Source organism: Microvirga ossetica, assembly GCF_002741015.1.
Classification (GTDB): Bacteria; Pseudomonadota; Alphaproteobacteria; order Rhizobiales; family Beijerinckiaceae; genus Microvirga; species Microvirga ossetica.
Genome location: NZ_CP016616.1, coordinates 4552501 through 4609121, shown reverse-complemented (window position 1 = coordinate 4609121; position 56621 = coordinate 4552501). Strand labels below are relative to the sequence as shown.

Here is a 56621-nt window from a genome sequence, read left to right as displayed (position 1 = left end):
TGCGTCTTCGCCAGAGAGATGGCCACGAGATCAAGCGTCTGATTTTTGACCGTCTCTATTGCGACCGTGCCCAACTGACCGGCGTAATCCGGCAGCATGGCCAGAAATGCGGAGGCCAAGCCGTGCTCCGCCTCCGCGGGTTTCATGGTCCGGGTGACCATGTCGGTGATTCTGCCGACACGGGCCTCCATGGAACGTCGGGGTGCCTTGAGAACCAGCAGCTTCACACCTGCCGAGAACTTGCCCTCATAGGGCAAGAGAGGGTCGAGCAGCGCCATGTCGCCTGCCTCCATGACAACCTCGCGACCCGCCTGCTCCAACACGAGCTGGCCCGAGATCAAGCGGCAGACAAAAGCCTCATCGCTCTGCATCCGAGCACAGTGATACCGTGTATGCGAAACCCTCATCGGCGCGGTCTTGAAGAGAACCAGGCCCAGGTCGGCCAAGGCACCGGCATGCAGTTCAGCCTGGAAGGTAGGGCGGCATTCAGGCGTGGCGTCATGAATGATCAGGTTCTTGCACGCGACATTGTGCCAGTAGTCAAATCGGTCGCGCGGATGAACCTGCGCCGTCGAGAAAAGCCTCTCCATCGTCTCTGACCCTGCGTCGTGTTGAATTAGCCGAGCACTCGTACCGTCCCAGCCGATCCGGGTGAGATTTTCTTACCTATAAAGCCGATAACTAGACGGCCCGCAACGACAGTATATCAGTCAAGCAATCGGTAGCTGCAACTGTATCCTGTTCAAGACTTTCGCCTGACTGGAAATGTAAGACTGAACTAAGGACATCGATCCTTCCATGTCGTCCCGTTTCTACTTCAACCTTACCAATGGGAGCCATTTCATTCACGACAGTGAAGGTTGCCAGTTGGAAGACATCAATTCCGCTGTCGCCTTTGCCAACAAGGCGATCAAGGAACTCCGGGCTGAGGCCTCGTTGCCGTCTGAAGTTTGGCAAAGGTGGGAAATGGAGATCCATAACAGCGCCGGCGAAGTGGTTTGGGTGGTCCCCCTGGAGCCTTTGCCCGTGAAGAAGTGCTCTTTGCATTAAGAGAGCTGTCTTCATCCCGAACCATTCAGTGCAGCCGATGTGACGATGGAAGTTGATGACGATCCCGTTGAGATTCAGGAAGTTGATCCGAGGAACGATGGCCTTGCCCGTGTCCTCAGATGGGTAGGATTGATTTTTGCGATTGGCATTCTCGCAGCGGCGGCGGCTATCGCGGTGGGCTAAAGGCTCCGTTGAACTGCGGACAAAGCGAGACAAGCTGTGACTAAGCGAAATGAGCAACGCGGGCACCATAGGCGGTCGTCAAACCTCAGCGCACAAGCGGTGTTCGGCGACCAATCCGCAGCTCTCGAATGCACTGTGCAGGACATCTCCGCCAGCGGAGCCAAGATTGCATTTGCAGCATCCGACAAGCTGCCACTGGAATTTGTGCTGGAGGTCCTAGCGTTAGACTTGAGAGTCAAGGCTCGCTTGGTACGGAGCCAAGGCAACTGTCATAGGGTCGAGTTCCATTGGGCGCAAAAACAGGGTGGTTGTGAGGACGCAGGTACACGGTTCGGTTTCATCCAGGCCATTTGGTCTAATCGACCCTCCGGCGGCAAACATAATCTTGTCCGCCAAACAATTGGGGGCATTTGTGCTCAAACCAGACCGTCTTCATGAACTCATTGCCATCAGAGCGGCTCTCGGACTCTCACAATCCGCGATGGCTCACCTTCTTGAATTGACCACCCGGGACTATCAGGCGTTCGAATGGGGCGAGTGTGAAATCCCAAATCTCTACATCCTGGCCGCCGAAAGGATCGCAATGGCCCACGCCGTCCTACACGGCGCCCCTATGAAGGCGCCTCCTGAGCTACGGGAAGAGGCTCTCGCCCTCACGAGGCTAACGGAATCCCAATTACCTGCCGAGCCATCTGCCTAATCGACAAGGGGCTACTATATCGGTCCGATATAGTAGCCCCATCCAATTGAGAACGCCTAAGTGCCGCCCAGCAGGAGCGCGCCACAGAGCATCAGCCCCGTCAGCCGGATGAGGATCTGCAGGAAAAGACTTTCGTTGGAAATTCCAGTAACACAATGATCCTTGATCCCCTCACGTTAGCCGCTGCCTTTGTGCTGCTCTCAGCCATGCTCGGCGTGCTCTTACTCTTCGCCTGGACGCACAACCGAAGAGTTCAGGCCCTCGGCTGGTGGGGAGCCACCTTCTGCCTGATCCCGGTCGGAATCGGAATGGCAAACTTCGGACAGAGCTTGCCGAGCCATCTCAATCTGCTCATGGCGAATGCCTTTGTGACCTTCGGCTATGGCGCCCTGTACGCTGGATGCAGGGCCTTCAACGGCCGCACAGGCTGGTTGCCCGCCATCGGCCTCGGACCCGCCCTCTGGATTGGGGCTCTCCCATTCATTTACGAGACATACAGCGCCAGACTTTTGCTCTTGTCCCTGGTTACCGGAGCATACGCAGCCCTGTCTGCCTGGGAGCTCGGGAAGCACGCTCCTCGGTGGCTGGCCTCCCAGCGAGCCGCGGTCCTCCTCCTGTCCATCCTCGTTGCCTTCAATGTTTTCCGCGGACTGCTTGGGCTGTCGCTGGGCTCGACCGTCTGGCTCAATGGCTTTGCCGCCCGGTGGTCCACGGAAATGGCGCTCTTTCTCGTGGTCTATGCCCCTGCGCTCGCCTTCATCTTCCTGTCCATGGCCAAGGAGCACCTCGAAGAGGCCCTGCGCGAGAGTGAGGAGCACCATCGCTCGTCTGTTGAGCTCAATCCGCAGATCCCGTGGACGGCCGATCCGCACGGCAATGTGCTCGACATGTCTCCGCGTTGGGGCGAGTTGACGGGAATGCCTCCGGAGGAGGCGCTTGGGCAAGGCTGGACCACGGCCCTGCACCCGGACGATGTCCCCATCGCAGCACAACACTGGTCGGATGCTGTAGTCAGCCGCAGTCTTGTCGATGTCGCGTACCGTCTGTGCTTTGCCGACGGGAGCTATCGCTGGTTCCGCGCCCGGGCCACGCCCCGGCTTGGAGAGGACGGCACCCTGATCCGCTGGTACGGCACGGTCGAGGATATCCACGATAAAAAGCTTGCCGAGGAGCGTCTCCGCTGGGCGGCCTATCATGACGATCTGACGGGCTTACCCAACCGCAGGCTTTTCTTTGAGTGCCTGCGCGAGGCGCTTGACAGCAGTTCGGGCCAACATCGCAGGATCGGTCTGCTGGTCCTGGATCTGGATCATCTCAAGCAGACCAATGACCGGTTCGGTCACGATGCCGGTGACGCTCTGTTGAAGGAATTCGGCCAGCGACTGCGACGCCTTGTACGCACCACCGATACAGTTGCGCGTCTGAGCGGTGACGAGTTCACCGTCGTCCTGTCGGATGTTGCCGGAGCGGATGGTGTTGCGGCGGTGGCTCAAGCCATTCTGGTCCGAATGCAAGAGCCCCTGACGCACAATGGCAAGACGTTGGATTGCCGCACCAGCATTGGAGGCGCCATCTCTGGCGAGCACAGTCTGATTGCAGAGGAGCTTCTGAAGCAGGCGGACCTTGCGCTGTATAGCTGCAAGGCAGCGGGCCGCGGCACGTTCGAGATGTTCAAGCCCCTTATGCGCGATGAGGCGCAGAAAACAGCCTCGGCTCTGGAAATCGCGCGCCGAGCGTTAGAGCATGATTGGATCGAGCCCTTCTACCAGCCGAAAGTGGAGCTAGGCTCAGGGAGGCTCGCCGGCTTTGAGGCGCTCCTGCGCTGGCGCCACCCCCGCATGGGGATCCAATTACCCGACACCCTTGCGCCCGCTTTTGATGACATGCAACTCGGGCTTGCCCTTGGTGCCCGCATGCTCGCCTGCGTGGCCAGCGACATACGTCGCTGGCTCGATGCAGGCCTTCCTGTTGGCAGAGTCTCACTCAATGCGTCCCCCGCCGATTTCCGTCGGGATGATTATGCCGAATGGACGCTCGAACGCCTTCGCGTGGCAGGCGTTCCGCCGAGCTGTTTTGGGTTGGAGATTACCGAAACTGTGTTTCTCGACCACAATGCTGAGAATGTTCTAAAAGCGCTCCATACCCTGAGCGAAGGGGGAATTTCCGTGGCGCTCGATGATTTCGGCACGGGCTACGCCTCGCTGTCGCACCTGAAGCGGTTCCCGGTCAACGTCATTAAGATCGACCGCTCGTTCGTGAGCGACGTGGAAACCGATGCGGGAAATGCCGCAATTGTCAAAGCGGTGCTGAGCCTTGGACAGAGCCTCCGCATCAGAGTGGTTGCCGAAGGCGTTGAAACCGCGTCGCAGGCGTCGTTTCTCCGGGAGCACGGCTGTGACGTGGGACAGGGCTACCATTTCGGGCGCCCCATGCCGGCGGGCGAGGCAGAGCACTTCCTGACATCATTGAAGCCTGACCCTCTAATCGCAAGGCCATGCGAACCTTGAAACCGTCTATCTCCGGGAAACCATCAGCCTGTAGCACCCGCTGTGCTGTTTGGGCGGCCGCCAAGCCAAATGCCTCAGATCTGCAAAAGGCAGCTCCGGGTCAAGCGAGAGCTTGCGCCAGATAAGGCGCCGTCCGGCTGCCCGATGCTTTTGCCACTTCGTCCGGCGGCCCCGATGCCACCACCCGCCCGCCCTCGTCACCGGCTCCCGGACCGAGATCCATGACCCAGTCGCTTCGCGCCGCGACACGCATGTCGTGCTCGACCACGATCACGGTATTGCCGGCTTCGACGAGCCCGTCGAGCTGGGAGATGAGCCTTTCCACATCGGCCGGGTGCAAGCCGGTGGTCGGCTCGTCGAGGACGTAGAGCGTGTCGCCGCGCTGGATCCGCTGCAGCTCCGTCGCAAGCTTGATCCGCTGCGCCTCCCCTCCGGACAATTCGGTCGCGGGTTGGCCAAGCCGCAGATAGCCCAAACCCACCTCGCGCACGATCGTGAGGGAGCGATGCAGATGCGGCTCGTCGGCGAAGAACTCCCAGGCCGCGTCGACCGTCATTCCGAGCACGTCGGCGATGGACCTATCCTGGTATTTGATCTTCAGCGTCTCGGCATTGTACCGCGCCCCATGACAGGTCGGGCAAGGTGCATAAACGCTCGGCAGGAACAGCAGCTCGACCATCACGAAGCCTTCGCCCTCGCAATGGGGACAGCGTCCCTTGGCGACGTTGAAGGAAAAGCGTCCCGCATCGTAGCGACGGGCGCGCGCCTGCCTGGTTGCGGCAAAGAGCTTGCGGACATGATCGAAAAGGCCGGTATAGGTGGCAAGATTCGAGCGCGGCGTGCGCCCGATCGGCTTCTGATCGACCCGCACCAGGCGCTTGATCCCTTTCATGCCGCCGACAATCCGGCCGCTGGCGGGGACGACCGCTGCCCGCTCGAGCTCCTCCCCCTCTTCCTCCTGCGCGGGGATGTCATGGCCGAGATGCTCCGCGACCAGTTCGACCAGGGCCTGGCTGACCAGGCTCGACTTGCCGGAGCCGGACACTCCCGTGACACTCGTGAACACGCCCAAGGGAAACGCGACATCGAGCCCGTCCAGGTTGTTGCGCGTGATGCCGGCGAGGCGCAGCCAGTCTTTCGGCGCGCGCGGCTCCCGAGGCGGGAGAGGGCTTTCGCCGAACAGGAAGCGCCGTGTCTGCGAGGCCTCGACCTGTCCGAGCCCGTCCGGTGGGCCGCTATAGAGCACGAAGCCGCCCTGCTCGCCGGCGCCCGGACCGACATCGACGATCCAGTCGGCGTGACGGATCACGTCGAGATTGTGCTCGACCACGAACTGCGAATTCCCGGACGCCTTCAGCTGCCCAAGCGCATTCAGCAGCGCCTCGGTATCGGCGGGATGAAGCCCGGCCGACGGCTCGTCGAGCACATAGACCACACCGAACAGGTTCGAGCGCACCTGGGTGGCGAGCCGCAGCCGCTGGAGCTCGCCGGGCGAAAGCGTCGGGGTGCTGCGATCGATGGCGAGATAGCCGAGCCCGAGATCGAGCATGACGCTGAGCCGGGCGACAAGATCCTGCGCGATGCGCTGCACGACCACCGCCTTTTCCGGATGCTCCGCCTCGATCTTCGACCTTCGTGAGGCCGTCCCGTCCGCATAGGGGCGAAAGATGTCGGAGAGGCGGGCGAGCGGCAGGCCGGAGATGTCGGCGATGTCCAGCCCCGCGAACTTGACGGACAGGGACTCTTGCCGAAGGCGCTTGCCGTGGCAGAGGGGGCATTCGGTGCTCACCATGTATTGCGCCACGCGCCGCTTCATCAGCGGGCTTTGCGTATTGGCGAAGGTGTGCAGCACGTGGCGCTTGGCGCTCGTGAACGTTCCCTGATAGGCGGGCTCTTCCTTGCGTTTGAGCGCGCGCCGAACCTCCTGCTGCGTATATCCCGGATAGACCGGAACGGTCGGCTGCTCGTCCGTGAAGAGCAGCCAGGTGCGGTCCTTCTTGGGCAGATCCTTCCAGGGACGATCGACGTCGAAGCCGAGCGTGGTCGCGATGTCGCGAAGATTCTGGCCATGCCAGGCGGTCGGCCAGGCGGCGATGGCACGCTCGCGGATCGTCAGCGAGTCGTCCGGCACCATCGATTGCTCGGTGACCTCATAGACCCGGCCGAGGCCATGGCATCGGGGACAGGCCCCCTCCGGGGTATTGGGCGAGAACGACTCGGCATAGAGGATCGCCTGGCCGCGCGGATAGTCTCCGGCGCGGGAATAAAGCATGCGCAAGAGGTTGGACAAGGTCGTGACACTGCCCACGGAGGAGCGCGTGGTCGGCGAGCCGCGCTGCTGCTGCAGCGCGACGGCAGGCGGCAGGCCATCGACGTCGTCCACATCGGGGACGGGCATCTGATGGAACAGTCGCCTCGCATAGGGTGACACCGACTCGAGATATCGCCGTTGCGCCTCGGCATAAAGGGTTCCGAAGGCGAGCGACGACTTTCCGGAACCGGAGACGCCCGTAAACACCACCAGGGCGTCGCGAGGAATGTCGAGATCGATATTCTTGAGATTGTGCTCGCGGGCCCCGCGGACGCGGACAAAGCCGGTTCCTTCCCGCATGGCCGTCGGAGATCGGAACTTGCTGTTCTTTGGCATTGCGGGACTCGGCGAGATATCGGATCCGCGATGATCTAGGGTGATCCGACGCTCCCGCCAGAGGAACAGCTTCCAACTCCGCGTGGGGGAACCGTCAAGAGCATGCTTGCCGGAAACAGGCCCTGTCGTTCAGCGCCAGGACTGTCATGGAGTCCGTGTTGCGCACAAGGCATATGATCCCGAACCGGATCACGTCCGCCTCGGGTCACGCACTGAATCGGAACGTCCGGTTACGTGAGAATTGCTGCCTTCGAGCTTAGATCTCAGGAGTGCCACGAGCTGACATTGGCCAGCCACACTCGGATAGCTGAGGAACAGCCCCACGGCGGACATCAGCTTAACGGTCGCTTCTGGCTTTCGCGCTTAAACAAATCCCGTCATCGCGTGCGGCACATACGACTCTTCCAGTTCCATGACCTCCTCATGCGTCAGCTTAAGAGACAAGGCGGCCACCGCATCCTCCAGATGCTGGGGCTTTGAGGCGCCGACGATGGGCGCGGTCACCACCGGCTTGTGCAGCAGCCAAGCCAGTGCAACCTGCGCCCGCGGAACACCGCGCCGACCTGCAATCTCGGCCACCCGCTCCACGACCTTGCGATCGGCCTCGGCTGTTTTGGCATACAGCGACTTGCCGAACTCGTCCGTCTCCGAGCGGGCGCTGCTCTCATCCCAGTCACGGGTGAGACGGCCGCGGGCCAGCGGACTCCAGGGGATGACGCCAATTCCTTCCGCATGACACAGACGCAGCATCTCCCGCTCTTCCTCGCGGTAGAGGAGATTGTAGTAGTTCTGCATCGACACAAACCGTGTCCAGTCGTTCAGATCAGCGGTGTACAGTGCCTTGGCGAATTGCCAAGCATACATCGATGAGGCTCCGATGTACCGCGCCTTGCCAGCCTTGACGACGTCATGCAGGGCTTCAAGCGTTTCCTCGATAGGAGTTGCGTAATCCCAGCGATGGATCTGGTAGAGATCGATATAGTCGGTGCCGAGCCGGCGCAGGCTGTTGTCGATCTCGGTCATGATCGCAAGGCGTGATGAGCCGGCACCGTTCGGCCCTGGGCGCATGCGCCCGTGCACCTTTGTGGCGATCACGACCTCCTCGCGTCTGGCGAAATCCTTGAGTGCCCGGCCGACGATCTCTTCGCTCGTACCGTCGGAATAGACGTTGGCGGTATCGAAGAACGTGATGCCGAGCTCCAGCGCACGTTTGATGAAGGGACGGCTCTGCTCCTCGTCGAGGGTCCAGGGATGGTTGCCGCGATCGGGCGTTCCGTACGTCATGCAGCCGAGACAGAGTCGAGAGACCTCAAGGCCTGAGCGGCCAAGCTTCACATAATCCATAGTGTAGGTCTCCTCGCTTGCATTGTGATTCTGCCGGACCGCCGCTTGAACAGGCCCGACCGAAGGTGTTGGTGAGGCCATGTGCCCGGCTTCGCCCTAATCTATGGGGTTATATCGCTCACTCCGTTGGTCGCCCAGCACGCGATCAGTCGTCAGCGCGCACATCGAACAGATCTGGGAATTGCCGAGGCTGCGAGCGCAAGTACTGGTTCGGGGCCTTGACGGCAGCACCGAAATGCGCGGCCGCGTGCCAAGGCCAACGGGGATCGTAGAGGATGGCACGAGCCAGAGCGATCAGGTCGGCATCGCCCGTGCTGAGGATGGCTTCCGCCTGCACAAAGTCAGTGATGAGTCCCACTGCGATTACCGGCATTGTGGTGGCTGCCTTGACCGCACGGGCGAGCGGGATCTGGTAACTCGGGCCCACCGGGATCTGCTGCGCCGAACTGAGCCCGCCACTCGAGACGTGGAGCGCACTGCATCCGCGGGCCTCAAGCTCTTTCGCAAACACGACGGTCTCCTCGATGGTCCAGCCACCCTCAGTCCAATCGGTGCCCGACACACGCACCGTTACGGGGCGTTCCGCTGGAAACGCAGCCCGAACGGCATCGAATACCTCAAGCGGGAAGCGCATCCGGTTCTCTAGGGAACCACCGTAGGTATCCTCACGCCGGTTGGACAAAGGCGATAGGAACTGGTGGAGCAGGTAACCATGGGCCGCATGGACCTGAACGGCACCGATGCCGAGCCTGGCCGCACGCCTTGCCGCATCAGCAAAGGCATTGCGCACCCGGGCCAGCCCGTCCTGATCCAGTGCCGTGGGAGAGACCTCCGCAACGTCGTGCGGGATGGCCGAGGGTGCTTGGGTTTGCCATCCGTTTGGATGATCGGGCGGGATCTGTTTGCCCCCTCGCCATGGCACCTCGGTGGAAGCCTTCCGCCCGGCGTGGCCCAGTTGAATGGCAATTGGCATATCGGACCAGCGGCGGATGCTGTCCAGAACACGCTGCATGGCCGCTTCGCATTCGTCTGAATAGAGGCCAACATCGGCGTAGGTGATCCGCCCCTCAGGCTCGACAGCCGTTGCCTCAATGGTGAGCAGCGCGGCACCCGAGAGCGCGAGCTGACCCAGATGGATCAGGTGCCAGTCGGTCATACATCCGTTCTCGGCCGAGTACTGGCACATGGGTGCGATTACGATGCGATTAGCGAGTTCGAGATCTCCCACCTGGAAAGGCGTGAACAGTTTTGCGCGTGTCATCGGCTGCCTCTCAGGTGCTAGGTGAGCTCAAGCCTCACGGCTGTCCTCCGCAGAAACGTGCGACTGGCCGAAAAGGTCTGATTTGAGTGTCATCGAAGTGAATGATCCTCTCAGCGCGAGTTTCCCTTTTGTCTCTTCGTCACCACGTCGAACGTCCGGGCAGGGTCAAGTTGGGAAGTTCGGGCCTACCAGATAAAGGTCCGCTCAACGCGCGAGAACAGACCTTTATTGCTTCGTCACTGGCCGTACTTTGGCAACACTACGAACAAGCTGGGAGTAGACGGAGGGTAGGCTTTGAGCGACTCACTTCGTCTTTCCCGCTCCTTAGGTCGGCTCGACCTTTTCGGATTTGAGCGCGTCCAGACCGCCTCAACGTTTGGCTACCTGGAGCAAAACGGCTCAAAGGGCGATTGCCGGTAACCCTTTGATATTGGTGGTGAGCGCGCTGGGACTCGAACCCAGGACCCTCTGATTAAAAGTCAGATGCTCTACCGGCTGAGCTACGCGCTCCCAGAGGTGAGCCCGGAGATAGGGGGTCTCGGGGCCCGGGTCAATCGAAAAGCCCTCCCCGTGGAGCTAATTCCTCAGCTTCGGGTGCCAAGGGGCGCTGCCGAGGCGAGCCCAGCCGCCTCGGGGGTCTGGAGATCAAGAGGCCCGGTCCGCCGGCGAAATGCGGCGTCGGAGCCACCTGCGCGAGGAGGCGGCCCTACCCCTCGGCGACCATGGCGATGTTGTCGGCGTGGTGACCGATTTCCGCCTTGCTGTCGCGCTCGCCCCTTGCCCAGCCCTCCTTGACCTCGCCCACGTAATCCTCGAGCCGGCCCTCGGCGATGGCCTTGCGCAGGCCGGCCATGAGGTCCTGGTAATAGGCCAGGTTGTTCCAGGTCAGCAGCATCATTCCCAAAATCTCGTTCGAACGGACGAGATGATGCAGATAGGCGCGGGAATAGGTGTTGGAAGCCGTGCATTTCGAGCTTTCGTCGAGCGGGCTCGTATCCTCGGCGAAGCGCGCGTTGCGCAGGTTCATGCGGCCGTTGCGGGTGAAGACCTGGCCGTGGCGCCCGGCGCGGGTGGGCATGACGCAGTCGAACATGTCGACACCCCGGCGCACCGCCTCGACGATGTCGTCCGGCGTGCCCACGCCCATGAGATAGCGCGGCTTTTCCTTCGGCATATGCGGCTCGACCGTCTCGATCATGCGCAGCATCACCTCCTGCGGCTCGCCCACCGCCAGACCGCCGATGGCGTAACCCTTGAGATCGAGACCGGCGAGCTCCTTCGCGCTCTCGACGCGCAGCCGCTCGACCGCGCCGCCCTGGACGATGCCGAACATGGCCTTGCCCGGCTGCTCGCCGAAGGCGATGCGGCAGCGTTCCGCCCAGCGCAGGGACAGGCGCATCGCCTTCTCGGCCACCTCGTCAGTGCACGGCAGCTTCACGCATTCGTCGAGCTGCATCTGGATGTCGGAGCCGAGCAGGCCCTGGATCTCGATGGAGCGCTCGGGCGTCAGCACATGGGTCGAGCCGTCGATATGGGACTGGAAGGTGACGCCTGTCTCGTCGATCTTGCGCAGGGCCGACAGGGACATGACCTGGAAGCCTCCGGAATCGGTGAGGATCGGATAGGGCCAATTCATGAACTGATGCAGCCCGCCGAGCTTGGCCACCCGCTCCGCCCCGGGGCGGAGCATGAGATGATAGGTGTTGCCGAGCACCACATCGGCGCCGAGCGCCTTCACCTGATCGGGATACATGGCCTTCACGGTGGCGGCCGTGCCGACGGGCATGAAGGCCGGTGTGCGGATGACCCCGCGGGGCATGCGGATCTCGCCTGTCCGCGCCGCGCCGTCGGTCTTGTTGACGGTGAAGGTGAAGGTCTCGGTGGTCATTCATACCTCGTCATGTCATTCCCGGCCGAAGCGTAGCGGAGGGGAAGGGGATCCATGGATCCGCAACACCTGTCAATGGATCCCCTTCCCGCGCGTTCCGCGCGCCGGGGATGACAAGGAATAGGACGACATGGAATATCAACGCCTGAAGAGCAGACTCGCATCGCCATAGGAATAGAAGCGATAGCCCGTCTCGACCGCATGGGCATAGGCCGCTTTCATGCGCTCCAGCCCTGCAAAGGCCGAAACCAGCATGAACAGGGTCGAGCGCGGCAGGTGGAAATTGGTCATCAGCACGTCCACCGCCTTGAAGCGGTAGCCCGGCGTGATGAAGATCGCCGTGTCGCCGGAAAACGGCGCGATGGTGCCGTCCTCGCGGGCGGCGCTCTCCAGGAGGCGAAGGGACGTGGTGCCGACGGCGACGATCCGCCCTCCCCGCGCCCGCGCCGCGTTGAGCGCCCGCGCGGTCTCCTCCGAGACGGAGCCCCATTCCGCATGCATCCGGTGCTCGGCGGTATCGTCCGCCTTCACCGGCAGAAAGGTGCCGGCACCGACATGGAGCGTCACGAAGTGGCGGCTGACACCACGCTCATCGAGGCGGCGGAACAGATCGTCGGTGAAATGCAGGCCGGCGGTCGGGGCGGCGACGGCGCCCTCGTCCTTGGCGTAGACGGTCTGGTAGTCGGCGCGGTCCTTGTCGTCGGTCGGCCGCTTGCCGGCGATGTAGGGCGGCAGGGGCAATTCGCCGAGGCGGGCGATGGCCTCGTCGAGAAAGGCGCCGGAGAACGAGAAGCGCAGGGCCACATCGCCCCCCTCGCCTTTCTCCTCGACCTCGGCATCGAGGCGCACGAGCTCGCAGGCCGTGCTCTCGGAGCTTTCGCCGAAGCGGATGCGGTCGCCGACATGGAGCTTCTTGGCCGGGCGCGCGAAGGCCCGCCAGCGGTCGGCGCTCTCGCGCTTGTGCAGCATGATCTCGACACGGGCGGCCGTGTCCTCGCGCATGCGAAGGCCGTAGAGCCGCGACGGGATCACCTTGGTATCGTTGAGCACCAGCACGTCGCCCGGCTGCAGCAGGTCCGGCAGGTCGTGGACGCTGCGATCCTCGAGGCCGGATCCGGGCCGGACCACGAGCATGCGCGCGCGATCCCGCGGCTCCACGGGACGCAGCGCGATGCTGGTTTCAGGCAATTCGAAATCGAACAGGTCGACGCGCATGAAGGTTTCTGGCTGTCATCCCGGACGCCGTAAGGCGATCCGGGATCGCGTGACGAGAACGGCGTTTTATGCGGCAAGCGATCCCGGGTTCCGCGATGCGGCCCCGGGATGACGGCTGATCGTATGCTTTAAGCCGCGTCCGCCGCGACCTTCATGGAAACGATGCGGTCGGGATCGCGCACGGGCTCGCCGCGCTTGATCTTGTCCACGTTCTCCATGCCCTCGGTCACCTTGCCCCAGACGGTGTATTGCTTGTCGAGGAAGCGGGCGTCGTCGAAGACGATGAAGAACTGCGAGTTCGCGGAATGCGGAGCGTTCGTGCGCGCCATCGAGCAGACGCCGCGCACATGCGGCTCGGCGTTGAACTCGGCCTTCAGGTCCGGCAGCTCGGAGCCGCCCGAGCCGGTTCCGGTCGGATCGCCCGTCTGGGCCATGAAGCCGTCGATCACCCGGTGGAAGACCACGTTGTCATAAAAGCCCTGGCGGGAGAGCGTCTTGATGCGCTCCACATGTCCCGGAGCGAGATCGGGGCGCAGTTCGATGACCACGCGGCCCTTGGTGGTTTCCATGATGATGGTGTTTTCGGGATCTGCCATGGGATTCTCCTTGGAATGGCGTGTATTTAGGGGATGCGGCGGCAAGCCACCAGAGCATCGGACGTCAAAACGCACATCCGCTCTTTGGGGACTTAAGGGTTCATTTGACGCGCTAGAGAGACTGCAATTTTTCCGTTGCCGGGGAATCGACAAAGCGGAAGGTGAACGGACGACCGGCCACCGCCGCCCCGAGCTTGTCCGTGAACGGCATGGGCGAGCAGCGCACCAGGGCTTCCCTCACCGCCTGGGTGAACGCCTCCTGGTTCGCTGCGTCAGGCTCGCCCTCGCGATAATGCGTGATCATGGGCTTGCCGAGCACCTCGCCATTCCGCTTGAAGCTGATCCGGATCGTCACCGACTGGCCGGAATAGCGCACGCCTGTCGGCCGCCAGCAGGCCTGCATCGCGCGAACGATGTCGTTGAGGGTGTCGACCTGCTTCGGCAGTTCCTCCCCGCTCGGAGGGCGGATGATGCCGTTGAAGCTCTGCGGCAGAGACGGAGCCGGCTCGCGCCGCTCGTCCGAATCGTCGAACAGGCTCCCCTGAGAGAGCGCCGGCACAGCCAGGCCCAGGCTCAGGAGAAACACGGCGATCCACGCCCCGTATGGCCGCAGGGAACGCATTACTTCGCGTCGGCGGCGAGCTGCATCTTCACGATCTTGTCGGGCCTCGTCACCATGCCGTTGGCGGCGGCATCGCCCTTCTTGATCTTGTCGACCACGTCCATGCCGGACACGACCTCGCCGAAGAGGGTGTACTGGCCGGTGAGCGGGCCGCAGCCGTCATAGCAGATGAAGAACTGGCTGTTGGCGGAATCCGGGCTCTGGGAGCGGGCCATGCCGACCGCGCCGCGCTTGTACTGGGTCTTGCTGAACTCGGCCGGGATGTTGGGCAGGTTGGACTTGCCCGTGCCGGTGCCGGTCGGATCGCCCGTCTGGGCCATGAAGCCGTCGATCACCCGGTGGAAGACCACGCCGTTGTAAAATCCCTGTTTCGTCAGAGCTTTGATCTGCTCGACATGCTTCGGGGCGAGATCCGGACGCAGGCGGATGGTGATGCGGCCGTCCTTGGTGTCGAGGAAGATCGTGTTCTGCGGGTCGTTGGCCTGCTGGGCCAAGGCCGGAGCGATGAAGACCGGGACGAGGCCGGCGAGCACGAAGGCTCCGGCTGCGAGCAAACGCTTCATGGGTGGAAGTCTCCCCTTTGGGTGATGGAACTTTATGGCCGCTTGAATTTGGCCTTCAGGCGCTCGGCGACAAGCCCCGGCACGAAGGCCGAGACGTCGCCGCCCATCCCGGCGATCTGGCGCACAAGCGTGGCGGTGATAGGGCGAACGGCGGGTGAGGCGGCGAAGAAGACGGTCTGCACCTCCGGCGCCATGGTGGCATTCATGGAGGCCATCTGGATCTCGTAGTCGAAATCCGTGCCGTCGCGCAGCCCCCGTACGATCAGGCCGGCGCCGTGGCGGCGGGCGGCCTCGACCGCCAGATCGGAGAAGGTCGTCACCTCGAGCACGACGCCCCGCTCCTGCAGCAGCGGCCCACAGACGGCCCCGAGCATCTCGGCCCGCTCCGCGGCCGGAAAGATTGGCGCCTTCGAGGAATGGACCCCGATGGCGACCACGATCCTGTCCGCCACGCCGCAGGCCTGGCGCAGGACGTCCAGGTGCCCGTTGGTGACGGGGTCGAAGCTGCCGGTATAGAGGGCGGTGCGAGTCATGGCTAAGGCGTAGCCGGATTGGGCCGGCCGGGCAAGCCGTGCGCTGGCACACGGCAAGCTGGGCGGCTTCGTGAGAGATAAGGCTCACCTTTGGTCAGGAGAGAGCCATGATCGTCCGTCTTTTCATCGTCGCCATCACCGCCGTCGCGGTTCTGAGCCCAGCCGCGCTGTCGAGCCTGACTTAATCAACCGGATTCTGCAGGAGCAGGCCGTGCTGCGTCTTGGCGTTATCCTCGTCGCGATGGCCTTGTCGGCCGGCGGAACCTTTGCCGCCGAACTCGCCTGCGAGGGCCCGTTCGCGAAGGACAGCGATCACAAGCGCCTCGTTGCCGCCTTCGGCCATGCGAACGTCATCCGGAAGGCGATTCATGATCCCGAAGGCGCGGAAGTGAGGGCCAGCATCGTCTTTCCGAAGGATTCGGTTCGGCGCGTCGTGGTGCTGTGGTTCGACGAGAAAGCGCTGAAGCGCCCTGCCCGTCTTGTCCTAGAGGGATCGAGCTGGTCAGGCCCGCAGGGTCTGAGGATCGGCAGCCCCCTCGAAGTCGTCGAGACGGCGAACGGCAGGCCCTTCACGCTCTATGGCTTCGATTGGGATTACGGCGGGAGCACCGAGAGCTGGAACGGCGGAGCGCTCGGCAACCTTTCCGGCGGCTGCGCCTTCGCTCCCATCTTCGAGCCGGATTACACAACGTCTGACGAAATCCAGAATGCCGTCTCCGGTGACACGCAGTTCGCCTCGGACTCGCAAGCCATGAGAGCCGCCAAGGTGAGGATCCGAAGCCTCCATCTGCGCTACCCGCGGAAATAACGATTCACCGTCAGGGCTGACCTCACGCTCGCTACAACGAGGTGGTGCTGGCAGGTCTGAACTGAGTTTTGCGGATTTGCATCGCCCGCTCCCCACTGTCATTCCGGGGCCGCGCAGCGGAGCCCGGAATCTATAACCACGACGTTGCTCATAAGAGCGCTGCTGCTCTCATATCTCTCTATTCTGCAGCGTTAGCGTTTATGGATTCCGGGCTCGCGCCAAAGGCGCGCCCCGGAATGACATCGGAAAAGCAGAACCCATAACAAAACCCGCCGGTGTGAGCCGGCGGGTTTTGCATTTCCAAACGAACGGACGTTCCTACTCCTCCGCAGTCTCGCCGCCTTCGGTCGCAGGCTCGTCGCCGTTCTCGTCTTCCTCACCCTCGACATGCTCGACGGAGACGACCTTTTCTTTGTCCTTGGTCGAGAAGACGGTGACGCCCTGCGAGTTGCGGCCGACGACCCGGATGCCGTCGACCGGCACGCGGATCAGCTGGCCGCCATCGGTGACGAGCATGATCTGGTCCGAGTTCTCGACCGGGAACGAGGCCACCAGCTTGCCGTTGCGGCTGTTGACCGCCATGGCCGTGATGCCTTTGCCGCCGCGTCCGGTGATGCGGTACTCGTAGGACACGGTGCGCTTGCCGTAGCCCTTCTCGGAGATCGTCAGGATGCACTGTTCCAGCGCGCTCATCTGCGCGTAGCGCTCCTGCGAGAGCGAGAAATTCGCGCCCTCGGTCTCCTCCGCATCGTCGGACGCGTCCGCATCGGCGCCCATCTGCTCGCCGGTGACGGCGCGGCGCATCTTGAGATAGGCGGCGCGCTCTTCGCCCGTCGCCTCCACGTGGCGCAGGATCGCCATGGAGATGATGTCGTCGCCCTCGGCCAGGTTGATGCCGCGCACGCCCATGGAATCGCGTCCCTTGAACACGCGCACGTCCGTGACCGCGAAGCGGATGCACTGGCCCTTGGCCGTGGTGAGCAGCACGTCGTCGTTCTCGGAGCAGATCTGCACGTCGACGATGTGCTCGCCCTCGTCCAGCTTCATGGCGATCTTGCCGCCGCGATTGACCTGGACGAAGTCCGACAGCTTGTTGCGGCGCACCGTGCCGCGCGATGTGGCGAACATCACGTCCAGCTTGTCCCAGGACGCCTCGTCCTCGGGCAGCGGCATGATGGTTGTGATGCGCTCGCCCTGCTTGATCGGCAGCATGTTCACCAGGGCCTTGCCCTTGGCGTTGGGCGCGGCGAGCGGCAGGCGCCACACCTTCTCCTTGTAGGCCTGGCCTTCGGAGGAGAAGAAGATCACCGGCGTATGGGTGTTCGCCACGAAGAGGCGGGTGACGAAATCCTCGTCCCGCGTCACCATGCCGGCGCGGCCCTTGCCGCCGCGGCGCTGCGCCCGGTAGGCCGAGAGCGGCACGCGCTTGATGTAGCCGGCATGGGAGACGGTGACGACCATGTCCTCGCGGGCGATCAGGTCCTCGTCGTCGAGATCCGAGTCCCAATCCACGATCTGCGTCTTGCGCGGCGTGGCGAAGGTCTCACGGATCTCGGTCAGTTCATCCCTGATGATGGACATAATGCGAACACGGGAGCGCAGGATGTCGAGGTAATCCGAGATCTCGGCAGCGAGCTTCGACAGCTCGTCGCCGATCTCGTCGCGGCCGAGAGCGGTCAGGCGCTGCAGGCGCAGGTCGAGAATGGCGCGGGCCTGGGTCTCGGAAAGACGGTAGGTGCCGTCGTCGTTGATCTTGTGGCGCGGATCGTCCACGAGCGCGATCAGCGGCGCGATGTCGTGCGCCGGCCAGTCGCGGCCCATGAGGGCTTCGCGGGCGGTGTTCGGATCGGGCGCGGTGCGGATGAGGCGGATCACCTCGTCGATATTGGCGACCGCGATGGCAAGGCCGCACAGCACGTGGGCGCGCTCGCGCGCCTTGTTGAGCAGGTACTTGGTGCGGCGGGAGACGACCTCCTCGCGGAAATCGACGAAGGCCTGGATCAGGTCCTTGAGCGTCATCAGCTCCGGCCGGCCGCCGTTGAGCGCCACCATGTTGGCGCCGAAGCTCGTCTGCAGCGGCGTATAGCGGTAGAGCTGGTTGAGCACGACGTCCGCCATGGCGTCGCGCTTGATCTCGACGACGATGCGCATGCCGTCGCGATCGGATTCGTCGCGCAGGTCGGAGATGCCCTCGATCCTCTTCTCGCGCACCAGCTCCGCGATCTTCTCGATCAGGGACGCCTTGTTCACCTGATACGGAATCTCGGTGAAGATGATCGCCTCGCGATCCTTGCGGACCTCCTCGATCTCGGACTTGGCCCGCATGATCACGGAGCCGCGGCCCGTCGTGTAGGCCGAGCGTGCGCCGGCACGGCCGAGGATCAGGGCGCCGGTCGGAAAATCCGGGCCGGGGATGATCTCGATCAATTCCTCGGCGGAGATGTCGGGATTGCCGATGAACGCCAGGCAGCCGTCGATGACCTCGCCCAGATTGTGGGGCGGCATGTTGGTGGCCATGCCGACCGCGATGCCGCCGGCGCCGTTGACGAGCAGGTTCGGGAAGCGTGCCGGCAGAACCGACGGCTCGTCCTTGGACTCGTCGTAGTTGGGCGTGAAGTCGACCGTGTCCTTGTCGATGTCGTCGAGAAGCGGCATCGCCGCCTTGGCGAGCCGGGACTCGGTGTAGCGCATGGCCGCCGGCGGATCGCCGTCCACGGAGCCGAAATTGCCCTGCCCGTCCACGAGCATGACGCGCATGGCGAAGTCCTGCGCCATGCGGACCAGGGCGTCATAGATCGATTGGTCGCCGTGCGGGTGGTATTGACCCATCACGTCGCCGACGATGCGGGCGGACTTCACGTATTTCTTGTCGGGCGTGTAGCCGTTCTCGTGCATCGAGTAGAGGATGCGCCGGTGCACGGGCTTGAGGCCGTCGCGGGCATCGGGCAGAGCGCGGCTCACGATCACGCTCATGGCGTAATCGAGATAGGAGCGCTTCATCTCGTCGACGATGGAAATCAGCTTGATGTCGCTGGCCGGCGGTTCCCCCGCTGGGCCGCCGGAGCCTTTATCGTTCGGATCGGTCAAGTTTGGTCTTTCTAAAAATCGGTCTGCCCTTTCGCGAGAGGCGGCTTATGAATGCCGCTTCGTCAAGCCGTTCGGCAGCCCCGCGAATCCAAGAGAAATCAGCCTCTTAGATGGGGGAGAACGCGGCTTTTTTCAAGCGTTTTGATGGGTTTTCCAGAGGCAACGACAGGACCGAATTCCGTTGACGTTTCAGCAACTTATTGTCGGATTCGGCGGCGCGGGCGACAGGTGGCACTGTAGCTGAGCGCCTCGGGGAGCAAGAAAGAGATGTAATCGGCTCGTATAAGTGGTTGAAATTATTTAATATCGCACCCCGAAAGCTACTCGCTCCTATCCCCTCACTGTCATTCCGGGGCGGCTCCTAAGAGCCGAGCCCGGAATCCATAACCGCTAACGGTGGACCAAGAAGCGTAACTCTACCCGCTCTTTCTTGAATCGTCGTGGTTATGGATTCCGGGCTCTCGCTGTCGTTCGCCCCGGAATGACAGTGGGCCGTAAAGCACTAAGCCCTCAGCAAAATCGCCGTGGTATCGTCGCTCTGCTTGAAGCGCGGATAGAGCGTCCCGTCCGGGTCGGCTTGCGTCTCGATCTCCCGCGCCAGGTTCGCCAGGGGTTCCAGGCCGGAGGCCAGCGCGGCCTCCATCAAAGCCCTCGCCTCCATGGCCCTGTAGAGATCGACGAGCGCGGAAAAGCCGTCCGAGGCCAGGAGGATCGTCGTTCCCTCCTCGCAGGGCGCCGTCTCGTGCCGCAGGCGGTCGGCAGCGTCCGGGTTGAAGCTGAGAAGGGCTGCCGGGACCCCGCTTTTGCGCTGGCGCTCGCGGCGCTCCGCCAGCCAGGCGAGGAAGACGGGCTCGTCGAGGATGGCGGTGGGCCTGGAGCCCGCCTGTCGCATGAGGTCGGCGGCCATGGCCGCTTCCGCTTCGCGCAGGCCGGGCGCGTCGCCCAGAACCTGCACGGCGCCGTCCGGCTGCCGGACATAGGCCGTCGTGTCGCCGAAGGTCCAGACATCGAGCGTGTCGCCCCTGCGGCGCACCAGGGTCATGGCCCCGAGCGGCCAGGTGACGAAATCCTCATGCCGCTCTTTCGGCGCAACGGCCCGATAGGCGGTGCGGGCCTCCGCCATGACGTGCCGCAGGAGGGTCACGCCGTCCTCCGCCTGCGGCGCGAGGTTCGAGAGCCGCTCATTCGCGAACCGGGCAAGCCACGCGGCATCGCTCTTGTCGTGCATGACGGGCGCGGTGCCGGGAAAGATCGAGGTGTCGATGACCCAAGCCCAGTCGCCCGAGACGCCGCAGATGTCCTCGTTGGGCTTGTCCGGGTGACCCGGCCGGCTGATCCGATCCAAAACCGTGAACATCGTTGCTCCGCCCCTCGCCAAACCGTCTCGGGAACCCCATAAAGCAAAGCTTAAGGGAAGGTCCAGCCGATGCTCCTCGACTATATCTCCGCGGCCCTCGTCACCCTGCTCGTCACCCTCGACCCGGTGGCGCTGGCGCCGATCTTCGTGTCGCTCACCCGGGGCATGAACGCCGCGGAGCGCCGCAGGGTTTCGATGCGGGCCTGCCTGATCGCCTTCGGCATCCTGGCCTTCTTCGGCCTCGGCGGCGAGGTGCTGCTGCGGCTCCTCGGCGTCGGCATCCCAGCCTTCCGCATCTCGGGCGGGCTGCTGCTGTTCTGGATCGCCTTCGAGATGGTGTTCGAGCGCCGCAACGAGCGCAAGCAGCACACCGCCGACATCGCGATCACCGAGGATCACATCCGCAACGTCGCCGCCTTTCCCCTCGCCATCCCCCTCATGGCCGGCCCCGGCGCCATCACCGCCGTGATCCTGCTGGCGGGCCGGGCGGGTGGCAACCTCGCCTATCTCTCCTCCCTGCTCATCCTAATCGCCCTCGGCATCGTGAGCTGCTTCGCCGTCTTCTCCGCCGCCGAGCGCGTCGCCCGCTGGCTCGGCGTCACCGGCAACGTGGTGCTGACCCGCCTCCTCGGCGTCATCCTGGCAGGGCTGGCGGTGCAGTTCATCATCGACGGCGTGCTCGCCCTCAACCGCATGCCGGCTGTTTAGGCCTCATCCGGCCACCCGGCCCCAACGACGTGCTGCGTGTCATCCCCGTGGCCGAAAGGCCGGGAAGGGCATCCACTCCCACGCTCTCCGATCTGGTTTCCCTTCCCCTCCGCTTTGCTCCGGCCGGGAATGACACCGTCTCTCATGCCACCCACCCCGTCATGGCCGGCCTCGTGCCGGCCATCCCGATCCGGAAAAGCGCGGCGCCTCTCGGTTCGGGATCACCGGCACGAGGCCGGTGATGACGTGAGAGGGGGACAAGAGAGTGGCGCAGGCAACGATATGTTCTCACTTTGTTCTTGACGAGGAGCATAAGCTCTGCTATATCGTGAGGGTCTCTTCTTCGAGGGGCGCGCTCGCGAGGCGTCGCAGTGTGGGAGCAGACCCGGTCTCGCTGGTTCGCCTCGCAAGCGGGCCAGGCGAGTGGCCCAGGCTGTGCGCCGCTGACTAGGGATTGGGTCGAGGCCGCCGCTGACCTTGCGGTCGCCGCCTCGGGCAGTCGCCGAACCGGCGCCGCCTGTCCGCCGAAACAAACCGGACGCGAAGAGACGGTTCGGCTCTTCCATCATCACCATGCATCATCGAGCCGGGCCGCCCTTCGCGCCACCCTCGATACCTGAAAGGCTCGGAGCCCAACGGCTCCGGGCCCACAGGTGCTGGCCCATGGGCCAGCACCGTTCTCCAAAACCTGTTCGTTTCCCGACAATTCATTGCTTTCGAGGTTTTGCCATGATCCCCACACCCAGGAGCCGCAGACGAAGGATCCTCGCCTGCCTGCCCGATGCCGACGACGCCCTGCGCCGGCTTGCCGACGCGATCCAGGCGCCGGAGGCCTGCCGCAAGCGCGTCTGCCGCGCGGCCCATCGCTGCCAGGGAGGGTTCGGTCCGCCATGCTTCCTCGCGGATCGCGGGCGTTTCGCCGATGCGGTGCGGGAGGAGATGGACGAGCACCGCGCCTATCGGGCCGCCCACCGCGCCCGATGGGAGGCCGATCTGCGCGCGCTGGAAAGGCCCCGCTCGTCGTCCCGCTCGCCCCTGAGCCCCTATCCCGAGGAGATGTTTTAGCAAGATCCCGAGGTCCGGCCCGTTGAGGCAGCGTGGAGTTTTGCCCCGTGCAGACACCTCCGTGCAGACATCCCCAAACGAAAAAGCCCAGGCTCCGGGGCGAACGGGCGGGATGCCTTCGCATCTCTCGCCTCGCCTGCTACGGGCCTGGGCTGATTTGGTCCAGCGCATCGTGCGGACCCAGAGGGCCGCGTCAGCGAAAAGTGGGTACCGGTTTTCCGCGCCCAACGATGCGCCAGACAAGAGAAGAAGCATCGGATGGATCCCAAAAGTGGAATCCACTTTTGGGTCCGATGCTTTGGGCGCCTGCATCGTCAGGCAAGCGCAGGATTGGACCGGGCCGGAGTACATCCGTCCTGGCACGGTCCCATCGAGGCTGGCGGTGACGCCCGCCGCTCTCGAAGTCCACAACAATGTCCGCTGGGTCAGCCTGATATGGGGATCGAAATGCGATCCGCAAGAGGTGGGACGCGGGCTCTACCGCCGGCGCGCCTCGCCTGCCGGCGCGGCGGGCTGCGCGGGGCAAGGCCCTCGCTCGAACGGCAGGTCGGCGAGCTCTTCCAGGCTCATGCGCTGCAGCGCCGGATGGGACAGGGGATCCTCCCACGCCTCGGCCTCGCGCTCCGCGCCCCACAGCACCGGACGGGGCAGGAGGATCTTGAGGTATGGCATCAGGTTCAGCATGGCTTCAGACTGCGCCTCGCGCGCGCTGAAAGAAATGGCGTTTTTCTGCATGTGTCTATAGAAAAGCTATATGCGAAACCTCAACCGCTTCCACCTGAACGGCCTGCGCGCCCTCGAGGCGGCTGGGCGCCTCGGCAACCTGCGCGCCGCCGCCGAGGAGCTCGGCGTCACCATCGGCGCCGTGAGCCAGCAGATCCTCAAGGCCGAGGAGCAGTTCGGCCGGCCCCTGTTCGAGCGCCATCCGAAGGGCTTGCGGCCGACCGCCTTCGGGCAGGAGGTACTGCGCTATCTCAGCGCCGGCTTTGCCGAGATCGCGGCCGGGCTGGCGCTCGCCGAACGGCGGCGCGAAGGCGTGCTCACGGTCTCCGTCGCGCCGGTCTTCGCCAGCAAGTGGCTGGTCTGGCGCCTGCAGCGCTTCCGCGAGCGGCACCCGGAGCTGCGCATCCGGATCGACGCGGACGTGTCCCTCGTCGATCCGGGCAGCTCGGACGTGGACGTGTGCATCCGGGTCGGGCGCGGCGGCTGGCCGAACGTCAAGGCGGAGAAGCTGCTCGACCAGCTCGTCTTTCCCGTGTGCAGCCCTGCCCTCGCCGAGCGCCTGCACCATCCACGCGACCTTGGCAGCGTGCCGATCGTCCGCGAGCCGACGCCGATGTTCGGCTGGGACGCGTGGCTCGGCCCGAACGGCCTCGACGAGTCGATCCTCGGCGACGGCCCGGTTTTCTCGGATGCCTCCCTGTGCCTCGATGCGGCGGTGGCCGGCCAGGGCGTGTTTCTCGGTTGGGAGACATTGGCCGGCGACGCCATCGCCATGGGCCGTCTCGCGGCGCCCTTCCCCGACCGCTACGAGACCGGCATCTCCTACTGGTTCGTGACCGCCCGCTCCGCTCCGGCGACGCGGGCCGTCGGCGCCTTCCGCGACTGGCTCACCGCCGAGCTCGCGATGGGACGGTGAGAGATGCAACATTGGCTTGAGCCTGCCGCCCACCGCACTAAGCTCGCATGACAAGCCGAAAACCTGTTGGGAGAGAAAGCCGATGAAAGCGCTGCGATGCGACGAACCGGGCAAGCTGAGCATCGTCGAGCGCGAGCCGCCGCGCATCGGGCCGGGCGAGGTGCTGGTGCGCATCCGGCGGGTCGGCATCTGCGGCACCGACTATCACATCTTCCACGGCAACCAGCCCTATCTCGAATATCCGCGCGTGATCGGCCACGAGCTGTCGGGCGAGATCGCGGAGGCGCCGAAGGGCAGCGCGTTCAAGTCGGGCGACATCGTCTGCATCGAGCCGTATCTCTATTGCGGCACCTGCCGCGCCTGCCGGCAGGGCAAGACGAATTGCTGCCGGAACCTGCAGGTGCTCGGCGTGCATCGCGACGGCGGCGCCTGCGAATACATCACGGTGCCGGAACGCAACGTGGTGCCGGCAGCGGGCCTCGGCCTCGACGAGGCGGCGATGGTCGAGTTCCTCGCCATCGGCGCGCATGGCATTCGGCGCTCGGGCGCTCAACCTGCGAGCCGCGTCGCCGTGGTGGGCGCCGGGCCGATCGGGATCGCTGCCGCGATCTTCGCCAAGGCCCGCGGCGCGGAAGTGTCCGTGCTCGACATGAACGCCCGTCGCCTCGCCTTCTGCAGCGACGTGATCGGCGTCGATCATGTGTTGGAAGTGTCGCCCGACATCGACGCCCGGCTCAAGGCGGCGACCGACGGCGATTTCTTCGACATCGTCGTCGACGCCACCGGGAGCCCCAGGGCGATGATGCAGGGCTTCTCGTACGTCGGACACGGCGGCACCTACGTGCTCCTGTCCATCGTGCGCGGCGACATCACGTTCAACGATCCGGAATTCCACAAGCGCGAGACGTCGCTGCTCGGCAGCCGCAACGCCACGCGGCAGGATTTCGAGACGGTCCTAGACGCCATGCGCGCCGGCAAGGTGCCGACCGCGGCGCTGGCGAGCCACCGAGGCGGCCTCGACGAGGCGCCCAGCCTCATCCCGACCTGGTCGATGCCTGAGGCCGGCGTCATCAAGGCGCTGGTGGAGATCTAGCCGCAAGCGCGGTTGACAACCGATCCCGAAGGGCACAGCCTCGATTCTCGCGGCCGTCAACTTGACCGGACCGCTCGCGTTTGCGTCCGCCACATCACCCAGTATCGGGAGGTTGTGATGCAGTCGTTCGTGCTTCGGGCCGCAGGCTGCGGCTCCGCTCTCCTGTTATTCCTCGCGCCGGCGCTCGCTCAGCAGCAGCACCAGCATGCCTTCGTCAATGCGGGTGACGTCGCCTGGAAGGACGGGCCTCCCTCGCTGCCGAAGGGTTCGCAGATGGCGCTCCTCTACGGCGATCCCGCGAAGGACGGCATCTTCGTGATGCGGCTGAAATTCCCGGCCAATTACAAGATCCCGGCGCACACCCATCCGGCCGATGAGGTCGTCACCGTGATCAGCGGTTCGTTCAACATCGGCACGGGCGCAGCGTTCGATCCGGCGAAGACGCAGGCCATCGCCGCGGGTGGCGTCGTCGCCATGCCGCCGGGCATGCAGCATTACGTGCAGATCGGCCAGGAAACGGTCGTGCAGCTGAGCACACGCGGACCGTGGAACATCTCCTACGTGAATCCGGCGGAGGATCCGCGCAAGTCGCAATAGGCTGCTACGCTGCGCTCAGAAGAACCCTACTTGAAGATCCTACATTTCGGCTCCTCGAACTCGAAGGGGAACCGGCCCTGTTCCGTGAAGAAGTCGTCGAACGCCTTCTTCACGCCGGGCCAGTGCGGGTAATCGTCTCCGATGAGCACCCCGCCGGGCTTGAGCATCGGCCACCATTCGCGCAGATCCGACATGACCGCCCCGTAATCGTGGCCGCCGTCGATGTGGATCACATCGGCCTGGACGTCGTAGTTGCGCAGGACATACGCCGCATTCACCGAGTCGAGCGGCAGCGGCAGGACGTGACCCTGCAGCCCTTCACCGACGATGTTGGAGGCGAAGGTGTGGTAGAGGGCGGGATAGCCGTGAATGAAATTCAGGTGCGCGAACCACTCGTCGTTGTTCCAGTGGTCCCACGCCCCGAGCCAAGTATCAACGGCGATCACGACGGCGTCCAGGTTCATCGCCTTCATCGTCGAGGCGAGGGAGATGGTGGAGCCGCCCTTCCAGACGCCGACCTCGACGACCACCGACGGGCGAAGCGCCTCGATCGCCTCCGTCAGATAGGGATGACTCGAGCCCCAGCCCTGACGGTCCTGCCGGTAGAGCAGTGCGGGGTAGTTCAGGAAGGGATCCTGGCCTCGCCAGATCCGCTTCAGCAGGGTGTCGCGGGTTCCGGTCATGCTCTGCCTCGCTCGCTGCACTGATGGGCGTGGCTGGGATACCGCACAGCCGGGTCGGAAGTTCCCTCAGGCTGAACCGGAGCGCTCAGGGCGCGTGCACAATTCACGGGCATTCTGGCGCGAGATAAGGCGCTATATGCATAGCCAAAAAACTTAACGGTTTATTGCATGCGAATTTCGCATGTCTCTCATGCCGTTTGCCTTGCTTTTGCCCGGCGCGAAAGATGCCATATTCCCTATACGAAAGTATGAGGCCCGCCGGGCCGAGCCGAACCACCCAGGAGACCCGCCATGATCCTCGTCAGCTTCCTCAGCCTGGTCCGCAGCGTCCTGTCCGAGGCCCGCCAGATGGAGCGGGATGCGGCGCGGCGCTTCCCTGGGCTCGACCGGTAACCCGGCCCGCCGACATTACGCAAACTCGAACGGAGACAAGTCCATGTTCACATCCATGATCCTCGCCAAGCTCGCCAGCTGGCGCCGCTACCGCCAGACCGTGCGCGAGCTCGAAGGGCTCAACGACCGCGAGCTCGCTGACCTCGGCTTCGGCCGCCGCGACATCCGCGCCGTCGCCCGTCAGGCATCCTTCTGAGCTGTCCCGGGACATCCCCGGGGCACTTCCCCCTGCTTAAGCGCTCAAAACTCTCGCAGGCATCATGACCATGCTGTCGGGCGCCTCCGCGACGCCCTGGCAGAGATAGCCGACCGCCCGCGGCGCATTGTCGAGGTAGTAATGCTCGATGCGGCAGATGGTGAAGCCCGCCTCTTCGAGGAGCTTGCCGACCGGGCGGGTCAGGTTGCAGCCGACCGCGAGCCGGCGCCAGATCGGGTTGAGCCGGCGCTGCCAGAGCGCCACGCCCGCATCGCTCGACAGGCCATGCTCCAGGAACAGCACCCGCCCGCGCGGCTTCAGCACGCGCCGCACCTCGCGCAGGGCCAGCACCGGATCCTCCACCGAGCATAGGGTATAGGTGATCACCGCCGTATCGATGGAGGCGTCGGCCAACGGCAGCGCCTCCGCAGGCGCCTGCACGATCTCTACCGGAACCGGAGAGCTGCGTCGGCGCTCACGGCCCAGCTCGAGAAACTCGGCGATGGGATCGACGCCGATCACCCGCGTGACCCGTGCGGGATCGTAGAACGACAGGTTTAGACCCGGTCCGATCCCGATTTCCAGCACCACGCCGGAGGCCTGCGGGACCACCCGCTCCCGCTCGGCCGCGATCGCTTCCATCGAGCACAGGCAGCTGACGAAACGCGGGCCGATGTGACGCGCATAGAAACCCATGACGGCGACCTCCCGTTGGAGGCTGAAAGACACACAACCTCACCTTGAGTCATAACCCGGACTCGCTCCGTAATCTGTGAGCCAGCACACGCCGTTGCGGCATCTTGACGAAGCTTCTTTGCTCCGGGTCCGGGCCGCACAAAGATGGGCCGCATTTCCGCGCCATCCCCGCCGCCGATTATCCCTAATTTAACCAAGCCCGCGTTTAATCGGACCTCGGTCAAAACCCGATCTCGCGCATGGAGTCCCCTCCTCCTGCGGCATCAGTCCGCGAGCTTCATGCGAAGTCCGAGTTGTTGCGTAGAGTTTGTCATGTTGCACAAGTCATTTCCCGCGGGCCGCCGCGCCCCGCGCCGCCACCGGCGCAGCTTTTTTCTCACCGCCGCCCTCGTCGCCATCTCGATGAGCCCCGCGGCATACTTTGCCGATTTCCGGCGCCCCGCCGATGCACCGCCCGCGGAGAGCGTCGCCCCGCCGGCTGGCGCGCCCGAACGCGTCAAGACCGCAGCGCCCTTCGACATGGCGCTGGTCGACCCGAAGCCGGCGCTCAACCCCGATGCGCTCGCCCTCTCCCGCAACGCACCGCTGCATTCCGGTTTCCGCAGACAGCTCCCCGAGCGCGACGCCGGCACGGAATTGCCGGCCGTCGCAGCACAGGAGCCGCCGCAACCGGCACCCGAAATCGAGGTCGCGGAAGCAACACCGCCGGAGCCCGTTCCCGTTCCTCTGCCGGTGCCGCGCCCAGCGGAGCTGCGGACGCCGAAATCGCCCTCCCTCCGGCAGCAGATGGCCAGCGCATCGGCTGCACCGGCGACGCCCCGCGCTGCGGCTCCGGCGAGCGCACCGCAGGACAACCGCTCCTTCATGGAAAAGCTGTTCGGCGTCCGCCCCGCCTCCTCGCCCGCGAATGCGCTCAGCTACGCATCGGTCGACGACGCCACCGGCAGCATCGCGCCGAGCGCGCGCTTCAGCCCCGTTCCCGAGATCGGCGGCGGCGGCACAGCCGTCTACGACATCGTCGCGCAGGTGGTGACCTTGCCCAACGGCGAGAGGCTGGAAGCGCATTCCGGCCTCGGCGACATGATGGACAACCCGCGCCACGTGAATGTGCGCATGAGGGGCGCAACGCCGCCCGGCACCTACGTCGTCACCGAACGCGAGGCGCTGTTCCATGGCGTGCGCGCCCTGCGCCTGACCCCGGTGGGCGGCAGCGCCGCCATCTATGGCCGCAACGGCATTCTCGCGCACACCTACATGCTCGGTCCGCGCGGGGATTCGAACGGCTGCGTGTCCTTCAGGAACTACGACCGCTTCCTTCAGGCCTATCTGAGAGGCGAGGTGAAACGCCTCGTCGTCACCGCCGGCCGCGGCCAGGATCTCCTGCCCCGCGTGGCCAATAACCGCCCCGCATCGATCAGGCGATCCGCCCGCGCGATCTGATCGATGCAGTCACGTCGCCGACAGAGCGCGCTCCTTATAGGGTCGTAACACCGACCACGTCATGGCCGCCCCTTCACGTCATAGCCGGCAGCCGCAGGCTGGGATTGACATCCTCGACGCATGGCCGGCCGTGTCGCGGCCATACCCGTCGCGGCCCTCCCCATTCTGAACCGTCGAAGCCGCCCACTCACGTCATCCCCGGGCTTGTCCCGGGGATCTCGATTGTTTGAGGCGCGGCGCTTGTCCGTATCGGGATGGCGGGCACAAGGCCGGCCATGACGTCGAGGGGACGGGAGGGGGTGAGCGGAAGAGCGCGGGCAACGTTATGTTCTCACTTTGTTCTTGACAGAGATGGCAACCTCGGCTATACACTTGCCTAAGATCTGCTCCTGACGAGGGGCGCGCTCGCGAGGCGTCGCAGTGTGGGAGCAGGCACGGTCCCGTGACAGGTCTCGCACCCCTGTCGACGGGAGGCCCAGGCTTAAGTGCCGCTGACTAGGGATTGGGTCGAGGCCGCCGCTGACCTTGCGGTTCCCGCCTCGGGCAGTCACCGAACCGGCACCGCCTGTCCGCCTAAAAAAGCCGTGCGCGAAGCGGCCTCCCGGCTCTTCCATCAAACGCATGCATCCTCGAGCCGGGCCGCCGTTCGCGCCACCCTCGATCTCACCACAGGCTCGGAGCCAAACGGCTCCGGGCCCCACGGTGCTGGCTGATTGACACCTGAACATCACCCGCATCCGTCATGGCCGGCCTCGTGCCGGCCATCCCGATGCTGTGAGGCTCGGCGCCCAACCAATCGAGATCCCCGGGACGAGCCCGGGGATGACGGCGAGGGGATCGTAAGAGCTGGACAAGAAGAGTGCGACAAGCCCTCTCCCCCCTTGTGGGGGAGAGTTGGAGAGGGGGGGTGCAACGCCGGACTGGAACCAGCGAAGCGCCAGCACCCCCTCCCTGGCCCTCCCCCACAAGGAGGGAGGGGAATGGCGCCATACTCGTCATGCGATCCCCGGACAATCCCAGGTTCCCGGATCAGGTCCGGAGGCAGGATGACCGGGGGGCTTGCTTCCGCTCTATGGCCGAACCGCCCTCACCTCGCCGCTCAGGTCCGTCAGCGTCTCGGCATTCGGGCAGTACACGCCGAAACGAGCCGTGGAGCGGCCCGCGTCGAGATCGTCCCGGCAGCGGACGGCGGCGGTGCATCCCGAGCAGGTGAGGCTCATGTCGCGCATCAGCGCCGCGTGGATCTTCCGGATCTCGTCGGCATCGAGGGACAAAGCCTGCATGAGGCGCGGAAGTTCGGCGGCGGCATCGGGGCCGCGGGCCACGAGAGCGGGCAGCATCTCCGGCGGAATGCCGATATCCCGGGCAAGCGCCTCGCGCTGCTCCCGACCCAGAGCCTCCAGCTCGCGGACCTGCGCCCAGCGCATCTGCCACTGCCTGACCGTGTTTCCCAGATTCATGGTCGCCTCCCTGGTTTCCGCCCATTCTACCGGCGCAGAGGGAATCGGCTTTGATCCAGCGCAAAATCATGCTGCCGTCCGATCAATATTGATACTTAATAACATTGGCGTCATAGTGCCTCCGAAGCATTCGAAGGCAACGGAAAAGGATCATGGCGCAGAAGTTCAGAGCCGCAGCGACGGATGGCGACGACATCGTCCAGATCAGGGCGACCGAACTCGCCGGCGCCGTTCTCGATGGCGGCATCGGAAACGACATTCTGCAGCTCGTGGGTGAAGGCAGCTTCTATTTCACGCCCGCAGCAGGCGAAGCCACTGAAGCCGAGGCGGCGGCAAGCTTCGGCAATTTCGAGACCATCCTCGGATCGGACGGCCTCGACCGCATTTTCCTTTCCAGCACCCAGCTCGACGGATTGCGGCTGATCGACGGCGGAGCGGACGCAACGAACTACCTGTTCCTGACCGGCAGCACCATCGACATCAGCAGCGTCGCGATCGCGAATATCGACGAGATCCTGCTCTATTCCGACAACGCCGTCATTGTCGCCGACGACCTCGAGGTCGCCCGCCTGATCACGGCTCACACGACGAAGAACGACACCCTGCGGCTGGCCGGCACGACCCTGTCGGACGCGGATCTGGGCATGCTCCACCGGCAAGGCTTCGACCGCATCGAGTACGGCAACGGCCAGGTCAGCACCGACCGGGCGCCGACCATCGTCGGCATCGCCGCCGAGCTGCGCGAGATCCGCAGCGGGCAGATCGTAGCGCTTGATCCCCGCGGAGCCATCGACATCGTCGGCGATTTCGGCTGGGTGCGCGAGATCCAGATCGAGAGCGCAAGCCCCACGACCTCCGGCACTTTTGAGCTTGCTCAAACGGCCCGGGTCACCGTGTCCGGCACCCTGTCCCCTCTCTTCGTCGACGGCGTAAGCATCGGGTTCGTGCGGCCCACTGGCGCAGGATTAGCGATCACACTTGATGCGACGGCGACGCCGGACATCGTCAAGGCCATCCTGCAGGCCATCACCTACAAGCCCACTGGCAGCACGTCCGTAAGCGGAATCGAGTACGTCACGCTCACGGCGATCGACAATGGCGGGCGCGCGGCAAGCGGAAGCATCGGCTTCTATCGCCTTGCTGATTCCAGCGGCGGGAGCACGGACGACGTGCTGATCGGCGGCTCGGGCCGGGATACGCTTCAGGGCGGCGATGGGAACGACAGGCTCTACGGCAAAGGCGGCAAGGACGTGCTCGTCGGCGGCACCGGCAAGGACATCTTCGTCTTCGGCACCAAGCCGAACAAGAAGACGAACGTCGACACGATCTCCGACTTCGCCCTCAAGCAGGATTGCATCTGGCTCGACAACAAGGTGTTCACCAAGCTCGGCAAGGGAACGGAGAGCAAGCCCGGCAAACTCAGCAAGTCGTACTTCGCCTTGGACAAAGCCAAGGACAAGAACGACATCATCATCTACAACAAGAAGAAGGGTATCCTCGCCTACGATTCCGACGGCTCCGGGTCCAAGGCGGCGGTGGAATTCACACAGGTGAAGAAGGGCCTCGCCCTATCCTACAAGGACTTCTTCATCGTCTGAGATGCCCCTGCCCGTTGCGGCGCGGCCAGCCTTCCGGCATATCCTCTCTCGCGCGGAACGGACGAGGTCTCGAGGATGGAGTTGGCGGCAAGCAGGGTGATCTGCATCGGCGGAGCGGCCGTAGACCGCAAGTACCGTGCCCTGTCGTCGCTCCGGTCGGCAACCTCGAATCCGGTTGCATCGGAACGCTCGTTCGGCGGCGTCGCCCGCAATGTCGCGGAGAACATGGCTCGCCTCGGAGCGCAGGTTTCCCTCGTCTCGATCCTCGGCGATGACGAGAACGGCCGCGAGATGCTCGAGGACCTGAAGCGCCTCGGCATCGACACACGGCACATGGCGAGTTCCGAGAGGCACAGCACCGCCGAATACGTGGCGGTGCTGCAGCCCGACGGCGAGCTGGCCATGGGGCTCGCCGACATGGCGATCTTCGACGAATTCGGCCCTGCCCTGCTGCAACGGATCGAATCCGACTTCGGATCGGGCTGGATCTTCGCCGACTGCAACCTGCCGGTAGGAACCATGCACTATCTCGTCGACCTGTCCCGCCGGAAGGCCCTGACGCCCGCCATCGACGCGGTCTCGACGCCGAAGGTCATGCGCCTCGCGGCGGATCTCAGCGGCATCGGCCTGCTCTTTCTCAATCTCGACGAGGCCCGCACCTTTCTCGACCGGCCCGACGCCTCGCCCGAAGCGGCCGCCGCGGCGCTCATCGAGCGAGGAGCGGAGCGGATCGTCCTGACGCTGGGAGACAAGGGCCTCGTCGCGGCGGATGGCGCCGGGATCCGGCGGATCGGCTCGCTCAGCGCGCAGATCGTCGACGCCACTGGAGCCGGCGACGCGCTGATCGCCGCGACGCTCGTCGGCCTCATGGGCGGACACGATCTGCACGAGGCAGCCCGTCTCGGCACGGCTGCAGCGGCGCTGACGGTGGAGAGCGGCGCGAGCGTTCGGCCGGATCTCTCCCCTGCCTTGCTGGAAACCACATTGTCGCTTAGAGCGGCTGGTTGAAAAGCGGCCGCCACTTTGCGCGATCGATCTTCGTTTTGAAACGGGAGCCCTCATGAAACACGACCTCGCCAGCCGTTTCCTCGACATTGCTCCCGAAGTGCAATCAACCCTGGACATGGGCGGCGCGGTGGTCGCGCTCGAATCCACGATCATCACCCACGGCATGCCGCATCCGCAGAATGTTGCGACGGCGCGCGAGGTCGAAGCCGTCGTGCGTGACAACGGCGCGGTTCCTGCGACCATCGCGATCATCGAAGGCCGCATCAAGATCGGCCTCTCGGATGCGGAGCTGGACTGGCTCGGGACCGCGAAAGACGTGTTGAAGCTCAGCCGCGCCGACCTGCCCTATGCGGTCGCCGCAAAGCGCCACGGCGCGACGACCGTCGCCGCGACCATGATCTGCGCCCATCTCGCCGGCATCCGTGTCTTCGCGACCGGCGGCATCGGCGGCGTGCATCAGGGCGTCGAGTCGACGATGGACATCTCCGCCGATCTCGACGAACTCGCCCGCACGCCGGTGGCGGTGATCTGCGCCGGCGCGAAGGCCATCCTCGACCTGCCGCGGACCCTCGAATATTTCGAAACCCGCGGCGTCCCGGTCGTCGGCTACCGGACCGACCGTTTTCCCGCCTTCTGGAGCCGGACGAGCGAGCTTGCCGTTCCGCTGCGCCTCGACAGCCCGGACGAGATGGCCGACCTGATCCGAACCAAGGAGGCCCTGGGGCTCGACGGCGGCGTTCTCGTCGCCAATCCCGTGCCCAGCGCCGATGAAATTCCGGCCGAGGACATGAAGGCCTTCATCGATGCGGCCGTGGCCGAGGCGAAGGCGCGCGGCGTCGTCGGCAAGGCCGTGACGCCGTTTCTCCTGTCCCATCTGTTCGAGATGACCGGCGGGCGGAGTCTCGCCACCAATATCGCCCTGGTGAAGAACAATGCTGCGCTCGCCGCGCAGCTCGCCCTGTCGCTGGCCTCTCGCACGGCGTAACGCCTATTCGTTCGCGCTCCAGGAGGCCATCGCTTCGAAGACGATGGCATGGCGCTGAGCGAGCGCTTCGACATCAGGCGAATAGCCTCCGCCGATGACGGCGACGAGCGGGATCCGGCGGCTGCGCACCTGTTCGATCACATAGCTGTCCCTCTGGCGCAGACCATCGTCGGACAGCGAAAGCCGCCCGAGCTTGTCGTCGTGGTGCGGATCGACGCCGGCATTGAAGAACACGAGATCCGGCTCGGTGGCATCGAGCAGGCGCGGCAGATGCGCCTTCAGAACCTCCAGATAGGCGTTATCCTCCATCCGATCCGGCAAGCCGACATCGAGATCGCTCGGGATCTTGCGAACGGGATAGTTCTTCTCCGCATGCATGGAGAAGGTGAAGAGATCCGGCTCGTCGCGCAGGCAATCGGCCGTGCCATCGCCCTGATGCACGTCGAGATCGACGATGAGCGCGTGGCCGATGGTGCCTTCCCTCCGCAGCGCCTTGGCGGCGATGGCGACATCGTTGAAGACGCAGAAGCCGGCACCGGTCTCGCGCTGTCCGTGATGACTGCCGCCGGCGGTGCTGCCGGCAAGCCCGTGCTGCAGGGCCATGCGCGTCGCGAGCAGCGTGCCCGCAGCCGAAGCCCGGGCACGGCGCACCACGCTCGCGCTGATCGGCAGGCCGATGCGGCGCTCGATCTCCCGCGACACCGAACAGGCGAGCACCTGATCGACGTAAGTCCGATCATGAGCCAGCCCAATGACGTCGGCGGAGGCTTCATCCGGGGTAACGAAGCCGTTCGGGGCAAGTCCCTTTTCCGCGATGACTTCCGCCAGTCGTCCGTATTTCCGCATCGGGAAGCGATGCCCATCGGGCAACTCGGCCTGATAGGCGGGATGGGAAACGATCGGCACCTGCTTCATGCGCTCAACCTTCTCGGATGAGACCGTCTCTACTCGCCGGCGCAGATGGCCTTCTCGGCAAGCAGGATGGTGGATTCCAGCGAACGCGCCCCGCAGATGAATCCGCTCGGATGGCAGAATACGCCATCCTCGATCCCTGCCGCCCGGGAAAATTCCTCGTCCTGCAGGCCGCGCCAGGATTCGGGCAGGGCCAGCCTCTGGCCGAAGGAGCCCGGCTCGGGTGGAATCGTCCGGCAGTACCATGCCGTCGAATCCTCGTTGGGATAGATGACGAAAAGAAGATCGTGCAATTGCCCTTCGAACACGGCCTTTTCCCACGGCAGTTTGCCGTCGAGGACGATCACCCGGGGATCGCGGGATTTGCGGGCGGCAGTCAGCACGAGCGAGAGGGCTCTCGCTTCGGCATGGGCCTGGCAGCAGGCGCGGAGCAGGATTCCTTTTGCGAAATCGGCCGCCTCCAGGAAGGCGGCATCATAGGATTGCTCGCTGTCCCAAGCAGGGTTGAATGCTTCGACCAGCAGCGAAAGATGAGTCTGGCCGACGGTGGCGACGCCGTTATCGGCCTGGTCGATGGCCAGGACGAAATTCGTGTCGATGTCCTGCCAGACCGAATCCAGCATGTCCTCGTCGATTCCGGGCGTGAGCCGCGGCAAGGCAGAACGCCCGAAATCGCGCCAGATCAGGCCGACGGAGCTATAGGGCGTCCCGTCCGGCCGGCGCGGAAGGTCGCGCATGTGGTGGTCGTAGCGGCCCCGCGCGACATCGTACTCCCCGCCCACGTCGAACACGAGATCGGCGGCCTCGATCTCGGCCATGTCACGGGTGCGCACGAAATCGAAGGCTCCCAGGGCTTCCCGCAGGATGGCAAAGGCAAAGACATCGTCGGCATGGAACGTGCCGCTATGGGTAACAACCTTCATCCCGCTCTCCCCGACCGCAGTCGGCTACTCCTGCAACTCTATTCGCGATAACAGAGCTATCAGAAGAAGATAAGCCACAACAACCACATCCTTTGTGCTGATGGGCCTCTAGCCCTTTTGCCCCGGGATGCGCTTGACCTTCCCAGCGTGGAAAGGTCCAGAGCCGAGGGAACCTCGGATTGAAAGGATCCCGACGATGAAATTCAGTCACCTTGCCCTCTTCGCCTTGATTGCGGTCCAGCCGACGCTCGCTTCGGCGCAGGGAACTCATGGCGGCCATTCGGGCCACTCGACACCCGCCCAGACGGCGCAGACGCCGAATGCCGCCTCAACCCAGGGTTACCGTGAGGCCAACGAAGCCATGCATCGGAACATGGATATCGCCTTTAGCGGCGATGCGGATGTGGACTTCGTGCGCAGCATGATTCCCCACCATCAGGGCGCCATCGACATGGCGAAGGTCGCACTTCAGCATGCGAAGGACGAGCAGATCCGAAAGCTGGCCACCGACGTGATCCGCGAGCAGGAGCGCGAAATCTCAGAGATGCAGGCCTGGCTGAAAAAGAAGGGCGTGCAATAATCGACCATTAATCGACATTGTCTTGCCGGCTGCTTTTCCTTGTCGGGCCGATATGCGACATGGGCTGCCACGAACGCGTGGGTTCGAGCGTTAGTGCAGATCCCCGCGGGCGAAAAGAAAGGATAAACGATGTTCACGCTCACGATCAGCGACAAGCCGGTTGCCATCACCAATGCCGAAGAGGATGAAGCCCGCGAGCTCCTCATGAGCGACGATTTCAAGGAGGATCTCAAGGTTCTCGAGAGCGACGGCGCTCCCTTGTGGGACGGCTTCGCGACGCTCAGCGTCAGGGCAGCGACCGACGAGGAAAAGGCCGAGTTCGAGGATGCGGATTTCGACGACGACGAGGACGACGATGATGAGGACGAAGGTCCCTACATCATGTTCCTGGTCGACGTGACCGACCCGTTCGAGGCGGAAGACGAGGCCTAAGCCCAAGTTTTCGGGCCCAGCCGGCCCTTTTGAGAAGAACCGCTTTCGACAAGGCTGCGCCCGGACGACCCGGGCGCAGCCGTTTTCATTCAGCAAAAGGTTACCCGAACACCGATGCCCGGCAGGGAACGCTCCTGCTATCGTGGCCGTTTGATCGGGATGAGCTGGCTTGTTCAACCCCGCCTCGTGAACGACCCCTTCAGCGATCCGGGCGTCTATCTCGATTTTCGCTATGGCCGCCGGGCGATCCTGTTCGATCTGGGCGATGTCGGCCCTCTCTCCACCCGCGAATTGCTGCGCGTGAGCCACGTCTTCGTGTCGCATACGCATGTGGACCATATGGCAGGCTTCGACCGGCTGTTCCGCCTCTGCCTCCACCGCCCATCACCGCTGACGCTTATCGGCCCGCCGGGCTTTGCGGCGCAGGTCGAGCACCGGATCCGCGGCTTCACCTGGAACCTTCTCGACGAGAACTCGGTCGATTTCCGTCTGAGGGCCATGGATTATGACGGCACAGTCCTGACGCGAGCGGCCGAGTTTCGTGCCCGCGAGGCCTTTGCCCGGCGCGACGTCGCGCCGCCGGAATTTCCTGATGGTGTCGCCTGGTCGGAGGACGAGTTCAGGATCGAGGCCGTCGCCCTGGACCACGGCATCCCCTCCCTCGCCTTCGCGCTGCGGGAGGTGGTTCAGGTGAATGTCTGGCAGGGCGTGCTTGCCGAGATGGATCTGTCTCCCGGCCCCTGGCTCAACGAGGCCAAGCGGGCGGTTCGCCTCGGCCTGCCGGACGACCATAAGGTCGAGACACCCGGAGGAGCCGGCATCCACCTCGGCGATCTCAAGGGCCGCGCCCTGCGGATCGCTCCGGGCCAGGCGGTCGCCTATGTTACGGATGCGGCGCCGCACTGGGAGAACCGCGCGAAGATCCTCGCGCTCGCCCACAAGGCCAATCAGCTTTTCATCGAAGCCGTCTTCCTGGAGCGGGATCGCTCCCTAGCGCTCGCCGCCCATCACCTGACGGCTTGGGAAGCCGGAGGCATCGCCCGCGAGGCGGGCGTTCGTCTCATGACGCCGTTCCATCATTCGGCCCGCTACCTCTCCGAGCCGGACGCGCTGCGGGAGGAAGCGTTCGCGCGCTTCAGGGTTCGCGAGAGAGAGCGGGTCGACGCGTGAGAAGCCCTCATTGCGGCCTGAACACCGCCTCCTGGATCTGCCGCGGGTCGGGCCGGCGACCGGAATTGAAGCGGATCACCCGGTAGCCGCACGACGTCAGGACCTTGTCGCGCTGGGCATCCCGGCGGGCATCGTGAGAGCGGTCGTCGAGTTCCACGACCGCGAGGACCTCCATGTCCCTCACGATCACCCAGTCGACGCGGGTGTTCGAGATCTTCTTGAACGCCATCCAGAAGGCGCGGCTGCCCTCCTTCGCATCGGGCCGGACGAGAGCCAGGATCGGAACCTGCGGCCAGATCTGGCAATCCGGGCATGCGGCGAGAAGGCGCCCGTAAAATTCCCGCTCATTCTCCGTCATGATGGAATGACGCCGGTAGCGCGGCTTGCGGGTCCAGACGAGGACCAGAACGAACGCGATCCCGAGCAGGGCGATCCCTGCGAGCCACGACCACGAAAGATTTTCGATCATCCTGCCGCCCCAACTGCGCCCGGCATCGCTCGATCGTGAACGGCCAGGCTTTCATCAATCCGGAAGCATAGCAGCTAGCATGAAACCGGGATGCGTGGTCCTGCGTCTTCTTATTGTCGAGTTAGAACAAATCGGGGAGACGATCATGGACCTCAGCCGCAGAACCTTCCTGGTTGGAGCGTCAGCCGCGATGGGCTCCGCTCTGCCGACGGCCCGCAGCTTCGCTCAATCGATGCGCGACATGTCGGCCTATCAGCGCATATACGGGCCCGTCGACGACGATATCTTCCCGATCCCTGGCATCGACCTCTCCCGGATCAACTCGGCCTATCTCCGGAGGGTCGTGCAATACGACACCCCGGAGGCTCCGGGCACGATCGTGATCAATCCCCAGACCCGCTATCTCTACCTCGTCATGCGCGACGGCATGGCCGTGCGCTATGGGGTCGGCGTCGGGCGCTCCGGATTCAGCTGGGCCGGCTCCGCCACCATCAAGGACAAGCAGGAATGGCCGGACTGGTATCCGCCGAAGGAAATGTTCGGGCGGCAGCCCGAGCTCAAGGAGCAGATGGGCGAACTTCCCGGCGGTCCCGGCATGCCCGGCGGCCCGGGCAATCCCCTCGGGGCGCGTGCGCTTTATCTCTGGCAGGGCAACAAGGACACCCTCTATCGCATCCATGGCACCTTCGAACCCTGGACCATCGGCACGAACGTGTCGTCCGGGTGCATCCGCATGATCAATCAGGATGTGATCGATCTATACAACCACACGCCGACGGGAACGAAAGTGGTTGTGCTATCGGGTCGCACCCGGCGCAATCAGACCGCATCTCACAGCTGATTAAGCAAAAAGGCACCCTTCGCGCCTATTTTCGCCATGGTTAACAATCACACGTCGCTTAAGGGACGCGGGAATTAACGAACCATGGCGAGACTTTTCGCCCGATCCGACCGATCGGTGGGCGGATGCAGGACGCAAACTGCATCCAAACGCAGCCGCCTGTCGCGCCGACAAGGCAACCTTGCACTGGGCCTTTTTGCGACGGCGTCGACCCTTCTGCTGATGACGTCGCTTCCGACGCAGGATGCCGCCGCCTTCGGCGAGACACGCACCCTCAGCTTCTTCCACACCCACACGCGCGAAAGCTTGACCGTGACGTTCCGCCGGAACGGCCAGGTCGACGAGGGCGCCTTGAGTCAGCTCAACTGGTTCCTGCGCGACTGGCGTGTGGAGAAGCCGGCGCAGATGGATCCGCGCCTGTTCGACATCATCTGGGAGGTCTATCGGGAATCCGGTTCGTCGCAGCCCATCAACATCATCTCGGCCTATCGTTCTCCCGAAACCAACGGCGCCCTGCGCCGCCGCTCGAGCGGGGTCGCGGAACACAGCCAGCACATGCTCGGCAAGGCCATGGACATCCGCCTGCCGGATGTGGAGACAGGCCGCCTTCGTGCCATCGCCATGAAGATGCAGTATGGCGGCGTCGGCTATTATGCCTCCTCCGCCTTCGTCCACGTGGATACGGGCAATGTGCGCGCGTGGCCGCGCATGACTCAACAGCAGCTCGTGCAGCTGTTCCCGGACGGCAAGACGCTTCACCTGCCGTCGAACGGCAAGCCGCTATCCGGATACGAGCTGGCGAAGGCGGAAATCCCTGCCCGCAACGCCGGCATGGCTATGCAGGCCTCGGCCGGAGGCGGCCCGTCCATCGGCGGATTGTTCGCCAATCTCTTCGGCCGTAAGAATGCCGCGCCGGCGCCGGAAACGGCGAAGCCGAGCACCGCGACGATGGTGGCCTCCGCCGATCCGGAGAGCATCCCGGCCGTCGTTCAGGCCGTTCCGCTTCCGCCGCAGCGGCCGCGCGAGATTCAGCTTGCCAACGCGCTTGTGCCTGAGCCGGCCTCCGATGCTCTGGACGCGATCGTCTCGGCTCCTGCGCCGAGCGTCGTTCCGGGTCCCGACGCCATCATCGGATACGACGCTGCGGCGGCGGTGAAGTCCCTGTTCGACCCGAGAACGGCCTTCCTCGATCTTGGCTTCTCAGCCCGATCCAGGGAGCAGCTCAGCGTCATGCACTTCACCGGACCGGCGGTGAAGCCGCTTCCCACGATCGAAGAGGCACGGGCGGAACTCTGATAGGCTTGTCCCCGCAGGGTCAGACGCCGAAAAGCACGACGAGAGCGCCAAGCAGCACAAGCACGAGAAGGCCGGACCCGGCGACAGCCCAATGCGCCGCGCCCTTCTGGCCGGATGCTTTGGACGCATCCGCCCGGGACGCAGCGCTGTTCTGGAGTGTCCCGGTCTTCCGCTTCATGCGCGACGCCGCGGCGCGGTCCGGGAAGGGAATGATCTCCGCAGTTTTGACGGGCGCCGGACCGGCCTTCGGGTTCGGAGCGGTCAGGCTGTCGTCCAGTTCGACCGGAATACCGGCCTCCTCCAGATGGACGACGATGAGGGCGATCTCCTCCGCACTCATGGCATCTACCGGCAGGTTGGCCTGGAGGTCCTGATTCGTGAGATGACCCTGCTTGCGACCAAGAGCGGCCAAGCGGTCCATGATAGTGCTGTCAAGCGCCGGCTGCATGAGGATACGACCCCATTGTGGCTGTTGGGCGGAGAAGAACTTTGTGCGTGAGCTAACGCGACAATAACCCGAGACGTTGCACGGGGAAAATGCCTTGAGCGCAATTTTGGCGGGGCATTAGTCGTAAGTCGAATAAGTGTGAGCGTCCTCTGCCGGTCTAATTTTTCGTGGCGCCGGACGCTTCCTGAAGGGCTTGCTTCTCGCGCCGGACCTGTTCGGACAATTGCTCCGCGATGGCGACGAGCTTGCCGGCGGTCAGATCCTTGCCATGAAGCTCCACATGGCCCGCAAGTCCCACGGTCAGAAGGGATTCGAACACCATGTCGGCCGGGATTCCCTTCCGGATCAGGTCTATGGCGACTTTCTGCCATTGATCGGACAATTGCTCTTTGAGTTCGGAGATATCATTGCTCATCGTCGGACCTTACATGATCGGGCTCGCGATGTCCCGCGGGCGCAGCGATTTCCGGCACTGTCACCAAGCTTACATGGAACCGTTCTAATCGGGCTTGTCCCCCCAAGAAACGGAGAACCCGGTATGGACGAGCACAAGGGCCGCCTTCGCGCCAGCGAACTCGAAGATTCAGGCGATCTCGGAATCAATCCGACGCACAACCTCACCATGGGCGAGATCATCGCCAGCCGCTTCAGCCGGCGCGATCTCCTGCGCGGTTCTCTTGCGGTCGCCGCGATTTCCGCCACTCTGGGCACCCGCGCCCTGGCCGCCAACGAGCAGCCGGCCAGAAAGGCCGCCGGAGCCTCATTCGACTTCAAGGAAATCGAAGCCGGCATCGACCAGACCCATCACGTGGCCGAGGGCTACGACGCCAAGGTGCTCCTGCGCTGGGGCGATCCGCTGTTCCCCGACGCGCCGGAATTCGACCCCGCAGGCCAGACGCCCGAACGCCAAGCGCGCCAGTTCGGCTACAACACCGATTTCGTCGGCTATGTGCCGATCGACGGCTCGAGCGACCACGGCCTGCTCGTGGCCAACCACGAATACACCAACGAGGAGCTGATGTTCCCGGGCGTCGGCATTCAGGATGCCAAGGACGTCAACTTCTCGAAGATGACCAGGGACTTGGTGGATATCGAGATCGCCGCCCATGGCGGCGCCGTGGTCGAGATCCGTCGCATCAATGGTGAATGGCAGGTCGTCAAGGATTCCAAGTACACCCGCCGCATCACCGCCGACACGCCGATGGACATCACCGGCCCGGCTGCCGGTCATGAGCGCATGAAGACCTCCGCGGACACGACAGGCCGCAAGGTGCGCGGCATGATCAACAACTGCGCCGGCGGCGTAACCCCCTGGGGCACCTGGCTCAGCTGCGAGGAGAACTTCAACGGCTATTTCTGGGGCGCGCTCGCCGACAGCCATCCCGAGGCCAAGAACTACAAGCGATACGGCATCGGCACGCCGGCCTATGCGTGGGGCAAGTTCCACGACCGTTTCGACCTCGCCAAGGAGCCGAACGAAGCCAACCGTTTCGGCTGGGTGGTCGAGATCGACCCGTTCGATCCGACCTTCGTGCCGAAGAAGCGCACCGCTCTGGGCCGCACCAAGCATGAGGGCGCCGCCGGCATCACCAACAGCGACGGGCGCTATGTGATCTATCTCGGCGACGACGAGCGCTTCGACTACGTTTACAAATTCGTCACCGCCGGCAAGGTCGACACGCAGAACCGGGCTGCCAATCTCGGCCTGCTCGACGAGGGCGTTCTCTACGTCGCGAGGTACAACCCAGACGGCAAGGGCACGTGGCTGCCGATGGTCCATGGCCAGGGACCGCTCATCGAGGCGAACGGCTTCAGGAGCCAGGCCGACTTGCTGATCGAGACCCGTCGCGCGGCGGACCTCCTCGGCGCCACCAAGATGGATCGTCCCGAGGATATCGAGGCCAATCCGCAGACGAACCGCGTCTACGTCATGCTGACGAACAACACGCGCCGCAAGGACGATCAGATCGATCCGGTCAATCCGCGTGCCAACAATGCCTTCGGCCACATCGTCGAGATGATGCCCGACGGCGGCGACCATGCAGGCACCACGTTCACCTGGGAAGTGCTGGTGAAGTGTGGCGACCCATCCATCGCCGCTGTGGGCGCGACCTTCTCGTCGGAAACCACCAAGAACGGCTGGTTCGGCATGCCGGACAACTGCGCCATCGACAGCCAGGGCCGCCTCTGGATCTCCACCGACGGCAACAACGCCAAGGCGACCGGCCGTGCGGACGGGTTGTGGGCTTTGGAAACCGAGGGCGAGATGCGCGGCACGTCCAGGCACTTCTTCCGGGTTCCGGTCGGTGCGGAGATGTGCGGCCCGTTCTTCACGCCCAACGACGAGACCCTCTTCCTCGCCGTTCAGCATCCCGGCGAAGCGGAGGAAGGCGCTCCTGTGAGCTTCGACAATCCGATCACCCGCTGGCCGGATTTCAAGAACGGCATGCCCCCGCGCCCGTCTCTGCTCGTCGTCACGAAGAAGGGCGGCGGCAAGATCGCCTGATCGACCCGACCGACTGAGTTCTGAAACGGATGAAGGAGCCCCAGCGGCTCCTTCGTTCATTCAAGCTGAACGATGACGCGGTAGGCAGGGAGAAGAAGTGGCGCGGGCGACGGGGCTCGAACCCGCGACCTCCGGCGTGACAGGCCGGCACTCTAACCGACTGAGCTACGCCCGCGCATTTCCTCGCATCGCCGGCCGGAAGCCGGCATCTCCGCGATGGAGGCGCGCTCGTACCGGTGATTGAGCACGCTGTCAAATCGCGCCCGGATTATCCCCAGGCGCCATCGTCCGGCCTTTTGCCCTACTCTCTCGTGCTGATCGAAAAGACCTCGTAGCCGGCCCCGTTGAGGACGCGAACCGCCTCGATCTGCGGATCGCGCGATTGCGGACGGCGCGCGAGCGAGAACACCTTCAGCGCCCTCTCCTTCGCCTTTTCCAGGGATTCGGTGCGAACCATGATCCGTCGGATCACGCCACCGCCAGCCTCTTCCGAGGCGATCGTCTCGATGCGGTAAACCTCAATCACGTTTGTCAGAACTCCCCCAAACAGCGTCTCCATCATCGCACCTCGATGCGCTGGAGCTTCTCGAACCGCTTGATCAGGCGGTCCCGTTTCAACTTAGACAGCCGGTCGATCCAGAAGATCCCGTCGAGCTGGTCGATCTCGTGCTGGAGACAGACGGCCATCAGTCCTTCCGCCTCCTCCTCGCGCATCGAACCGTCGAGTGCCCTGTAGCGCACCCGGACTTTCGCCGAACGCTCGAGCTCGTCCGTCACGCCCGGCATCGAGACGCTTCCCTCCACATGCCGGATCGCGTCCGCGGACGCCCAGACGATGTCCGGATCGATATAGATGTGCGGCTCGGGGTCCGTTTCCAACTGGATGACCACGAGCCGCTTGAGGATTCCGATATGCGGCGCCGTGATGCCGATTCCGGGAGCGGCGCGCATCGTCTCCGTAAGGTCGTCGGCAAGCGTGCGAACCTCGTCGTCGACATCGCCGATCGGTTCCGCCTTCCGGCGCAGGCGAGGATCGGGAAACCGGATGATTGGACGGGTGGCCACGGAAGGTCTCTCAAAACGCAAACTGAAGGAGGCCGGCGGTTCGCATTATTTGTAGCGGCCGCCGCGCTGAAGCACCTCGATCTTGTAGCCGTCCGGGTCCTGGACGAAGAAGAACCTTGCGGGAGGCCTGCCCTCGAGCGTCAACTCCTTGAGCGGCGTGGGATCGAGGCCATTTGCCCCGAACCGGGCATGCTCCGCCTCAAGATCGTCCACGGACAGCGCCAGGTGACCGTAGCCGTCACCGAGGGAATAAGGCTCGGTTCGGCCGTGATTGACCGTCAGCTCCAGCTCGAACTCGCTCTCTTCATTACTCAGGTAGAGAAGCGTGAAGCCGTCGAAGACCAGACGCTCGGCCACCTTGAGGCCGAACGCCTTCTCGTAGAAGGCAAGTGAGCGCTGCTCGTCGAGCACGCGGATCATAGAATGGATGGCCTTGGCCATAAAATATCACCTTCAGGCTGGTCGCCCGTCGCTTCCGGCGGATCGGATGCCGATTTTCGGATTGGGAGATAGCAGCCGGCCCGCGAGAACGAAAGGACCTCTAAGCTTGATGGTTCGGTCTATGGCTCGACAAAAAACCTTCCCCGGCTTGGCCGGGGAAGGCAAGTTCGGGAGGAAGAAACGCAGACTGCAAGGCTTCGAAAGCCACTTTGACGGAGCTGCCGTGGACCACGGCGTTCCGTCCCACCTGCCACCAGAAGGTGCAGAAATGCAGTGAGAACCCCGAAAATGGCGTAATCAAGGAAAGTTGATTCCTGCCAAGCTCTGGAAAAATGGTGGTACACAGGAACCTGGAGCGTGCTCAGCGCTTGATTGGGTACGGAGGCACCATTCCCCGCAACCCCTTGTCGCCTCCGCACACTCTTAGCCCCGTCCGGCATGTCTGGAACGGGGCTTTTTCTTTGGCCTACTGCCCGAACCCCTCGGCAATGGCGCGGATCCGGTTTCGGACGTAGTCCGGAAGGCCGGCGCTGATGGAGTTTCCGGAGTTGAACGAGCTCTTGCCCATGAGAACCTGGGCGGGGATCAGATTCCGCAGCACGGGAACGCTTTCGAATTCCTTCTTGCGCTCCAGCACGTCTGTCTCGACGGCGAGCGCCATGAACACCGTGGCAATCGTCCGGTTCGGATCGGAGGGATGTTCCTGCAGCACCGCCAGCAGCTTGCCGAACTGCATCACCTGGTTGACGTGGAAGATCGTCTGCTCGAGCACGCCGGCGACAGGCGTTTCCACACCGGTAAGCTTCGCGAGAGCAAGCCGGTCGATCTCTTCCGGAGGCAAGACTCGGATCTCGGTTTGAAACTCCATGAATTCCGAGATCTTCTTGCCCCCTTCCTCGAGCTTGTTGGCGAGACGGATGCCGACGGGCAGCTTGCCCTCTAGCGGATAGCGCGACTCGATGCACAGGCTTCCGGGCGCCTCGCACCAGCGCCTGCCGGGATGGCGGTTATAGGCGCTCTGAGGATCGGCCTCGGGTGCCGTCTCATCCGCCGTGATGCGCCGGTGCTTGATCGACGGGTCGATCTTTTCGAGCACGTCGATGCGGGTATAGCGCGCAAGGTCGATCGCGCCCGGCGCCTTCTCGATCGGGAAGCGCGCCTCCACCACGTAGATATGGAGCTTTTCGGTGTAGGATTTGGGGATGCCGTGGACCGAGACCTTGATGGTCGGCTCCACGTAGCCCGGGAACAGGCTCAGGAACTGCTTCTGCAAGGGCCTTTCGCGTCCCCAGTCCTCGAACCGGATCAGGCCTGTGCCCGCATCGGCGAGCTTGTCGTCCCGATGGTCGCTGAAAACGATGGTTTTCGGCTTCAGCCTAGCCGGCGCCACGGTGGTGACGGATGGCACCTCTTCGAGCTTGAACTCCTGAGCATCGACCGCACTTGCGGAGACGAAAAGAGCGGCAAGGAGGACCGGCACTCGTCCCCAAAACATTTTCGATGTCATCAGTAAACCTGTCCGTTGCGCCAGAAATAATCCGGATCGATCCGTCGCGGTCTGCGGGGAGGCTCCTCTTCCCACCACCAGCGGAAGCTCCGCTCGGACTCGGCCGGGCGGCGTGAGGGTGGAGCATTCTGGCGCAGGCTGTCGAGCCAACCGGGTCCCTGTGCGTAGGGGCCGTCCTGGTAATATTCCGGTCCGCCCCTCGCTTCGCCGTCGCTCCACGGGTCGGGATTGCGGAAGGCATAGACCTCGGATTGCGGCACGAGGCGGAACTGCGTCTCCGTAAGGCGACCGAACCAGTTCAACCGGAAATACTCCGTGAACGCCCTGCCCTCTCCATCCGTCAGCCGGTCGCCGGTGTTGAGATCGATCGGAAGCGCGATGAGATGCCGGGCCGCCTGCGGCGACGGAGGGCTCAAGGGGGCCTTCGGCGCATGGTGCTCCCAGGCCGCCTGGAGAATGGATTGGAAGATCGGAGCGGCCACCTTGCCGCCGGTCTGGCCGCGTCCGAGCGTGCGGCGCTTGCCATCCGCATTGTCGTGTCCCACCCACACCGCAACGGTGACGTCGTTGGTGAAACCCACGAACCAAGCGTCGTTCTCGTTGTCGGACGTGCCCGTCTTTCCGGCAGCATAGGGAGCGAGCGCCTTCAGGGAGCGGGCCGTGCCGCGCTCCAGAACGCCCTGCAGCATGGTCTTCAACTGATAAAACGCTGCCGCATCCGCCGAACCGAGCCGCGCGGGCGAAGCGATCTTGCGCTTGTAGACGACGCGTCCGTTCTCCTCCACGGACTCGATGGCGTGAGGCGCCGGCAATACGCCTTCGTTGGCGACGGCGGCATAGAAGGCAGCGAGATCGAGGATCCGCACAGGCTGCGCCCCGAGCACGAACGGATAATGCGGCGTGCATTCCAGGTAGAGCTGGGCCTCGAGAGCAAGCTCGCACACCCGCTTCAGGCTCTTCTCCGGCGAGGGTTCGATGCCGCCGTCGAGCAGGCGCGCCGTCACCAGGTTCTTGGAATTCTCGAGTGCCCGGCGCAGGGTCATGATGCCGGAACGGCCGCCGTCGAAATTCTTCGGGCTCCAGTAATCGCCCGGCCGGGCGTTCGCCTCTCCGGCGACCGGCGGCAATGTCAAGGGCGCGTCCCAGATCAGGGTGTTGGGCTGCAGGCCCTTCGAGAGAGCGGCCAGATAGGTCAGCGGCTTGAACGCGGAGCCCGGCTGGCGATGGGCCTGCGTCGCCCGGTTGAGCTGGCTCAGCGGATAGGAGAAGCCGCCTGCCATGGCGAGGATGCGACCGGTCTTGTTCTCCAGCACCACCGCCCCGCCCTGCACCGCAGGTGGCGTGCGCAGATCCGCGCGGACGGTCCCTTTGCCCTTCTGCTCGATGAGCTGGACCCGGACCACATCATAAAGTTTGAGATCGCGCCGCGCCGCATCCCAGGCATTCAGAGGCAGGACGCGGCCGTCGCCCAATCCGACCTTCAGGACATTCGCCCCGGTCTTCCGGTCCTTGCCCTTCTCGATCACGACGGCGGCCAACCACTGCACGTCGTAGAGAGGCAGCCGCACCGCCTCCAGAGCCTGCCTCCACGCTGGAATTGCAGCCGCATCCTTTGCATCGGGCTTCACTTCCGGAAGCGCCTTGATGGCACCGGCGAGGTTCGCTTCCGCGCCCTGATAGCGCTGGCGGCCGACGCTCAGCTCGTAGCGTGCGAGCCCCTCCTGCAAGGCAGCCTCGGTCGCCTGCTGCAGAGCCGGGTTGATGGTGGTGCGCACCGTATAGGCCCCTGCGGTCAGGGTCTCGATATCAGCAAGCGTGCGCGCATCGCGACTGACATGGTCGGCGAAGTAAAAGCCTGTGGTCCGCCGCAAGCGTTCGTAGGGCACGCGCTCGGGCAAGGATGCGACCGCACGCTGCATCTCATCGGGTTTCAGGAATGCGTCTTCCTGCATGCGGCTCAGCACATAGGCCATGCGTTCCTGGGCGCGCTCCGGCTTGGTATCGGGATTGTAGTAGTTCGGCCCCTTGGCGAGCCCCGCGAGCAGTGCGCTTTCGGCTACGGAGAGCGACTTTGCGCTTTTGCCGAAATAGCTCCGCGCCGCCATCTCGATGCCCCAGGAGGAGCGTCCGAGATAGATCGAATTGAGATAGATCTCGAGAATCTCCGCCTTGGTGAGCACGCGCTCGATGCGGGAGGCAACGATCATTTCCCGCATCTTGCGGTCGTAGGTGACGTCGTCGCCCACGAGCAGGTTCTTCGCCACCTGCTGGGTGATGGTGGAGCCGCCGGCGGGACGGCCGGGATTGGCCAGGTTGCCGACGAAGGCGCGGATCACGCCGCGCTCGTCGATGCCCCTGTGGTGATAGAACCGTTTGTCCTCGGCCGAGACGAAGGCCTGCTGCACGCTTCTCGGGATGTCCGACAGGGAGACGGAGATGCGCCGATGATCCGGCTCGAACACCTCCGCGAAGCGCTTGCCGTCGGCATCCAGGATGACGCTGACGCCCGGCAGCTTCAGTCCCTTCAATTGCCCCGCATCGGGGAGCCCGGCCACAGCGGCATTGTAGTAGGAGATCACCTCGCTGAGATCGACCGGCGACGGCTCGACCTTCTCATCCTTGCAGAACTGGCGGTAGCTGGCGTGGAGGTCGTTGAAGCTCAGGCCCTGGAACACCTTCAGATCGCCGGCGACGGCTTGCGGATCGTCCATGGCCGTGGCGATGAGATCGTCGAGATTGATGTCCTCGATATCGAAGGCCCGCCGCATATGCGTGCAGCCTTCTTTCAGGATCTGCGTCACGGCCAACTGATCCCGGGTGGGATCGAAGCTCGTCCTGACCGTCTCCGGATCGACGAGAACCTGGCTCAGGGTCAGGGCGGTCGCGAAGATCTTGACGAGGATTGCGCTCATTCCGCCGCCATCGGGTCGTTGCACTCCACGTGAAGGTCTCCGGCACGGCCATTCGGGATATGTCCTGCCGCCTTAGGCGAATCCTGCCCGGGACAAGCTGAATGGAAACCGTACATCGCGGCTGTTTTAGGACTGGGCGGCGACGGGAGAAGGGGCGGCCGAGCTTAACGTCCCGGCCCGATGACAGTTTTCACGGCAATGTGTCTCACCCCCGGCCGACGAACGGCATCTTCGTCGCCATGACGGTCATGGTGAGCACGTTGGTGTCAAGCGGCAGGCCGGCCATGTAGACCACGGCGTCGGCCACATGCTTGGGATCGATCCGAGGCTCCGGCGCCTTCGTCCCGTTGGGCTGCAGCACGCCTTCGACCATGCGCGCGGTCATCTCCGTGGCCGCATTGCCGATGTCGATCTGGCCGCAGGCGATGTCATAGGCGCGGCCGTCGAGGGAAGTCGACTTCGTCAAACCCAGGACGGCATGCTTGGTGGCCGTATAGGGAGACGACAGCGGACGCGGGGCATAGGCCGAAACCGACCCGTTGTTGATGATCCGCCCGCCCCTCGGATCCTGATCCTTCATGATCCGGAAGGCCTGCTGCGTGCAGAGGAAGGTCCCGGTGAGGTTGGTGGCGACGACTGCCTGCCATTGCTCGAACGGAACGTCCTCCAGCGGCACGGCCGGCGAGCCGACGCCGGCATTGTTGACCAGGAGATCGAGCCTTCCGAAGGCCTTCTTCGTGGCGGCGAAGAGAGCGGCGACGGAGGCCGGATCGGTCACGTCGGTCGGGACCACGAGCGTCTGAGCGCCTTCGACGGCGATCTCGCCTGCGGCAGCCTCGAGGGCGTCCCGGCGCCGCCCCGCCATGGCAACTTTATAGCCTTCCTTCAACAGCCCGGCACAGATCGCCCGGCCTACGCCGGTGCCGGCCCCCGTCACGATCGCAATCTTGGAACGCTCAGCCATTTTGCCCTCCCCGTCCTTGTTCATGCTGCCATGAGAGATGCACGCGGCGGCCGGAACGGCAAGGATCAAGGACCTGCCGGTTCACACCTTTGAAAATATCGAAGGAACCGGCCAAGCTGTCCCGCGTTCGCATGGTGCTACTCGGAAAGGAATCCGTCATGCGCAATCATGTCCTGAATACAGGTGCCCTGTTGGCACTTCTGGCTCTCCCCCTGGCCGCCTGCCAGACCGGCACCGAAACGGGTGCGGCAGCGGGCGCTGCCGGCGGTGCGGTGACGGGCGCCGTCGTCGGCGGACCGATCGGAGCCGTTGTCGGCGGTGTCGCCGGCGCCGCAGTCGGCAGCGTGCTCTCCGCCGAGGAATCGACCCGCGTTCGCACCTATGTCGTCGCCCAGCGCCGCCCCACCATGCGTGTCACCGAAGAGATCGTCGTCGGCCAGCCCGTGCCGCAGCGGGTGAGGCTCTATCCCGTTCCGCAAAATGTCGGGCTTCGGAACGCCTACAGCTACACCGTCGTGAACGACCAGACCGTGCTGGTCGATCCGCAGACCCGGACCGTCGTTCAGGTCATCGAATAAGCCGAACGACCCTGAATGCAGAAAGGCGGCTCTTGGAGCCGCCTTTCCCTTGTCACGACAGCTGGATGGAATCAGTCGTCCATATCCAGATGATTGATCAGGATCTCGCGTTTACCGGCGTGGTTGGCGGGACCGACGATGCCCTCGTTCTCCATGCGCTCCATGAGCGAGGCGGCGCGGTTGTAGCCGATCTGCAGCCGGCGCTGGATGTAGCTCGTCGAGGCCTTCTTGTCCCTCAAGACCACCGCCACCGCCTGGTCGTAGAGATCGCCGCTGGGCGCCCCGAACTCGCCCTGGTCGAAGACGGCTGCGTCCGCACCAGCCCCGCCGCCCTCGTCCTCTTCCGCGGTGACCGCCTCGAGATATTGCGGCCGGCCCTGGCGCTTCAAATGCGCCACCACCTTCTCGACCTCCTCGTCGGAGCAGAACGGCCCGTGCACGCGCGTGATCCGCCCGCCGCCGGCCATGTACAGCATGTCGCCCTGACCGAGCAGCTGCTCCGCCCCCATTTCGCCCAGGATCGTGCGGCTGTCGATCTTCGAGGTCACCTGGAACGAGATCCGGGTCGGGAAGTTCGCCTTGATCGTGCCGGTGATCACGTCCACCGACGGGCGCTGCGTCGCCAGGATCACGTGGATGCCGGCGGCGCGCGCCATCTGCGCGAGGCGCTGGATCGCGCCCTCGATCTCCTTGCCGGCCACCATCATCAGGTCCGCCATCTCGTCGACGATCACCACGATGTACGGCAACGGATCGAGCTCCATCACCTCGTCCTCGTAGACCGCCTCGCCGGTCTCGCGGTCGAAGCCGGTCTGGACCGTGCGGGTGATGGTCTCGCCGCGCGCCTTGGCCTCGACCACGCGGGCGTTGAAGCCGTCGATGTTGCGCACCCCGAGCTTCGACATCTTGCGGTAGCGGTCCTCCATCTCGCGCACCGCCCATTTGAGCGCCACCACCGCCTTCTTCGGGTCGGTGACGACCGGGGTGAGCAGGTGCGGGATGCCGTCATAGACCGAGAGCTCGAGCATCTTGGGATCGACCATGATCAGGCGGCACTCGGACGGCGAGAGCTTGTAGACCAGCGACAGGATCATGGTGTTGATCGCCACCGACTTGCCCGAGCCGGTGGTGCCGGCCACCAGCAGGTGCGGCATGCGGGCGAGGTCGGCGATCACCGGCTCGCCGCCGATGGTTTTGCCGAGGCACAGCGCCAGCTTCTGCTTCGAGGTCTCGAAGTCCTGGCTTGCCAACAGCTCGCGCAGGAACACGGTCTCGCGCTTGTGGTTGGGCAGCTCGATGCCGATGGCGTTGCGGCCCTGGACCACCGCGACGCGGGCCGAGACCGCGCTCATCGAACGCGCGATGTCGTCCGCGAGCGAGATCACCCGCGACGACTTCGTCCCAGGCGCAGGCTCAAGCTCATACAGCGTCACGACCGGGCCGGGGCGAACGTTGATGATCTCACCCTTGACGTTGAAGTCCCACAACACGTTTTCGAGCGTCGCGGCATTCTCCTGCAGCACCTCGACCGGCACGTCCGCGCTGTCCCAGATTTTTGGTTCCGCCAGAAGATCGAGATCCGGAAGCTCGAACGTGAAGGAGGCTCCGACAGGCGCAGACACGCCCACGGAAACCGAGGCATAGGACTCGCGTTCGCGGCGGAAGCTGTCATTGGCGGGAACCGGCACTGCAGGCGCATGCGCGACGCGCGGCGGCGTCACGATGGCCGCTCGTCGCGGCGCTTCCTCGATGACCTCGTCATCCTCGTCCAGGAAATCCTCAGTTGCGACTTCGATCTCTTCGACTTCGAGCGTGACGTCTTCGAGCGCGACGTCGTCCTCCTCGTCGTCCCATGGCAGGTTCTCGGGCTCAGGCTCCACGGGCGGAGGAGGAGGCGTTGCAGGCACGCGCCTTCGGGTTTCGATCTCGGGGGCTACTGCCCTTGAGACCGGAGTTCTCCCCTCCCGCTTGGGCGGCACAGGAGCGGCAGGTGGGACTGGAGGGTTCGGAAGCGACGGATCGAGCAGATAAGTTCCCGGCTGCCAAAGGAAGCTGTAGGATCTCATTGCGGAAAGCTCATAGCTCACCGGATCGCTCTTTGCAGGCGATGCAGGCGGCTCCATAGCCTTCGGCGCAACAGAAGCCTCAGCTGCGACCGGAGCAGCGGGCAGGCGCCGCTGCGGCGCTTCCGCTCTCTGGGCTGTGGAAGCCGGCCGCTTGACCGGATGATGCGCTTGAGGCGCGACGCGACTGAATGCGCGCGCAGCACCGGAATCCGCTTCCTGTGAAGCGGCCTTATTCTGCAGCGCCTGCAGCCTCTGCTGAACGGCCGGCGCGGGATCGGGTGTGCGGGTTGCAGCAATGTCCCGCGCCTGACGCTCTACGCCCTCCGCCGCCGAATGCGGAGCAGCCTGCATGCGGCGTTCCTTCAAAACACGCTCCGGCGTCCGCGTGAAGCGCACCTCCGGCGACATGGAAAACGACTGTTCCCACACCTCGCCGCGCGGAGCGCCATTCGGGCCTCTGTTCTGTGCATTTCGGCGTGAAGGGGCATTGTCTCCGGGAAGGCGGTTCTCGGCAGACTTCGTCCGAACGGGCTCATGATGAAGTGTGCGGTCGTCCGGCGCAGATATCCGCGGACCTGGCTCAGCGCCCGACGCATTCATGGGATGGCTCGAACTGGGATGCTTGTCCTCGTCCTGCTTGGGCAAGCCATAACCATGTGCGGCGGAAGAGGGAGACCGTCGTTTGAAATGCATTGTCTGTTATGGTGTTGGGGCCGAACTGGCCGACCCGGGAGGAGATTCATCCCGATTACGCCTGCCAAAGGTAAAAAGAGGATTAGGAGGTCGTCGGGATATCGCGTCGCGGGCGCTTGTCCCCAGGTCGGACCTCTGCCCTTCAAAGCTTCCCCTGCACTTCCTATATGCACCGGGGGACCAAGACGCCCCCCTCCCCTATCAGATCGTTTGCATGGCAGGACATCCAAGATGTCGCTTGCCAAATTTTTTCTGATCTTTATATCGGCGCGACCCTGGTCCTGGTTTAGACCGGGGTGGATTTTCCGACAGGTCGGGGGTTTCAAGCGATCCGGGTCTTTGGCTCCGGGGGCTTGGTCCGGTTTGTGTCGGGCTTAAGCCGGGTCTCAGGGTCCGGCTTTGCCATGAGCGGTTTGCCGGTTCGACGGGGTCGAACGGTGGCGCGCTCCTCTGGCGCTCTTTCATCGGCAGCGGCTGCCAGGTCTTTCGGGCCTGGCGGCAAGATCAACGCAAGAACAGCGATGTTTTTGCGAACGGGATGACTTTGCCTCGACTTGCTCGATGCGAAGATCGACTTCGGGACAGCTTCAAAAAACTGTCTTGAACCCGGTTGACAGCGGCCGGATGAGGGCCTAGATCAGGGCCATCGGCGGCGCGGTTCTGATGAGCTTGTGCCGAGGGGCTTTGGGGATCGGGCGGCTTGCGAGGGCGGCCTGGTTGTCTTGAGGTTCCGTTTGCGTCCCTTGAGGGGGATGTGACATTTGCTCTTTGACATTGTTGAGAGGGGAAGAGAAGCGTAGGCGGCGGTGTCCTTGCGGATCGTTCGATGAACGATCGTTAAGAATATCGACCATGTCTATGCTTTGGTGAGTACACCGTTTCCGGGGAAACCTGGAGATTGGGTGCACTCTGTCAATTTGCGTAGAGATTTAGTCGAGATCAAATTCTTCAACTTGAGAGTTTGATCCTGGCTCAGAACGAACGCTGGCGGCAGGCTTAACACATGCAAGTCGAACGCATCCTTCGGGGTGAGTGGCAGACGGGTGAGTAACGCGTGGGAACGTGCCCTTCAGTTCGGGATAACCCAGGGAAACTTGGGCTAATACCGGATACGTGCGAGAGCAGAAAGATTGATCGCTGAAGGATCGGCCCGCGTCTGATTAGCTAGTTGGTGGGGTAATGGCCCACCAAGGCGACGATCAGTAGCTGGTCTGAGAGGATGATCAGCCACATTGGGACTGAGACACGGCCCAAACTCCTACGGGAGGCAGCAGTGGGGAATATTGGACAATGGGCGCAAGCCTGATCCAGCCATGCCGCGTGAGTGATGAAGGCCTTAGGGTTGTAAAGCTCTTTCGTCCGGGACGATAATGACGGTACCGGAAGAAGAAGCCCCGGCTAACTTCGTGCCAGCAGCCGCGGTAATACGAAGGGGGCTAGCGTTGTTCGGAATCACTGGGCGTAAAGGGCGCGTAGGCGGCTTTATAAGTCGGGGGTGAAAGCCTGTGGCTCAACCACAGAATTGCCTTCGATACTGTAGAGCTTGAGACCGGAAGAGGTAAGTGGAACTGCGAGTGTAGAGGTGAAATTCGTAGATATTCGCAAGAACACCAGTGGCGAAGGCGGCTTACTGGTCCGGTTCTGACGCTGAGGCGCGAAAGCGTGGGGAGCAAACAGGATTAGATACCCTGGTAGTCCACGCCGTAAACGATGAATGCCAGCCGTTGGCGAGCTTGCTCGTCAGTGGCGCAGCTAACGCTTTAAGCATTCCGCCTGGGGAGTACGGTCGCAAGATTAAAACTCAAAGGAATTGACGGGGGCCCGCACAAGCGGTGGAGCATGTGGTTTAATTCGAAGCAACGCGCAGAACCTTACCAGCCTTTGACATGTCCCGTATGGGTGCCGGAGACGGCATCCTTCAGTTCGGCTGGCGGGAACACAGGTGCTGCATGGCTGTCGTCAGCTCGTGTCGTGAGATGTTGGGTTAAGTCCCGCAACGAGCGCAACCCTCGCCCCTAGTTGCCATCATTTGGTTGGGCACTCTAGGGGGACTGCCGGTGATAAGCCGAGAGGAAGGTGGGGATGACGTCAAGTCCTCATGGCCCTTACGGGCTGGGCTACACACGTGCTACAATGGCGGTGACAAAGGGCAGCGAACCCGCGAGGGGGAGCTAATCCTAAAAAGCCGTCTCAGTTCGGATTGCACTCTGCAACTCGAGTGCATGAAGGCGGAATCGCTAGTAATCGTGGATCAGAACGCCACGGTGAATACGTTCCCGGGCCTTGTACACACCGCCCGTCACACCATGGGAGTTGGTCTTACCCGACGGCGCTGCGCCAACCGCAAGGGGGCAGGCGACCACGGTAGGGTCAGCGACTGGGGTGAAGTCGTAACAAGGTAGCCGTAGGGGAACCTGCGGCTGGATCACCTCCTTTCTAAGGATGTTCTCTTACGAAGCGGCGTCATGCCGGTTCTATCGGAACTCTTTTGAACACAAGGGATCAGTCAGATCCCACTATGCGGGACGCTGCCGTCTTCGTTTCTCTTCTCTCACATCCAAACATCGGTTGGTCTGGGATGGTCCCGTCAGGGATTGTTCGTCATGGCCGACTGGGCCTGTAGCTCAGGTGGTTAGAGCGCACCCCTGATAAGGGTGAGGTCGGACGTTCGAGTCGTCCCAGGCCCACCATTATCGTGCTGCTCGTTTGAGCAAGGGGCCTTAGCTCAGCTGGGAGAGCGGTAGCTTTGCAAGCTTCAGGTCGTCGGTTCGATCCCGACAGGCTCCACCACGATGCCTGATGTTTGGTGTGTCCATGGACCATGATCCGTCATGGTCGTGGATCATGTCATGAGGTTCGTGCCCTGCCCTTCTCGGGTTTGGCGGCGCGGATGTTT

General features: G+C 63.9%; 49 protein-coding genes, 4 tRNA genes and 1 rRNA gene (1 of these 54 running past the window's edge). 23 read left to right on the top strand and 31 right to left on the bottom strand.

The window, feature by feature from the left end; translation table 11 throughout:
• Both BB934_RS22045 and BB934_RS51445 read right to left on the bottom strand, forming a co-directional pair.
• Positions 1–590: the 5' portion of an AraC-like ligand-binding domain-containing protein gene (locus BB934_RS22045; RefSeq protein ID WP_099511534.1), read on the bottom strand. It extends 367 nt beyond the left edge of the window; only the first 590 of its 957 coding nucleotides appear in the window; the start codon lies at positions 588–590; its stop codon lies beyond the left edge, outside the window.
• Positions 591–681: 91 nt separating this feature from the next.
• Positions 682–1290, bottom strand: coding sequence for a hypothetical protein (locus BB934_RS51445; RefSeq protein ID WP_162299125.1), 609 nt, complete (start codon positions 1288–1290; stop codon positions 682–684).
• Between BB934_RS51445 and BB934_RS50970 the strand changes: the two genes are divergently transcribed.
• Together BB934_RS50970 and BB934_RS22025 are read left to right on the top strand one after the other, a co-directional pair.
• Entirely contained in the window at positions 1270–1671 is a 402-nt protein-coding gene (locus tag BB934_RS50970; protein ID WP_099511532.1) for a PilZ domain-containing protein, read from the top strand. The genes BB934_RS51445 and BB934_RS50970 overlap by 21 nt on opposite strands.
• Before the next feature lie 417 nt (positions 1672–2088).
• Positions 2089–4440: an EAL domain-containing protein gene (locus BB934_RS22025; protein ID WP_099511530.1), complete on the top strand. Its 2352-nt coding sequence runs from the start codon at positions 2089–2091 to the stop codon at positions 4438–4440.
• Positions 4441–4540: 100 nt separating this feature from the next.
• On the opposite strand, the gene BB934_RS22020 is transcribed toward BB934_RS22025, so the two are convergent.
• The 10 genes from BB934_RS22020 to coaD all read right to left on the bottom strand — a co-directional run bounded on the left by BB934_RS22020 (position 4541) and on the right by coaD (position 15109).
• Positions 4541–7087: an excinuclease ABC subunit UvrA gene (locus tag BB934_RS22020; protein WP_099511529.1), complete on the bottom strand. Its 2547-nt coding sequence runs from the start codon at positions 7085–7087 to the stop codon at positions 4541–4543.
• A gap of 363 nt (positions 7088–7450) precedes the next feature.
• Positions 7451–8431, bottom strand: a complete 981-nt coding sequence (locus BB934_RS22015; RefSeq protein ID WP_099511528.1) for an aldo/keto reductase — start codon at positions 8429–8431, stop codon at positions 7451–7453.
• A gap of 145 nt (positions 8432–8576) precedes the next feature.
• Positions 8577–9692, bottom strand: coding sequence for an NADH:flavin oxidoreductase/NADH oxidase (locus tag BB934_RS22010; protein ID WP_099511527.1), 1116 nt, complete (start codon positions 9690–9692; stop codon positions 8577–8579).
• Between the two features lie 434 nt (positions 9693–10126).
• A tRNA-Lys gene (locus tag BB934_RS22005) sits at positions 10127–10202 on the bottom strand.
• 196 nt (positions 10203–10398) lie between these two features.
• Entirely contained in the window at positions 10399–11580 is a 1182-nt protein-coding gene (tgt, locus tag BB934_RS22000; protein ID WP_099511526.1) for a tRNA guanosine(34) transglycosylase Tgt, read from the bottom strand.
• Positions 11581–11718: 138 nt separating this feature from the next.
• Entirely contained in the window at positions 11719–12795 is a 1077-nt protein-coding gene (queA, locus tag BB934_RS21995; RefSeq protein ID WP_099511525.1) for a tRNA preQ1(34) S-adenosylmethionine ribosyltransferase-isomerase QueA, read from the bottom strand.
• A gap of 128 nt (positions 12796–12923) precedes the next feature.
• A complete protein-coding gene (locus BB934_RS21990; protein ID WP_099511524.1) occupies positions 12924–13391 on the bottom strand; it encodes a peptidylprolyl isomerase in 468 nt (155 codons plus the stop codon).
• Between the two features lie 112 nt (positions 13392–13503).
• Positions 13504–14013: a hypothetical protein gene (locus BB934_RS21985; RefSeq protein WP_099511523.1), complete on the bottom strand. Its 510-nt coding sequence runs from the start codon at positions 14011–14013 to the stop codon at positions 13504–13506.
• Positions 14013–14576 carry a peptidylprolyl isomerase gene (locus BB934_RS21980; protein WP_099511522.1) on the bottom strand — a complete coding sequence of 188 codons (564 nt, stop codon included), beginning with the start codon at positions 14574–14576 and terminating at the stop codon, positions 14013–14015. Before BB934_RS21980 ends, BB934_RS21985 begins: the two co-directional genes overlap by 1 nt.
• Positions 14577–14608: 32 nt before the next feature.
• Positions 14609–15109, bottom strand: coding sequence for a pantetheine-phosphate adenylyltransferase (gene coaD / locus BB934_RS21975; protein WP_099513130.1), 501 nt, complete (start codon positions 15107–15109; stop codon positions 14609–14611).
• A gap of 211 nt (positions 15110–15320) precedes the next feature.
• Here coaD and BB934_RS21970 point away from each other — a divergent pair, with 211 nt between their 5' ends.
• Complete coding sequence (locus BB934_RS21970; RefSeq protein WP_099511521.1) at positions 15321–15917, top strand: hypothetical protein; 597 nt, start codon at positions 15321–15323, stop codon at positions 15915–15917.
• 318 nt (positions 15918–16235) lie between these two features.
• Here the strand turns inward: BB934_RS21970 and gyrA are convergent, their stop codons facing one another.
• Together gyrA and BB934_RS21960 are read right to left on the bottom strand one after the other, a co-directional pair.
• Positions 16236–18917: a DNA gyrase subunit A gene (gene gyrA, locus BB934_RS21965; RefSeq protein WP_237050356.1), complete on the bottom strand. Its 2682-nt coding sequence runs from the start codon at positions 18915–18917 to the stop codon at positions 16236–16238.
• Between the two features lie 589 nt (positions 18918–19506).
• Positions 19507–20361, bottom strand: coding sequence for a protein phosphatase 2C domain-containing protein (locus tag BB934_RS21960; protein ID WP_099511519.1), 855 nt, complete (start codon positions 20359–20361; stop codon positions 19507–19509).
• A gap of 69 nt (positions 20362–20430) precedes the next feature.
• Here BB934_RS21960 and BB934_RS21955 point away from each other — a divergent pair, with 69 nt between their 5' ends.
• Both BB934_RS21955 and BB934_RS21950 read left to right on the top strand, forming a co-directional pair.
• On the top strand, positions 20431–21069 hold the full coding sequence (locus tag BB934_RS21955) for a MarC family protein (protein ID WP_099511518.1): 639 nt from the start codon (positions 20431–20433) through the stop codon (positions 21067–21069).
• Between the two features lie 729 nt (positions 21070–21798).
• Positions 21799–22134, top strand: a complete 336-nt coding sequence (locus BB934_RS21950) for a hypothetical protein (protein WP_099511517.1) — start codon at positions 21799–21801, stop codon at positions 22132–22134.
• Positions 22135–22611: 477 nt separating this feature from the next.
• Here BB934_RS21950 and BB934_RS21945 read toward each other — a convergent pair whose 3' ends face one another.
• Positions 22612–22869: a hypothetical protein gene (locus BB934_RS21945; RefSeq protein WP_237050047.1), complete on the bottom strand. Its 258-nt coding sequence runs from the start codon at positions 22867–22869 to the stop codon at positions 22612–22614.
• A 19-nt stretch (positions 22870–22888) separates the two neighbouring features.
• On the opposite strand from BB934_RS21945, the gene BB934_RS21940 reads away from it, so the two are divergent.
• From BB934_RS21940 to BB934_RS21930, 3 genes are all read left to right on the top strand, one after another.
• Positions 22889–23773, top strand: a complete 885-nt coding sequence (locus BB934_RS21940) for a LysR substrate-binding domain-containing protein (RefSeq protein ID WP_099511516.1) — start codon at positions 22889–22891, stop codon at positions 23771–23773.
• An 82-nt stretch (positions 23774–23855) separates the two neighbouring features.
• Positions 23856–24866 carry a zinc-binding alcohol dehydrogenase family protein gene (locus tag BB934_RS21935; protein WP_099511515.1) on the top strand — a complete coding sequence of 337 codons (1011 nt, stop codon included), beginning with the start codon at positions 23856–23858 and terminating at the stop codon, positions 24864–24866.
• 117 nt (positions 24867–24983) lie between these two features.
• Positions 24984–25463 (top strand): cupin domain-containing protein, encoded by a 480-nt coding sequence (locus BB934_RS21930; protein ID WP_099511514.1) that lies wholly within the window; start codon positions 24984–24986, stop codon positions 25461–25463.
• A 26-nt stretch (positions 25464–25489) separates the two neighbouring features.
• On the opposite strand, the gene BB934_RS21925 is transcribed toward BB934_RS21930, so the two are convergent.
• Positions 25490–26146, bottom strand: coding sequence for a class I SAM-dependent methyltransferase (locus BB934_RS21925; protein ID WP_099511513.1), 657 nt, complete (start codon positions 26144–26146; stop codon positions 25490–25492).
• 436 nt (positions 26147–26582) lie between these two features.
• On the opposite strand from BB934_RS21925, the gene BB934_RS21920 reads away from it, so the two are divergent.
• On the top strand, positions 26583–26735 hold the full coding sequence (locus BB934_RS21920; RefSeq protein WP_099511512.1) for a DUF1127 domain-containing protein: 153 nt from the start codon (positions 26583–26585) through the stop codon (positions 26733–26735).
• A gap of 36 nt (positions 26736–26771) precedes the next feature.
• On the opposite strand, the gene BB934_RS21915 is transcribed toward BB934_RS21920, so the two are convergent.
• Positions 26772–27431, bottom strand: a complete 660-nt coding sequence (locus BB934_RS21915; protein ID WP_099511511.1) for a class I SAM-dependent methyltransferase — start codon at positions 27429–27431, stop codon at positions 26772–26774.
• 312 nt (positions 27432–27743) lie between these two features.
• Between BB934_RS21915 and BB934_RS21910 the strand changes: the two genes are divergently transcribed.
• Complete coding sequence (locus BB934_RS21910; protein ID WP_099511510.1) at positions 27744–28871, top strand: DUF2778 domain-containing protein; 1128 nt, start codon at positions 27744–27746, stop codon at positions 28869–28871.
• A 1070-nt stretch (positions 28872–29941) separates the two neighbouring features.
• Here BB934_RS21910 and BB934_RS21905 read toward each other — a convergent pair.
• Positions 29942–30331: a DUF6455 family protein gene (locus BB934_RS21905; protein WP_099511509.1), complete on the bottom strand. Its 390-nt coding sequence runs from the start codon at positions 30329–30331 to the stop codon at positions 29942–29944.
• 152 nt (positions 30332–30483) lie between these two features.
• On the opposite strand from BB934_RS21905, the gene BB934_RS21900 reads away from it, so the two are divergent.
• The 3 genes from BB934_RS21900 (at position 30484) to BB934_RS21890 (ending at position 33922) form a co-directional block, all read left to right on the top strand.
• Complete coding sequence (locus BB934_RS21900; RefSeq protein WP_099511508.1) at positions 30484–31929, top strand: calcium-binding protein; 1446 nt, start codon at positions 30484–30486, stop codon at positions 31927–31929.
• Positions 31930–32010: 81 nt separating this feature from the next.
• Positions 32011–32937 (top strand): carbohydrate kinase family protein, encoded by a 927-nt coding sequence (locus tag BB934_RS21895; protein ID WP_157934261.1) that lies wholly within the window; start codon positions 32011–32013, stop codon positions 32935–32937.
• A gap of 52 nt (positions 32938–32989) precedes the next feature.
• Complete coding sequence (locus BB934_RS21890; protein ID WP_099511506.1) at positions 32990–33922, top strand: pseudouridine-5'-phosphate glycosidase; 933 nt, start codon at positions 32990–32992, stop codon at positions 33920–33922.
• Positions 33923–33925: 3 nt separating this feature from the next.
• On the opposite strand, the gene BB934_RS21885 is transcribed toward BB934_RS21890, so the two are convergent.
• Both BB934_RS21885 and BB934_RS21880 read right to left on the bottom strand, forming a co-directional pair.
• Positions 33926–34837 (bottom strand): histone deacetylase family protein, encoded by a 912-nt coding sequence (locus tag BB934_RS21885; RefSeq protein ID WP_099511505.1) that lies wholly within the window; start codon positions 34835–34837, stop codon positions 33926–33928.
• Positions 34838–34866: 29 nt separating this feature from the next.
• Positions 34867–35757 (bottom strand): MYG1 family protein, encoded by an 891-nt coding sequence (locus BB934_RS21880; protein ID WP_099511504.1) that lies wholly within the window; start codon positions 35755–35757, stop codon positions 34867–34869.
• A 196-nt stretch (positions 35758–35953) separates the two neighbouring features.
• Between BB934_RS21880 and copM the strand changes: the two genes are divergently transcribed.
• The 3 genes from copM (at position 35954) to BB934_RS21865 (ending at position 37939) form a co-directional block, all read left to right on the top strand.
• Positions 35954–36337, top strand: coding sequence for a CopM family metallochaperone (gene copM, locus BB934_RS21875; protein ID WP_099511503.1), 384 nt, complete (start codon positions 35954–35956; stop codon positions 36335–36337).
• A gap of 129 nt (positions 36338–36466) precedes the next feature.
• Complete coding sequence (locus BB934_RS21870) at positions 36467–36769, top strand: hypothetical protein (RefSeq protein ID WP_099511502.1); 303 nt, start codon at positions 36467–36469, stop codon at positions 36767–36769.
• A gap of 159 nt (positions 36770–36928) precedes the next feature.
• Entirely contained in the window at positions 36929–37939 is a 1011-nt protein-coding gene (locus tag BB934_RS21865; RefSeq protein WP_099511501.1) for a ribonuclease Z, read from the top strand.
• Between the two features lie 7 nt (positions 37940–37946).
• On the opposite strand, the gene BB934_RS21860 is transcribed toward BB934_RS21865, so the two are convergent.
• On the bottom strand, positions 37947–38408 hold the full coding sequence (locus tag BB934_RS21860; protein ID WP_099511500.1) for a DUF2726 domain-containing protein: 462 nt from the start codon (positions 38406–38408) through the stop codon (positions 37947–37949).
• Positions 38409–38553: 145 nt separating this feature from the next.
• On the opposite strand from BB934_RS21860, the gene BB934_RS21855 reads away from it, so the two are divergent.
• Both BB934_RS21855 and BB934_RS21850 read left to right on the top strand, forming a co-directional pair.
• A complete protein-coding gene (locus BB934_RS21855) occupies positions 38554–39249 on the top strand; it encodes a L,D-transpeptidase (protein WP_099511499.1) in 696 nt (231 codons plus the stop codon).
• Positions 39250–39471: 222 nt separating this feature from the next.
• Complete coding sequence (locus tag BB934_RS21850; RefSeq protein WP_099513126.1) at positions 39472–40545, top strand: peptidoglycan L,D-endopeptidase MepK; 1074 nt, start codon at positions 39472–39474, stop codon at positions 40543–40545.
• A 19-nt stretch (positions 40546–40564) separates the two neighbouring features.
• Here BB934_RS21850 and BB934_RS21845 read toward each other — a convergent pair whose 3' ends face one another.
• Together BB934_RS21845 and BB934_RS21840 are read right to left on the bottom strand one after the other, a co-directional pair.
• Positions 40565–40966 (bottom strand): RNA polymerase sigma factor region1.1 domain-containing protein, encoded by a 402-nt coding sequence (locus BB934_RS21845; RefSeq protein ID WP_157934260.1) that lies wholly within the window; start codon positions 40964–40966, stop codon positions 40565–40567.
• Positions 40967–41150: 184 nt separating this feature from the next.
• Positions 41151–41408: a hypothetical protein gene (locus tag BB934_RS21840; protein ID WP_099511497.1), complete on the bottom strand. Its 258-nt coding sequence runs from the start codon at positions 41406–41408 to the stop codon at positions 41151–41153.
• Positions 41409–41531: 123 nt separating this feature from the next.
• On the opposite strand from BB934_RS21840, the gene BB934_RS21835 reads away from it, so the two are divergent.
• A complete protein-coding gene (locus tag BB934_RS21835; protein ID WP_099511496.1) occupies positions 41532–43499 on the top strand; it encodes a PhoX family protein in 1968 nt (655 codons plus the stop codon).
• Between the two features lie 98 nt (positions 43500–43597).
• On the opposite strand, the gene BB934_RS21830 is transcribed toward BB934_RS21835, so the two are convergent.
• From BB934_RS21830 to BB934_RS21800, 7 genes are all read right to left on the bottom strand, one after another.
• A tRNA-Asp gene (locus BB934_RS21830) sits at positions 43598–43674 on the bottom strand.
• A 126-nt stretch (positions 43675–43800) separates the two neighbouring features.
• On the bottom strand, positions 43801–44061 hold the full coding sequence (locus tag BB934_RS21825; protein ID WP_237050046.1) for a hypothetical protein: 261 nt from the start codon (positions 44059–44061) through the stop codon (positions 43801–43803).
• Positions 44058–44564 (bottom strand): peptide deformylase, encoded by a 507-nt coding sequence (locus BB934_RS21820; protein ID WP_099511495.1) that lies wholly within the window; start codon positions 44562–44564, stop codon positions 44058–44060. The genes BB934_RS21825 and BB934_RS21820 overlap by 4 nt, the downstream gene beginning before the upstream one ends.
• A gap of 45 nt (positions 44565–44609) precedes the next feature.
• A complete protein-coding gene (locus BB934_RS21815) occupies positions 44610–45005 on the bottom strand; it encodes a VOC family protein (protein WP_099511494.1) in 396 nt (131 codons plus the stop codon).
• A 466-nt stretch (positions 45006–45471) separates the two neighbouring features.
• Positions 45472–46500, bottom strand: coding sequence for a hypothetical protein (locus BB934_RS21810; protein WP_237050045.1), 1029 nt, complete (start codon positions 46498–46500; stop codon positions 45472–45474).
• Between the two features lie 11 nt (positions 46501–46511).
• A complete protein-coding gene (locus tag BB934_RS21805) occupies positions 46512–49424 on the bottom strand; it encodes a penicillin-binding protein 1A (protein WP_099511492.1) in 2913 nt (970 codons plus the stop codon).
• A gap of 205 nt (positions 49425–49629) precedes the next feature.
• Positions 49630–50388, bottom strand: a complete 759-nt coding sequence (locus tag BB934_RS21800; RefSeq protein ID WP_099513123.1) for an SDR family oxidoreductase — start codon at positions 50386–50388, stop codon at positions 49630–49632.
• Positions 50389–50546: 158 nt separating this feature from the next.
• Here BB934_RS21800 and BB934_RS21795 point away from each other — a divergent pair, with 158 nt between their 5' ends.
• Positions 50547–50966 carry a DUF1236 domain-containing protein gene (locus BB934_RS21795; RefSeq protein WP_099513120.1) on the top strand — a complete coding sequence of 140 codons (420 nt, stop codon included), beginning with the start codon at positions 50547–50549 and terminating at the stop codon, positions 50964–50966.
• 71 nt (positions 50967–51037) lie between these two features.
• Here BB934_RS21795 and BB934_RS49225 read toward each other — a convergent pair whose 3' ends face one another.
• On the bottom strand, positions 51038–53725 hold the full coding sequence (locus BB934_RS49225; RefSeq protein ID WP_418294716.1) for a DNA translocase FtsK: 2688 nt from the start codon (positions 53723–53725) through the stop codon (positions 51038–51040).
• Positions 53726–54674: 949 nt separating this feature from the next.
• Here BB934_RS49225 and BB934_RS21785 point away from each other — a divergent pair.
• The 3 genes from BB934_RS21785 to BB934_RS21775 all read left to right on the top strand — a co-directional run bounded on the left by BB934_RS21785 (position 54675) and on the right by BB934_RS21775 (position 56515).
• Positions 54675–56161 (top strand): 16S ribosomal RNA (locus tag BB934_RS21785).
• A 177-nt stretch (positions 56162–56338) separates the two neighbouring features.
• Positions 56339–56415: transfer RNA gene (locus BB934_RS21780), tRNA-Ile, on the top strand.
• Between the two features lie 24 nt (positions 56416–56439).
• A tRNA-Ala gene (locus tag BB934_RS21775) sits at positions 56440–56515 on the top strand.
• The last annotated feature ends 106 nt before the right edge of the window (positions 56516–56621 follow it).

Coding starts and splice junctions, on each gene's coding strand:
- BB934_RS22025 (WP_099511530.1), top strand. CDS start 2,089: ATGATCCTTGATCCCCTCACGTTAGCCGCTGCCTTTGTGCTGCTCTCA.
- BB934_RS22020 (WP_099511529.1), bottom strand. CDS start 7,087: ATGCCAAAGAACAGCAAGTTCCGATCTCCGACGGCCATGCGGGAAGGA.
- BB934_RS22015 (WP_099511528.1), bottom strand. CDS start 8,431: ATGGATTATGTGAAGCTTGGCCGCTCAGGCCTTGAGGTCTCTCGACTC.
- BB934_RS22010 (WP_099511527.1), bottom strand. CDS start 9,692: ATGACACGCGCAAAACTGTTCACGCCTTTCCAGGTGGGAGATCTCGAA.
- tgt (WP_099511526.1), bottom strand. CDS start 11,580: ATGACCACCGAGACCTTCACCTTCACCGTCAACAAGACCGACGGCGCG.
- queA (WP_099511525.1), bottom strand. CDS start 12,795: ATGCGCGTCGACCTGTTCGATTTCGAATTGCCTGAAACCAGCATCGCG.
- BB934_RS21990 (WP_099511524.1), bottom strand. CDS start 13,391: ATGGCAGATCCCGAAAACACCATCATCATGGAAACCACCAAGGGCCGC.
- BB934_RS21985 (WP_099511523.1), bottom strand. CDS start 14,013: ATGCGTTCCCTGCGGCCATACGGGGCGTGGATCGCCGTGTTTCTCCTG.
- BB934_RS21980 (WP_099511522.1), bottom strand. CDS start 14,576: ATGAAGCGTTTGCTCGCAGCCGGAGCCTTCGTGCTCGCCGGCCTCGTC.
- coaD (WP_099513130.1), bottom strand. CDS start 15,109: ATGACTCGCACCGCCCTCTATACCGGCAGCTTCGACCCCGTCACCAAC.
- gyrA (WP_237050356.1), bottom strand. CDS start 18,917: ATGAAGCGCTCCTATCTCGATTACGCCATGAGCGTGATCGTGAGCCGC.
- BB934_RS21960 (WP_099511519.1), bottom strand. CDS start 20,361: ATGTTCACGGTTTTGGATCGGATCAGCCGGCCGGGTCACCCGGACAAG.
- BB934_RS21955 (WP_099511518.1), top strand. CDS start 20,431: ATGCTCCTCGACTATATCTCCGCGGCCCTCGTCACCCTGCTCGTCACC.
- BB934_RS21950 (WP_099511517.1), top strand. CDS start 21,799: ATGATCCCCACACCCAGGAGCCGCAGACGAAGGATCCTCGCCTGCCTG.
- BB934_RS21945 (WP_237050047.1), bottom strand. CDS start 22,869: ATGCAGAAAAACGCCATTTCTTTCAGCGCGCGCGAGGCGCAGTCTGAA.
- BB934_RS21940 (WP_099511516.1), top strand. CDS start 22,889: ATGCGAAACCTCAACCGCTTCCACCTGAACGGCCTGCGCGCCCTCGAG.
- BB934_RS21935 (WP_099511515.1), top strand. CDS start 23,856: ATGAAAGCGCTGCGATGCGACGAACCGGGCAAGCTGAGCATCGTCGAG.
- BB934_RS21930 (WP_099511514.1), top strand. CDS start 24,984: ATGCAGTCGTTCGTGCTTCGGGCCGCAGGCTGCGGCTCCGCTCTCCTG.
- BB934_RS21925 (WP_099511513.1), bottom strand. CDS start 26,146: ATGACCGGAACCCGCGACACCCTGCTGAAGCGGATCTGGCGAGGCCAG.
- BB934_RS21920 (WP_099511512.1), top strand. CDS start 26,583: ATGTTCACATCCATGATCCTCGCCAAGCTCGCCAGCTGGCGCCGCTAC.
- BB934_RS21915 (WP_099511511.1), bottom strand. CDS start 27,431: ATGGGTTTCTATGCGCGTCACATCGGCCCGCGTTTCGTCAGCTGCCTG.
- BB934_RS21910 (WP_099511510.1), top strand. CDS start 27,744: ATGTTGCACAAGTCATTTCCCGCGGGCCGCCGCGCCCCGCGCCGCCAC.
- BB934_RS21905 (WP_099511509.1), bottom strand. CDS start 30,331: ATGAATCTGGGAAACACGGTCAGGCAGTGGCAGATGCGCTGGGCGCAG.
- BB934_RS21900 (WP_099511508.1), top strand. CDS start 30,484: ATGGCGCAGAAGTTCAGAGCCGCAGCGACGGATGGCGACGACATCGTC.
- BB934_RS21890 (WP_099511506.1), top strand. CDS start 32,990: ATGAAACACGACCTCGCCAGCCGTTTCCTCGACATTGCTCCCGAAGTG.
- BB934_RS21885 (WP_099511505.1), bottom strand. CDS start 34,837: ATGAAGCAGGTGCCGATCGTTTCCCATCCCGCCTATCAGGCCGAGTTG.
- BB934_RS21880 (WP_099511504.1), bottom strand. CDS start 35,757: ATGAAGGTTGTTACCCATAGCGGCACGTTCCATGCCGACGATGTCTTT.
- copM (WP_099511503.1), top strand. CDS start 35,954: ATGAAATTCAGTCACCTTGCCCTCTTCGCCTTGATTGCGGTCCAGCCG.
- BB934_RS21870 (WP_099511502.1), top strand. CDS start 36,467: ATGTTCACGCTCACGATCAGCGACAAGCCGGTTGCCATCACCAATGCC.
- BB934_RS21865 (WP_099511501.1), top strand. CDS start 36,929: ATGAGCTGGCTTGTTCAACCCCGCCTCGTGAACGACCCCTTCAGCGAT.
- BB934_RS21860 (WP_099511500.1), bottom strand. CDS start 38,408: ATGATCGAAAATCTTTCGTGGTCGTGGCTCGCAGGGATCGCCCTGCTC.
- BB934_RS21855 (WP_099511499.1), top strand. CDS start 38,554: ATGGACCTCAGCCGCAGAACCTTCCTGGTTGGAGCGTCAGCCGCGATG.
- BB934_RS21850 (WP_099513126.1), top strand. CDS start 39,472: ATGACGTCGCTTCCGACGCAGGATGCCGCCGCCTTCGGCGAGACACGC.
- BB934_RS21845 (WP_157934260.1), bottom strand. CDS start 40,966: ATGGACCGCTTGGCCGCTCTTGGTCGCAAGCAGGGTCATCTCACGAAT.
- BB934_RS21840 (WP_099511497.1), bottom strand. CDS start 41,408: ATGAGCAATGATATCTCCGAACTCAAAGAGCAATTGTCCGATCAATGG.
- BB934_RS21835 (WP_099511496.1), top strand. CDS start 41,532: ATGGACGAGCACAAGGGCCGCCTTCGCGCCAGCGAACTCGAAGATTCA.
- BB934_RS21825 (WP_237050046.1), bottom strand. CDS start 44,061: ATGATGGAGACGCTGTTTGGGGGAGTTCTGACAAACGTGATTGAGGTT.
- BB934_RS21815 (WP_099511494.1), bottom strand. CDS start 45,005: ATGGCCAAGGCCATCCATTCTATGATCCGCGTGCTCGACGAGCAGCGC.
- BB934_RS21810 (WP_237050045.1), bottom strand. CDS start 46,500: ATGTTTTGGGGACGAGTGCCGGTCCTCCTTGCCGCTCTTTTCGTCTCC.
- BB934_RS21805 (WP_099511492.1), bottom strand. CDS start 49,424: ATGAGCGCAATCCTCGTCAAGATCTTCGCGACCGCCCTGACCCTGAGC.
- BB934_RS21800 (WP_099513123.1), bottom strand. CDS start 50,388: ATGGCTGAGCGTTCCAAGATTGCGATCGTGACGGGGGCCGGCACCGGC.
- BB934_RS21795 (WP_099513120.1), top strand. CDS start 50,547: ATGCGCAATCATGTCCTGAATACAGGTGCCCTGTTGGCACTTCTGGCT.
- BB934_RS49225 (WP_418294716.1), bottom strand. CDS start 53,725: ATGCATTTCAAACGACGGTCTCCCTCTTCCGCCGCACATGGTTATGGC.